This is a genomic window from Paenibacillus xinjiangensis, from assembly GCF_059686975.1.
This window is the reverse complement of sequence record NZ_JCAALS010000018.1, coordinates 1-57671: the sequence shown is the minus strand read 5'-3', so window position 1 is coordinate 57671 and position 57671 is coordinate 1. Positions and strand designations below refer to the sequence as shown.

The 57671-nt window shown below is 45.4% G+C and carries 47 protein-coding genes and 2 pseudogenes (1 of these 49 running past the window's edge); 9 read left to right on the top strand and 40 right to left on the bottom strand.

Annotated features, from left to right (window positions below; translation table 11 throughout):
• Nucleotides 1-643 carry the 5' portion of a stalk domain-containing protein gene (locus AC6ESP_RS18185; RefSeq protein ID WP_497098151.1) on the bottom strand. Its footprint begins 308 nt before the window's first position, so only the first 643 of its 951 coding nucleotides appear in the window; it begins with the start codon at nt 641-643; the stop codon falls past the left edge of the window.
• Nucleotides 644-745: 102 nt separating this feature from the next.
• On the opposite strand from AC6ESP_RS18185, the gene AC6ESP_RS18180 reads away from it, so the two are divergent.
• Nucleotides 746-1039 carry a hypothetical protein gene (locus tag AC6ESP_RS18180; RefSeq protein ID WP_497098150.1) on the top strand — a complete coding sequence of 98 codons (294 nt, stop codon included), beginning with the start codon at nt 746-748 and terminating at the stop codon, nt 1037-1039.
• On the opposite strand, the gene AC6ESP_RS18175 is transcribed toward AC6ESP_RS18180, so the two are convergent.
• The 20 genes from AC6ESP_RS18175 to AC6ESP_RS18080 all read right to left on the bottom strand — a co-directional run bounded on the left by AC6ESP_RS18175 (nt 1032) and on the right by AC6ESP_RS18080 (nt 22834).
• Nucleotides 1032-1934, bottom strand: a complete 903-nt coding sequence (locus AC6ESP_RS18175) for a hypothetical protein (protein ID WP_497098149.1) — start codon at nt 1932-1934, stop codon at nt 1032-1034. The two genes, AC6ESP_RS18180 and AC6ESP_RS18175, sit on opposite strands and share 8 nt — an antisense overlap.
• A gap of 184 nt (nt 1935-2118) precedes the next feature.
• Nucleotides 2119-3456 carry a UDP-glucose dehydrogenase family protein gene (locus AC6ESP_RS18170; RefSeq protein ID WP_497098148.1) on the bottom strand — a complete coding sequence of 446 codons (1338 nt, stop codon included), beginning with the start codon at nt 3454-3456 and terminating at the stop codon, nt 2119-2121.
• An 88-nt stretch (nt 3457-3544) separates the two neighbouring features.
• A complete protein-coding gene (locus AC6ESP_RS18165) occupies nt 3545-4099 on the bottom strand; it encodes an acyltransferase (RefSeq protein ID WP_497098147.1) in 555 nt (184 codons plus the stop codon).
• A gap of 50 nt (nt 4100-4149) precedes the next feature.
• Entirely contained in the window at nt 4150-4641 is a 492-nt protein-coding gene (gene pssE, locus AC6ESP_RS18160) for a PssE/Cps14G family polysaccharide biosynthesis glycosyltransferase (protein ID WP_497098146.1), read from the bottom strand.
• Nucleotides 4638-5117: a PssD/Cps14F family polysaccharide biosynthesis glycosyltransferase gene (gene pssD / locus AC6ESP_RS18155; protein WP_497098145.1), complete on the bottom strand. Its 480-nt coding sequence runs from the start codon at nt 5115-5117 to the stop codon at nt 4638-4640. Before pssD ends, pssE begins: the two co-directional genes overlap by 4 nt.
• Before the next feature lie 49 nt (nt 5118-5166).
• On the bottom strand, nt 5167-6228 hold the full coding sequence (locus tag AC6ESP_RS18150; protein ID WP_497098144.1) for a glycosyltransferase family 4 protein: 1062 nt from the start codon (nt 6226-6228) through the stop codon (nt 5167-5169).
• An 11-nt stretch (nt 6229-6239) separates the two neighbouring features.
• Entirely contained in the window at nt 6240-7604 is a 1365-nt protein-coding gene (locus AC6ESP_RS18145) for a hypothetical protein (RefSeq protein ID WP_497098143.1), read from the bottom strand.
• A 71-nt stretch (nt 7605-7675) separates the two neighbouring features.
• Nucleotides 7676-8794 (bottom strand): glycosyltransferase, encoded by a 1119-nt coding sequence (locus AC6ESP_RS18140; protein WP_497098142.1) that lies wholly within the window; start codon nt 8792-8794, stop codon nt 7676-7678.
• Between the two features lie 47 nt (nt 8795-8841).
• On the bottom strand, nt 8842-10128 hold the full coding sequence (locus AC6ESP_RS18135; RefSeq protein ID WP_497098141.1) for an oligosaccharide flippase family protein: 1287 nt from the start codon (nt 10126-10128) through the stop codon (nt 8842-8844).
• Between the two features lie 123 nt (nt 10129-10251).
• Nucleotides 10252-10902 (bottom strand): sugar transferase, encoded by a 651-nt coding sequence (locus AC6ESP_RS18130; protein WP_497098221.1) that lies wholly within the window; start codon nt 10900-10902, stop codon nt 10252-10254.
• Between the two features lie 53 nt (nt 10903-10955).
• The gene (galU, locus tag AC6ESP_RS18125) at nt 10956-11852 is read right to left on the bottom strand and encodes a UTP--glucose-1-phosphate uridylyltransferase GalU (protein WP_497098140.1); all 897 of its coding nucleotides are present in this window, start codon (nt 11850-11852) and stop codon (nt 10956-10958) included.
• Between the two features lie 267 nt (nt 11853-12119).
• On the bottom strand, nt 12120-12812 hold the full coding sequence (locus AC6ESP_RS18120) for a CpsD/CapB family tyrosine-protein kinase (RefSeq protein ID WP_497098139.1): 693 nt from the start codon (nt 12810-12812) through the stop codon (nt 12120-12122).
• Between the two features lie 3 nt (nt 12813-12815).
• Nucleotides 12816-13565: a YveK family protein gene (locus AC6ESP_RS18115; RefSeq protein ID WP_497098138.1), complete on the bottom strand. Its 750-nt coding sequence runs from the start codon at nt 13563-13565 to the stop codon at nt 12816-12818.
• Nucleotides 13566-13724: 159 nt separating this feature from the next.
• The gene (locus AC6ESP_RS18110) at nt 13725-15839 is read right to left on the bottom strand and encodes an S-layer homology domain-containing protein (RefSeq protein ID WP_497098137.1); all 2115 of its coding nucleotides are present in this window, start codon (nt 15837-15839) and stop codon (nt 13725-13727) included.
• Between the two features lie 804 nt (nt 15840-16643).
• On the bottom strand, nt 16644-17801 hold the full coding sequence (locus AC6ESP_RS18105; RefSeq protein ID WP_497098136.1) for a mannitol-1-phosphate 5-dehydrogenase: 1158 nt from the start codon (nt 17799-17801) through the stop codon (nt 16644-16646).
• 134 nt (nt 17802-17935) lie between these two features.
• Nucleotides 17936-18598, bottom strand: a complete 663-nt coding sequence (locus AC6ESP_RS18100) for an HAD family hydrolase (RefSeq protein WP_497098135.1) — start codon at nt 18596-18598, stop codon at nt 17936-17938.
• Nucleotides 18599-19062: 464 nt separating this feature from the next.
• A complete protein-coding gene (locus AC6ESP_RS18095; protein WP_497098134.1) occupies nt 19063-20133 on the bottom strand; it encodes an ABC transporter substrate-binding protein in 1071 nt (356 codons plus the stop codon).
• Nucleotides 20130-20936: an ABC transporter permease gene (locus AC6ESP_RS18090; RefSeq protein ID WP_497098133.1), complete on the bottom strand. Its 807-nt coding sequence runs from the start codon at nt 20934-20936 to the stop codon at nt 20130-20132. Before AC6ESP_RS18090 ends, AC6ESP_RS18095 begins: the two co-directional genes overlap by 4 nt.
• On the bottom strand, nt 20911-21738 hold the full coding sequence (locus AC6ESP_RS18085) for an ABC transporter permease (protein ID WP_497098132.1): 828 nt from the start codon (nt 21736-21738) through the stop codon (nt 20911-20913). The genes AC6ESP_RS18090 and AC6ESP_RS18085 overlap by 26 nt, the downstream gene beginning before the upstream one ends.
• A complete protein-coding gene (locus AC6ESP_RS18080) occupies nt 21728-22834 on the bottom strand; it encodes an ABC transporter ATP-binding protein (protein ID WP_497098131.1) in 1107 nt (368 codons plus the stop codon). Before AC6ESP_RS18080 ends, AC6ESP_RS18085 begins: the two co-directional genes overlap by 11 nt.
• Before the next feature lie 253 nt (nt 22835-23087).
• Between AC6ESP_RS18080 and ytxJ the strand changes: the two genes are divergently transcribed.
• Nucleotides 23088-23429, top strand: a complete 342-nt coding sequence (ytxJ, locus tag AC6ESP_RS18075) for a bacillithiol system redox-active protein YtxJ (RefSeq protein WP_497098130.1) — start codon at nt 23088-23090, stop codon at nt 23427-23429.
• Nucleotides 23430-23690: 261 nt separating this feature from the next.
• Here the strand turns inward: ytxJ and AC6ESP_RS18070 are convergent, their stop codons facing one another.
• The 7 genes from AC6ESP_RS18070 to AC6ESP_RS18040 form a co-directional block, all read right to left on the bottom strand.
• Nucleotides 23691-24770, bottom strand: coding sequence for a glycoside hydrolase family 53 protein (locus AC6ESP_RS18070; protein ID WP_497098129.1), 1080 nt, complete (start codon nt 24768-24770; stop codon nt 23691-23693).
• A gap of 58 nt (nt 24771-24828) precedes the next feature.
• A complete protein-coding gene (locus tag AC6ESP_RS18065) occupies nt 24829-29379 on the bottom strand; it encodes a glycosyl hydrolase 53 family protein (protein ID WP_497098128.1) in 4551 nt (1516 codons plus the stop codon).
• Between the two features lie 279 nt (nt 29380-29658).
• Nucleotides 29659-30537, bottom strand: a complete 879-nt coding sequence (locus AC6ESP_RS18060) for a carbohydrate ABC transporter permease (RefSeq protein WP_497098127.1) — start codon at nt 30535-30537, stop codon at nt 29659-29661.
• Between the two features lie 18 nt (nt 30538-30555).
• Nucleotides 30556-31449, bottom strand: coding sequence for an ABC transporter permease (locus AC6ESP_RS18055; protein ID WP_497098126.1), 894 nt, complete (start codon nt 31447-31449; stop codon nt 30556-30558).
• Between the two features lie 204 nt (nt 31450-31653).
• Nucleotides 31654-33342 carry a type 2 periplasmic-binding domain-containing protein gene (locus tag AC6ESP_RS18050; RefSeq protein ID WP_497098125.1) on the bottom strand — a complete coding sequence of 563 codons (1689 nt, stop codon included), beginning with the start codon at nt 33340-33342 and terminating at the stop codon, nt 31654-31656.
• 125 nt (nt 33343-33467) lie between these two features.
• Nucleotides 33468-35108, bottom strand: coding sequence for a response regulator transcription factor (locus AC6ESP_RS18045; protein ID WP_497098124.1), 1641 nt, complete (start codon nt 35106-35108; stop codon nt 33468-33470).
• Nucleotides 35105-36868 (bottom strand): sensor histidine kinase, encoded by a 1764-nt coding sequence (locus AC6ESP_RS18040; protein ID WP_497098123.1) that lies wholly within the window; start codon nt 36866-36868, stop codon nt 35105-35107. Before AC6ESP_RS18040 ends, AC6ESP_RS18045 begins: the two co-directional genes overlap by 4 nt.
• A 374-nt stretch (nt 36869-37242) precedes the next feature.
• Between AC6ESP_RS18040 and AC6ESP_RS18035 the strand changes: the two genes are divergently transcribed.
• From AC6ESP_RS18035 to AC6ESP_RS18025, 3 genes and pseudogenes are all read left to right on the top strand, one after another.
• Nucleotides 37243-38847 carry a sensor domain-containing diguanylate cyclase gene (locus tag AC6ESP_RS18035; RefSeq protein ID WP_497098122.1) on the top strand — a complete coding sequence of 535 codons (1605 nt, stop codon included), beginning with the start codon at nt 37243-37245 and terminating at the stop codon, nt 38845-38847.
• 297 nt (nt 38848-39144) lie between these two features.
• Nucleotides 39145-39372: pseudogene (locus AC6ESP_RS18030) on the top strand (YhgE/Pip domain-containing protein); the annotation flags it as partial.
• Nucleotides 39373-39510: 138 nt separating this feature from the next.
• Nucleotides 39511-40716, top strand: coding sequence for an MFS transporter (locus tag AC6ESP_RS18025; protein WP_497098121.1), 1206 nt, complete (start codon nt 39511-39513; stop codon nt 40714-40716).
• A gap of 80 nt (nt 40717-40796) precedes the next feature.
• On the opposite strand, the gene AC6ESP_RS18020 is transcribed toward AC6ESP_RS18025, so the two are convergent.
• Nucleotides 40797-41822, bottom strand: coding sequence for a cation diffusion facilitator family transporter (locus AC6ESP_RS18020; RefSeq protein ID WP_497098120.1), 1026 nt, complete (start codon nt 41820-41822; stop codon nt 40797-40799).
• Between the two features lie 212 nt (nt 41823-42034).
• Here AC6ESP_RS18020 and AC6ESP_RS18015 point away from each other — a divergent pair.
• Nucleotides 42035-42235, top strand: a pseudogene (locus AC6ESP_RS18015) (cupin domain-containing protein); the annotation flags it as partial.
• A gap of 133 nt (nt 42236-42368) precedes the next feature.
• Here AC6ESP_RS18015 and AC6ESP_RS18010 read toward each other — a convergent pair.
• From AC6ESP_RS18010 to AC6ESP_RS17995, 4 genes are all read right to left on the bottom strand, one after another.
• Entirely contained in the window at nt 42369-42503 is a 135-nt protein-coding gene (locus AC6ESP_RS18010) for a DUF4023 domain-containing protein (RefSeq protein WP_497098119.1), read from the bottom strand.
• A gap of 78 nt (nt 42504-42581) precedes the next feature.
• Entirely contained in the window at nt 42582-43496 is a 915-nt protein-coding gene (locus AC6ESP_RS18005) for a TIGR03943 family putative permease subunit (protein WP_497098118.1), read from the bottom strand.
• Nucleotides 43493-44362, bottom strand: coding sequence for a permease (locus AC6ESP_RS18000; protein ID WP_497098220.1), 870 nt, complete (start codon nt 44360-44362; stop codon nt 43493-43495). The genes AC6ESP_RS18005 and AC6ESP_RS18000 overlap by 4 nt, the downstream gene beginning before the upstream one ends.
• A gap of 236 nt (nt 44363-44598) precedes the next feature.
• Nucleotides 44599-45510, bottom strand: coding sequence for an NAD(P)/FAD-dependent oxidoreductase (locus tag AC6ESP_RS17995; protein WP_497098117.1), 912 nt, complete (start codon nt 45508-45510; stop codon nt 44599-44601).
• A 153-nt stretch (nt 45511-45663) separates the two neighbouring features.
• Between AC6ESP_RS17995 and AC6ESP_RS17990 the strand changes: the two genes are divergently transcribed.
• Nucleotides 45664-46146 carry an NUDIX hydrolase gene (locus AC6ESP_RS17990; RefSeq protein ID WP_497098116.1) on the top strand — a complete coding sequence of 161 codons (483 nt, stop codon included), beginning with the start codon at nt 45664-45666 and terminating at the stop codon, nt 46144-46146.
• Nucleotides 46147-46900: 754 nt separating this feature from the next.
• Here AC6ESP_RS17990 and AC6ESP_RS17985 read toward each other — a convergent pair.
• Nucleotides 46901-47551 (bottom strand): SGNH/GDSL hydrolase family protein, encoded by a 651-nt coding sequence (locus AC6ESP_RS17985; protein ID WP_497098115.1) that lies wholly within the window; start codon nt 47549-47551, stop codon nt 46901-46903.
• A gap of 40 nt (nt 47552-47591) precedes the next feature.
• Nucleotides 47592-49376, bottom strand: a complete 1785-nt coding sequence (locus AC6ESP_RS17980) for an ABC transporter ATP-binding protein (RefSeq protein WP_497098114.1) — start codon at nt 49374-49376, stop codon at nt 47592-47594.
• 179 nt (nt 49377-49555) lie between these two features.
• Between AC6ESP_RS17980 and AC6ESP_RS17975 the strand changes: the two genes are divergently transcribed.
• Nucleotides 49556-50476, top strand: coding sequence for a helix-turn-helix transcriptional regulator (locus tag AC6ESP_RS17975; protein WP_497098113.1), 921 nt, complete (start codon nt 49556-49558; stop codon nt 50474-50476).
• Between the two features lie 55 nt (nt 50477-50531).
• Here the strand turns inward: AC6ESP_RS17975 and AC6ESP_RS17970 are convergent, their stop codons facing one another.
• Nucleotides 50532-51077: an imm11 family protein gene (locus AC6ESP_RS17970; RefSeq protein ID WP_497098112.1), complete on the bottom strand. Its 546-nt coding sequence runs from the start codon at nt 51075-51077 to the stop codon at nt 50532-50534.
• 410 nt (nt 51078-51487) lie between these two features.
• Between AC6ESP_RS17970 and AC6ESP_RS17965 the strand changes: the two genes are divergently transcribed.
• Nucleotides 51488-52300: an alpha/beta fold hydrolase gene (locus tag AC6ESP_RS17965; protein WP_497098111.1), complete on the top strand. Its 813-nt coding sequence runs from the start codon at nt 51488-51490 to the stop codon at nt 52298-52300.
• A gap of 384 nt (nt 52301-52684) precedes the next feature.
• On the opposite strand, the gene AC6ESP_RS17960 is transcribed toward AC6ESP_RS17965, so the two are convergent.
• The 4 genes from AC6ESP_RS17960 to AC6ESP_RS17945 form a co-directional block, all read right to left on the bottom strand.
• Complete coding sequence (locus AC6ESP_RS17960) at nt 52685-53431, bottom strand: hypothetical protein (RefSeq protein ID WP_497098110.1); 747 nt, start codon at nt 53429-53431, stop codon at nt 52685-52687.
• 200 nt (nt 53432-53631) lie between these two features.
• Nucleotides 53632-54975, bottom strand: a complete 1344-nt coding sequence (gene tuaD, locus AC6ESP_RS17955; protein ID WP_497098109.1) for a UDP-glucose 6-dehydrogenase TuaD — start codon at nt 54973-54975, stop codon at nt 53632-53634.
• A gap of 1 nt (nt 54976) precedes the next feature.
• Nucleotides 54977-55879 (bottom strand): UTP--glucose-1-phosphate uridylyltransferase GalU, encoded by a 903-nt coding sequence (gene galU / locus AC6ESP_RS17950; protein WP_497098108.1) that lies wholly within the window; start codon nt 55877-55879, stop codon nt 54977-54979.
• Nucleotides 55866-57059, bottom strand: coding sequence for a DegT/DnrJ/EryC1/StrS family aminotransferase (locus AC6ESP_RS17945; protein WP_497098107.1), 1194 nt, complete (start codon nt 57057-57059; stop codon nt 55866-55868). The genes galU (AC6ESP_RS17950) and AC6ESP_RS17945 overlap by 14 nt, the downstream gene beginning before the upstream one ends.
• Nucleotides 57060-57671: the final 612 nt, after the last annotated feature.

The window sequence follows — 57671 nt, the reverse complement described above, 5'->3', positions numbered from 1 at the left end:
TTGGTTTCTCACCTTCAACAACGGTGCCTCCACCTACTTCTCCTCCGTCAACTTCTTCGCCGCTCCCAGCTTCTTCTTCACCAGCTTCTTGTTCAGCCTTATAAGCTGCGGATTCTGCTGTAATGCTGTTCGTCTTGCCATCCCATACAATTTCTGTACCTACTGCCTCAGCCATAAACCGAAGAGGAACATAGATAGAACCGTTGTACATATAAATCGATTGCCCTGCTGGCAGTGTCTTCGTTACACCATCGAACACAAGAGAAGCATCTACTGATTTAATTGTTATGCTCTTAGCTGCTTCGGGCTTAGTTGTACTAGCCGCAGCATTTTTCAAGAACTCGTACAGCGTTGCTTTTTCTTTATCTGTAGGTTCTGCTATAGTCACCTTTGATGTCTTCGAATCCCATTTCACCGATTTCTGCAGACCATACGATACGAAACGGATCGGAATATAAGTCCGATTCTGATACTCGAATGCATACTGTCCTTGTGGCAGCTGCAGCGTCTGTCCATCGAACTTCAAATTCACGACCTTCGTCGTAATCTTCACAGACGTCGTAGCTGCAGAGGCAGCAAGTGGCACCATTGCGCACAGAATAGCAATAAGCATGATCATGGTCGAGCGTCTTACGTTTGTCATCATCATTCTCCTCTAATTTATAAAATAAGTATTTAATAAAACAAGAAGTAGTGATACAATATGTATCACTACATTATAACAGCTTATTAAGGAGGATTCCAAATGATGCTGCAATTCCGAGCTTGGCTGTGGGTTAGTCATTGTATTCTCATAGCTATGTTAGCACCACTAGCCTTCCTGCTATTCGAATGGTTATGGCTCCGAGAAGCCACCCTATCCTTCATGGCAGGCGGAGGCTTGCTAATATATGGGGTGCTGCTTGTATCCATACATACCAGATTGCTTGTCCAATCCAAGCACCGCCCACTAGCGGCTGTACCCATCATGCTAGTGATAGATATCGTCTGTATTACTGCAGGACTCCTCGCATATGTCGCTTTTGTAGCAGCTACTTAATGGCATTAGCAATAGAAGTAATCGCGCTCGCTCTTACTTGTTTTTTAGATGCCTCATATTTCGAGCTCCAGTCCGGCTGTTGACTCGTTTGCAGTCCAGCATTCGTATAATCCGAATCGGCTTGGCTCATGATCGTCTCGAACTTCGTATCGCAGGTTGCTTCAGCTGCTACGACCTTGCTTAAGAACTTACTCTGCAAATCTGAAGCGGAGATATCATCATCAGCCTTCACTTCAGCTACTATGGTCTGCAGAATAGAATTGCTGTTGGCTTTGCAGATGCTGTAGAGAGACTCTAACTGACCCTCCACTTTCTGATCGATCTTGAGCTTCGCTTGCTTCTGCTCATCGTTCAATGCTGGTGCAGGGGTCGGAGAAGGGGTTTCCTTGCTCTCTCCTGTGTCCTCGTCAGCTGGGGTAGGTGTTGGAGATGCCGACTGATTGCTGCCGTTCTCCTGCATCTTCTTCCATTCCTCAGCATTCTTCTTGATCTTCTCTGGATCCGTCTCCCCGACGAACTCAATCGGGTAGTCTGGATTCAGTATGTTAAGAGCTTTACCGTACTTTGTTGTAATCTTCCGCAGCATTTCTATTTCTTGATCCGATAGCTTGGATAGGAGCAAATCACGAATTTTCTGTTTCTCTTCCGATGACAAATCATAGGTTGCATTGCCTTGAAGGTATGCGATCTGTTTGAGGCTGAGGCCGGAGTTCAGAAGTATAGCCGCTACATCAACAGCATCCTGGCTATTGATATCTTTGCCACCTACTAGTTCGCTTGCCTTCTCGACCGGCTTCTCAATGATTTTCGGAATTTCTACAGGCGTTTCCTGACCATTGGCACCTTCGCTACTCTCCGATGTATCATCGCTATGACGCAGAGCAATATCATCCATATTGATAGATTTCAAATAAAAATAGATGGTGCCTGCTAATGCTAGGGCAATAACAATAATAGAAACAACTATGCCTATGATCCATTTTTGCCAGCGCTTTAGTTTCGTTTTGGGTTTAGACCTAGATCCCAATTCCTCTTGTTGTCCCATTATTTCACCTACTGTCTGTTAGAATACTGAAATGTTAAAACGCTAATAGCGGTCCCTCTTCCTTAACACCATTATTCATCCTCGGACGACCAACAGAGTAATATAGAAATGGTGTATCCGCTAGTTCTTCCTCACGATAAATATTTCTGCCATCAATTAAATAGGGTGTCTTCAGCCATGACTGAATATCTGTCAGAGGAATTGCACGAAACTCCTGCCATTCTGTAAGCACACATAGTGCATCCGCATTATCAGCTGCTTCCTGTGCCATATCGCAATAGATAATCCCAGAACGGTTAAATACCTTTTGGAAATTTTCCGCTGCTATTGGATCATATGCCTTCACAATAGCTCCACGCTCAAGTAATACTTCAATAATCTCAATTGCAGGGGCATCTCTTACATCGTCTGTTTCTGGCTTAAATGCCAAGCCCCAAATGCCGATTGTCCGCCCTTCTAAGCTACCCATAATTTCTTCAAGCTTACGGATAACGTTATAGCGCTGATCACGATTAACCTCGACGACCGACTTCAGCAGTTTGAAGTCATAGTCCATCTGGCCTGCAATCTGAATAAGCGCCTGTGTATCCTTAGGAAAGCAAGAACCGCCGTAACCAATCCCTGCTTTTAGAAAAGCAGAGCCGATTCGGCGGTCCATTCCCATCCCTTTAGCTACTTCTTCAACATCAGCGCCAACCTTTTCACATATATTAGCGATTTCATTAATGAATGAGATTTTGGTAGCAAGAAACGCATTAGAGGCGTACTTGATCATCTCCGCGCTCCGTACATCCGTTATCGTAATATTATCTGTTAAAGGTTGATGAAGCTCGGTAAGCATCTCTGCTGCTTTATCGCTAGTTGTACCGATAATGATTCGATCGGGATTCATCGTATCTTTCACAGCCGTACCTTCACGCAAAAACTCTGGAACAGAAGCGAAGTCGAAATCATGGGACGCATATTTAGCCATAATAGCTGCTACTTTTTCATTTGTCCCCACCGGCACCGTACTCTTCGTTACTATTACTTTATACTGTCCAATAGCCTGTCCAATTTCTTGTGCTGCCTGTTCAATATATGCTAGGTTAGCCTGTCCATTGGGCAAAGATGGTGTACCGACTGCGATAATAACAATATCCGATGCGTGAACGGCTGCGGCCAAATCTGTTGTAAAGGTTAAACGCCCTCCAGTAGTATTGCTCGCGATTAATTCCTTAAGGCCTGGTTCGTGAATTGGAACTGATCCAGTATTTAATAATTCAATTTTCGATTTGACATTATCTACGCAGATGACTTCATTTCCAAGTTCCGAGAAACATACTCCTGAAACCAAGCCAACGTAGCCGGTACCAATAACTGTAATCTTCACTCTAATCCCTACTTTCTATTTTTATCTTAATAGTACTCATCACCTTACCTGTCGGATACTGAATTCTAATATGGGGTACTAAAATAAACTATTCAACAAATCCAATCCCATCTTTTAAACACACTATCATTTCATCTTTTCGGGATTTAGATATATTGTTTCTGATAGTCCAACTTGAATCAAAAACTGGCCTTGATTGCATTAAAACTTTATTTTTTTCCAAATACTGTTCAGTATGCATTATTATTTTTGCAGGGTTTCCAGCAACAACAGCATTATCAGGAATATCTTTCGTCACAACACTCCCCGCACCTACAATGACATTATTACCTATCTTTACATTAGGTAAGACAAGTGCTCCTGCACCAATAAATACGTTATTACCTATTTCCACTAAACCAATTTTAGTATAGTTTAAATCCAATTTTGTACTTGTATCATGGGCTAAAATATGAACTCTTGGTGCAAACGTAACATTATCTCCAATACTGATTAACCAACAGTGAGAGTAATCAATAATACAGTTTGATTGCCTTTGAAAATTTCTTCCTACCTTTAAACCCATCTTAATTAAAGCTTCAGTTGGTACTTCGCCTCTTAGCTTGAATTTAATAAATGATAGAACCCTTCCCTTAATACCCATAAATCCCCTCTACTCTCCCTTATAAATTTTCAAAGAAAGTTGAAAAAAACTTATTTTGCAAAATTCATTGTTATAAAATTATTGATTAGTTGTACTATTTTTTCGTTACCACTTTCAAACTTCTTCGGTTCAAATGAATCAATTTGTAGTAATGCCGATTCCAATTCTTTCACATCCTGCAAACCAAATATTAAGTTGCTTTTTGAAAAATGGTTAATTATCTCATTCTGATGATCATCAACGTGTTCATTATGCTGACTCAATCTAGGTACAGCTATTATCTTTTTCTTCCCCTTTTTCAGAGCACCTATAATTGTTCCAGTTCCACCGTGAGTTATTAATATATTACATAACTCTAATTGTTTATCAAAAGAACTAAAATCCAAAAACTTTTCACTTTGAAAATATTTTGGAACATAACTTGAATAACCAATCTGTGCAAAGACCTCTTCTGTGATTACTTTTTTTTCAATTAATGAATCTATCTCTTCTAATAATCTATTAAAAGAAAACTCTTGTGTACCTAAAGATACTAGTATCAATATATACTTCCTCCGTATACTGCTTTTGGATAAAATTCAAGCATTTTCTCCCATTGAACAATAAATAAATCTGAGAATCTATACAAGAATCTACCAGTCAATGTTGGGGAGTCGATTTTCGCAAAGCTTTCTATATAAATCAACTTTTTACCCATTAATTTCCCGACTACACAGAATGGAACTGTACTTAGTGCTCCTGTTGAAATAATAATATCTGGTTTCTCTTTTATTAGATAATAAGAAGACTTAACAAAATTAATAGCTAATAAAAAAGGGAAATTTATCATCTTTCGATTAATTAATCTTAGGAAATATATCTTCTTTTCCTTATCAACCAAGCCTCTGGTTAGGATACTATCTTCCGTAATAATGAAATAATCATAGTTTTTATATAATTTTTTTAACTGTTGAATTTGTGTTAAATGTCCACCCACTGAGGACACTAAGGCAACTTTTAAATTTCTTTTTTCAATCATATCCTCTTGCACACCTCTTCTCTAATGTTGTTAATTTCAAATGATCAAGTTAGGTTAGTAAATTTTGATAAATCTTTTGTAACTTTTCAACAACCCTATGAAGATCATGATGTAAGACCATCTCTTTACTTTGATTTCCAAAATCAATTCTTACGTTTGGCTCATTAACAAGCTTTTCAATAGAACTAGCCAATTGATGGATATCACCAGGAGCAATAATAAAGCCATTTCGATTGTCTACAACAATTTCAGGAATACCACCTACGTTGGTACTAATTATGGGTAACTTATATGCCATCGCCTCCAGAATAGATACAGGCAAGCCCTCTTGATAAGATGGAAGAACATAGATATCTGAGTTTACCAGAAACTTCATTTTCTGATCTCCATCTATCCAGCCATGAACAATGCATATTTGGTCTAATTCTTTTTCAACTATGTATTTCTTTAATATTTCTATCTCATTATTACCACATATATTCAAAGTAATATTTCCCTTTATCCCACTAGGTAAAATACTGATAGCATCAATTAAATCATATATACCTTTCCTCCTGCCTATTTCACCCATAAAGAGAAGTTCAATCTTACTATTAGCCTTCTTATTTCTTAAAGCAGTTATCTGCTGATATTCTGGAATTTTAATTGGATTGGGCAGAATCGAAATGTTAGAATTCTGGCAATATAATAATACAAGCCCTTTCATCTGATTCGATAACACAATAATCTCATCCACTTTATTTAATGTATTCTTAATTAGCCAGGCGTTAAATTTTTTCTTGTTGTGAAAATTTTCAAAAGATGATCCGTGAATATGGAAAACAACTTTCTTCCCAAAAAGTTTACTAATGAAAACATATATGGATTTCCTATAAAAACTTCCGTTTGCCGCTGAGTGAATATGAAATATTTGATAGAAATATAGAACTAAGCTAAACCTCATAATTGCAAATAGCGAATAAAAAATTCTGATTACCGCTGGAACGCTTGAGATATAAGAAGGATGTCTTGTTATATCTATTTTTGAAGATAACCCTTCTACTATAGAGTTTACTACCGAGGTAATTCCACCTTTAACGCGCTTAGAATTAGCTATTTGCATGACCTTCATTATTTAGCACCTCAAACTATTACAGTTTTATTTACATGCCCAATACTTTTTTTGTTATCGTGAATCTTCCACAAGATATATCCGTATGCCAGTAAAAAGAATAGAAAGTAATTAGCATTACTTTTCACCCCAAATGAGTTAAACCCAGATAGCGCCAAAATGAACACCGCAATATAATATTTATTTAAGGTTTTACGTAAAATCAAAACTAATAAGAAAATATACAGAATAATAAAATAACCAACATCGATAAATAAAATTATCCATGGATTCTCTAAAATGATTGGGTTACTGTCGCCACCATATATGACAACATTTTCAGTTCCTCCGCCTAGTCCCATCATATTTAGTCTAAATATATTATTCACAAAATAATCCAATAATATAAATCTAGCTTCAGTTGAACTAGATGCTTCATTAATTCGATTTATAAAAGTGTTACCAAGGGAAGTAGTGAAGGTAACAATAACAATAAAACCTATTATCGCTACCTTTATTACATTTTGTCTTACTTTAATCCAATTCCCTTTTAGACTATTGGTATCGTAAAGAATTATTAAAAATGCTAAGACAAACATACTTCTTGATCCCGTTAACAAGATATCAATTATAAATAAAAATAATAGAATATATTTTAATTTCAAATTATTAATTCTAAGCTGTACAAGTATCATAGAGAACAAAAAGTAGATTCCATTTAATAAGGGATGTCCAATAGTCGTTTTAATTCTGTATCCTTCACGAGAAGTAGCATCATACCAAGCAAGATTCTCACCTCTATAAATAGAGTCTAGAAAATTAGATTGCATGATATATTCTATAATTCCATAAATGCCAATAAGCACTGATGCTCCAATCATCATTACTATAGCTTTATTTATTTTTGAGATATTAAAACTTTTCTCGAAATAAAAAAATAAAAATAATGTGATTGGCCCCAAATAATTGTGTATAGCTAATGGAATTCCACTCGCACCTCTTAAATATACAGTCACACCAAAAAAAGAAACAAATACTATAATGGATAAAGCTACAATTTTGTCAAAATATACTTTTTTATTTAAAATATCTTCCCCCAATTTTAAAATAAACGCAACAAGCCATATAATAATTAATGGATGTAAATTCAACGGATTCAAACCATCTCCATCGTAAAAATCAAGCACAAAAAAATGACTCACTAACGAAAGAGATATAGTGAGAATAGGAACCATAAAAATAAAAACAATTTCTTTTCCAAAAACAGTAATGAATATATATAATACAAAACCCAATATAAAACATAAAATATATACGTAGAATTTAAATAAAAATGAAGCACCAATAAGACTTGAAAGGACTAATAATATTGTAAACAACCCAGGCGTTAATTTCATTTATTAACCAATACCCCCTTCTCAATTAAGTCCACTATAAGTTAGTCAATCACTTCTCTCTGTTCATATGTTCATTTAATAGTGCCTTTATACATTGAAGCATAATTCTTAACCATTACCTTAATATCAAACTTCTCAACAAATGTGGAGGCATTCTGTATTAAATAAGACTCTTTTGATTGATCTGTTACCAACTCGATTATTTTATCCGCCAAATCTACTGCATTCTCACGATCAAAGAGATATCCATTCTTACCGTGTTCAATTAATTCAGCAGGTCCATCAATATTAGATGAGATTACAGGAATTCCTGCAGCCATTGCTTCCAATATAACTAATCCCAATCCTTCAAATCTTGATGGTAAAATAAATATATCGAATTGTGGTAATAGCAAATGGATATCATCTCTGTTCCCAAGAAATCGAACTTCATTCTGCAGATTATATTGTTCAATCAACATCCTTAAGTAATTCACGGATTCTTTATCATAATCGTAAGTACCCCCAATAAAATCGCAGGATACATTTAATCCTCTATCTTTACAAAGTTTTATTGCGTGAATTAATATATCCTGTCCTTTTATTTTATGCGTGAGTCTTGCAACATTTATTATTTTGATTCTACTACCATTATTTTTTTTGTCTTTTTTACTAGATTTAAATTGGCTAATTTGAATTCCATTGTATATCCTCGTAGAATTATTAATTTTACGATCAATACAATCTTGAAGTACGGCATTAGATATGGCCACATTTTTATTAAAAATATGTCTATGCAAAAAAACATGTAATGAATTTATTTTTTTGATAACATTAGTGTCATGTATAGTAAAGACTAATCTAATGCGCATGTGAAATATTTTGCATAGAACAGCCCACAACTTGCTCCCATGATTATGTGAATGTATGATTTGAATTTTATGTCTTCTAATAATACTTAAAAGCAAAAACAAATATTTTGGATGTCTATGTGCAGGGGGTCTATTTAAAAAATAAACATTACATCCTACATCTAATAATTGTTCTCTCATTTCTTGACTTATTAAATCATTCATCACCACTACAGTAAATTCTAATTCCTTGGAGTTTGATGCTTCCCTGGTCATGTTAAGAAGAAGCTTTTCTGCACCACCTACTTGAAAAGAAGAAATTAAGTGCAGAACTCGAATAGCTTTATTACTAGATTCCACGTTTATATCCTCTCCAAATCCATTTGATAATGCAATTAAACTTACTCTTACTTTGAAAAAATGCCAACCTTCACTTTTAACAAACTCTTCTTATATTTTAGATACAATATGAATAATATAGAGCTATAAATAATTCTTGCTACCACAACACTTATAGCTGCCCATGCCATACCTAAATTAGGTACTGTGACATATATAAATATAGTTACTATTATTATTTGAATATATTTCCCTAGTGTTATAAACTTAACTTTGCCCATAGAATATGTAGCTTGCTCTATTGGTACCATAGCGAATGTAATGATGGCTTTAAGCAACATTATCTGTAGTAGTTCTTTTGCTGCTAAATATTTCCCTCCTAAAAATAATGGAACAATTAAATGAGCTAATGGCAGAAGACATAACATTGCAATAGCTATTATTATTGTTGGTTTCATAATTTTTTTTGTAAAACTTACAACCATGTGAGGTTTCAACTCAGACATCTTTGGTAACATTACTTTTGCAAACACAACCGGAATAAACGCAAAAATTGCTGATAGCTGATATGCCGCATTATAAATACCAATTTGTTCATAAGTTACCCAAAAAGAAATCATAAAGAAATCAATTCTATCCAATGCATTATTTGGAATCGACATCATAATCATCCATTTTTCATACTTTACAATTTCTTTTATTGTATTTTTGTCAAGCCTTATATATATATATTCTTTTATAAAACTATAATACCTAGCAGAAAAAAATAATGAATATACTACAGGCAAAAGGTACAACATAAATGCATATTTTAATAAAAGTAATTCATTCAATACTAAAATTATAATAATAGTAATTGATATAAAATATCTAGATACATTAATCCAGGCTCTACGTTTGAATTGCTGTATTGCTTGTAAATATGTATCGTTTACAAACAATAAAGATTCACCTAAAAACCCAATTATTAAATATGGAAGATAATTTATCATCTCACTTTTACCTAACCACACAAAAACCTCATCACCTAATAAAAGAAAAAATACAATAATTGAAGATATAATTATTAATTTTGCAAATAAATATAACCCAAAAATTGAATGTGTTTTGCTTTTATCCTTAGCAGAAAACCGAATCGCTGTATTTTCCATTCCAAAATCAAAAAATGCACTACAAAATGCTATGGCTACAAAAACAAAAGAATATTTTCCATAATCAGAAGGCCCTAGCGTTTTAGATAACAATATAATAATAAGAAAATTAAGCGCTTTTGTAATAATGTTTTCCGAAAAAACAATTGATAAATTTTTAAACAACTTACTATTCAATGCATTACTTAGATATAAATCTTTCATTAAAACGCCTTCATTCTTTACAAAAAGTGATATAAATTAAATAATAACTTGTAAATACTCTTATAGTCTGCGATTACTATCAGCTATCTCAGGGTGTATATTTATTTTGTTATGAAAATATACTTAATAAGCATCCTCAGATCCAACCAACACTCTAGCTGTCCTCATCAATATCTTCACATCAAACCAAATACTGCGCTTCTCTATATATTCCAGATCAAGCTCGACCATTTCCTTGAAGCCCACCTCGTTACGGCCGCTTACTTGCCATAAGCCGGTGCAGCCTGGGGTTACACGTAATCGTTGCTTGTCATATTTGCTGTATTCAGCCACTTCTCGGGGAAGGGGTGGACGTGGTCCCACTAGAGACATGTCTCCTCTAATTACATTCCATAGCTGTGGTAATTCATCGATGCTTGTCCGACGGATGAACTTGCCGATCCTAGTAATGCGTGGATCATCCTTGATCTTGAACATCGCTCCGCTAATCTCATTTTTGTGCAGCAGGCCCTTCAGCATATCCTCTGCATTCGGAATCATAGAACGGAATTTGAACATTTTGAACACTTTCTCATTCTTGCCGATTCTCGTCTGATAGAAAATAATTGGGGCTTTGGGGTCCTCTATCTTAATAAGGATAGCGACGATAAGCAGCAGAGGGGAGATAACAATCATCCCCAAGCCTGCTCCTACTATATCCATAGCTCGTTTAACAACGAGATAACCATACTTAGGACTTGTAGCTCGCAGCTTTCTAGTATTTGCTATTGGCATAGGAATTTCCGCTTCTCTTCTTATAGGCGATGGCGCCACTGTCAATCTCCTCCCTAGTGCTCGATTTTATTCACTAGCTCTCTATCGAGCAGCTGCTTCATAGCATCCAATAATGGAGCTCTTAAGGACTGATCACGCAATGCGAAATCCAACGTCGTCGTAATAAAACCAAGCTTCTCTCCAACATCAAAGCGTCTGCCTTCGAACTCATAAGCGTATACACCCTGAGATTCATTCAGCTTCTGAATGGCATCGGTCAGCTGGATTTCTCCACCCGCGCCTTTCTCTTGCTTCTGCAGATATTTGAATATAGCAGGTGTCAATATATAACGACCCATAATGGCCAGGTTCGAGGATGTCGTGCCAGGCAACGGTTTCTCGACAAATCGGTTGACAAGATGCAGCTGGTCATTCCCCTCGCACTCGCGAGGCTCAACAATACCGTAACGCTGGGTTTCCTCTTGCGGCACAGGCTTGACACCGATCACAGAACGACCCGTTATGTCGAATTGATCCATCAGTTGTCTGGTACATGGTACTTCAGCAGATACGATATCATCACCCAGCAACACAGCGAATGGCTCATCACCAATAAAGTTGCGAGCACACCACACCGCGTGACCGAGCCCTTTGGCTTCCTTTTGCCGGATAAAATGAATATCTACCTTCGATGATTTCTGCACCTCGTGCAGAAGCTCAAGCTTGCCCTTCTCGAGCAGATTATGCTCCAGCTCAAATGCATTATCGAAGTGATCCTCGATAGCACGTTTGCCTTTGCCCGTCACAATAATGATGTCTTCGATCCCTGAAGCAACCGCTTCTTCAACAATGTATTGAATAGTCGGCTTATCCACAATTGGAAGCATTTCCTTCGGCATTGCTTTTGTCGCAGGTAAGAACCGCGTGCCTAGACCTGCAGCAGGTATTATCGCTTTCTTAACTATTCCCATTCTTGTTCCCTCTCTTCGTACGTTCTATCTCTCTCTCTAATTGTTTCTTCTATGTTGTTATATAAATTTACGAGCTATATTTTCCTAGTGGAGAAAAACATAGCTCGTACATTTATATGAGTAAATAGAGGGCATTGAACCCCTCCTCACATCACACCCTTGGCAATCATGCCTAAGGTCCAACCAACCCACAGTGTGACCGAGTGCCTACGGTGATAAAGGTGCAGTAGGCATTACCTATTCAGAACTTTGTATGTGCATGACTAGCTACTTCGAGTCCGTCCCGTAATAGTAGTAATAAGCCTCTTCACTTGATTTGCGCTTAACATTATTCAGAACAACCCCTAATATTCGGGCATTTACGTTCTGCAAATTTTGAATAGCCTTCATAGCAATATCTCGTTTCACTCTGCCTTGATCCACAACAAGCACAACACCGTCACTCTTAGAAGCTGCGACCTGTGCATCGGTTACCGCAAGTAATGGAGGCGTATCGATTAGAACAATATCGTACATGGTACGAAGCTGATCCAGCGTAGCTGTCATCCGCTTGGATGCCATCATCTCTGCCGGGTTTGGCGGAATAGCTCCCGCTGTCATTACATCTAAATTAGGAATAGCTGTCATCTGAATGGATTCCTCTAGCGTACTCTGCTGAGACATTACAGATGAAAGACCATATTGATTGGAGATTTGAAAAGTTTTGTGTGCGGTTGGCTTCCTCATATCCGCATCAATCAGAAGCACTTTGCGATCTGCCTGACTATAAGTGACCGCTAAATTCGAAATGGTTGTTGACTTGCCCTCACCTGGACCCGCTGAAGTCACCATAATAACCTGCAGGGTTTCATCAATTGAGGCAAAATCAATATTTGTCCTTAAGGTTCGGTAAGTTTCTGAAATCGGTGACCTTGGATTCGCAATCGAAATAAGCCGACGTCTATTATCTGCTACCGACATTGCCTATCCACCTACCCTTTGCACGTTTTGTTTCCTGCCAGATTGAGAATTTTGTCCGCTCATTTCACTGATATCTGCTCTTGCTACCATCGCGAGCGTAGGCTGACCCAAATACTTCAGCACATCTGCTTCACTCTTAATCGTATCATCCAAATATTCGAGCAAGAATACTATAGCTACAGCAAGCATTAAGGATACAATGAAGCTAATGACGACATTCAGAGGTATATTCGGGGAGATTGGATCCATATCCTCATCAGGCAGCGCATCATTCAATATTGACACATTCTCTACGTTGAAAATATTAGGAATTTCTTGTTGGAATACAAGCGACACTGCATTAACGGTCTCAGCTGCCTGTTTGTAGGATTCGTCTTGAACAATTAACGTCATAACTTGCGTATTATTGACCGAGCTAACCTTAATCTTCTTAGCAAGCTCTTTTGTAGTTAGTCCTAGATTCGGGTATTGCTCTGACACTTTGGCAAGAATAGCGGGTGTCTTAATAATTTCCTTATATGTATCGATCATTTTGATATTGGAGTTAATTTCATTAATATCAAGCTGCTCCGCAGAGAATTGCGTACTCGTCCTATTCACAATTAGCTTGGTTGAAGCTTCATAGACAGGGTCCTTGAAAAACATGCTATAAACGCCCGTTAAAGCCGTGCATATTACGACAAACAATAGAATCAACGGAAGCCGCTTCCGAATGATTATAAAATATTCTCGTAAATCTAGTTCGCTAGACACTATTATCCTCCTTCTGTATACCCAGATGATAACTTTCATTATACTTCCTAAGACCTATCTAATGTAGACATAATCTACCAAAAACCTACAAATTGTTATAATATGCCCAAAAAAATCTTCCTCTCATCTGCATGAGAGGAAGACTTTCACACTAATGAACTATTTGCTGAAATTAATGGCGCGATATATGATTACTGCTGCTTCTGCACGAGTAGAGTTAGCATTCGGCGAGAACTTGCCGTTGTTACCAATTACGAGCTCTTCGCTTGCTGCGAATGCTACTCCAGCTTTCAACGAAGCGCTGATGGAGCTTGCATCTGTGAAGCCAGCTAATGCTGCATTCACATCAGCGACATCAGCAGCCCCTTGTGTTACTTTCAAAGCACGAGCAATCATTGTTGCCATCTCGGCACGTGTGATAGTTGCGTTCGGAACGAACGTCGTAGCTGAACGGCCGTTGATAATACCCAGCTCTGCTGCTGCAGCTACATAAGGCGCATGCCAATCAGTAGCTTGAACATCACTGAAGTTTTCTTTAGCCGAGTTGTTATCAATATCCAGTGTAAGCACTAGCATTTTCGCAAATTCTGCACGAGTTACTTTATCTTGCGGTGCGAATACACCGACAGACTTACCTTCAATAGCACCTTTTGCTGCAATGACCTCAATTTGACGTCCAGCCCAAGCTTGAACGGAAGTAATATCGCCGAACGTTACTTTGTTCTCGACAACTACATAAGAAGAGAACGAGCCACGTGGTTCAACGATTGTGTTGCCTGTAATGCGTCCGCCTTGGAATACCAGCTTGCCGTCAACAATTTTCGCTACGGACAGCAATTCTTTGTCCAGACCTTCTACATCACCAAGTGGAATGCTAACGATAACAGGCTTATCGAATGTCGTTACCGATTTGCCGCCGATTGTTAGATTGAAGTCGTATACAGCAGAACCCGCTTTGAGTCCGTTCGTAACAGCTTCACTTGCTGCGCTTGTCGCAACCTTGAAGTTGATCGCAGAGGAGAACTGACCGCCAACTGGCAAAGTCACTTGCAGACCATTAACCTTCAGGTTAATGCCGCTGAGGCCAGCTAGGATAGCCTGCTCAACCACAGCGTCTGACAATCCAATGGAAACTGCGCTCTGTGTAACTGTTCCCAGGTCAACGTTAAGCAATATATTCGGCAGTACCGCAGTTGGAGCAATTTCTTTCACTGCTTTAATCAAGGCACCAATACCTGCGATGTTCGAAAGCACTGTGCTACTATTGATATTTACTGTTGCTACGCCATTGATCACCGTAACATCTTTGGATGCATCAACAGATGACAGTTGAGCTACAAGAGCTTGTGCATCCAAAATAGCTTTTGCAATAATTGCAGGCTGCTGTTCAGCTGATGCAGCTGCTAGAGCTTTTTTGACGCTATCGATCAGGTTCGTTACACTTTCTGGAATAGTAATGGTCACCGGTACATCCACGCCTGGAACGGTCGTTCCTGGTGTTTCTGTATCTGTGTCATCAAGACTCAAGTAAGCGATATAAAGTGCACCAGCTGCGTTAATAACAACATCAGCATTTACTTTTGCTTGAAGATTGCTCACTACGGAAGAGATTTCAGCAGTCGTAATCCCGTAAGCCGCTAGAACAGCCTTGACACTATTAGCTGTATCCGGAACAGCATTAACAGCTTGCTTGATCAGATTCAATCTTGCTGCTGGATCGTTCAGGGTAGTAGTCAATTCTGAAAGAGACTTGCCATCTATAATACTGAGCAGCTCATCTTGGATACCGAATACATACGCTACGATCTCATCAATCGTAAGGCTCTCCAGATCAGCGCCTTCAGCCAGCTTCAGCAGCACTTCTGTATATTCCGCATTAGTACGGATAGCTTCAAGCTGTGACAGATTAACATCATAGGAAATTGTAGTTACTTCTTGGAACAAATCGAACAATACTGCTTTCTCGTCTGTCGACAATACCGTTAGGCTGTCTGCAATCGGGCTAACGATTGTTCTAATATCATCCTTGCTTAGTTTGGCGAATTCGTCGCGCAATGCTACGACTTCATCCCAGCCATTGGTGGCAACCAATGCGTTATACATTTTGTTAGCTTCTGTTACAACTGCACTGCTCGGGAATGCTGCTGCGTACGCTGTAGTGCTGACTCCTAGCTTTTCTGCCAAGCCTTTGTTGCTCAGCGGAATACCTGCGAATGCCGTCATTGCGACACTAGCTGCAATTGTTGTAACGACTAATTTTCTTCTTAATGTCACTTCAATTCACCTCTATAATTTTAATAGTCACCGGTTAAGTAACCAATGTCTTGTAACACCTAGTCCAGTTGTAACTCTTCTACTTTGATTAGCAAATTAAGGAAGTATGGTTTAAAAAAAATATGGTGTTTCCATCAGATTGAAGTGTCCGTTCTTCAAGGGACTAATGGCCAATATCGATGAATACTTAAGCCTATAACCGCTAATCGGCCCGAATCCATTGTTGGAAATAATAAGCTGAAAATGACCATATATCCTGCAAATTCTTCACAATCTGTCCTACTCTTTCTTCGAAGCTACTAAGTAATCCCTATGTATTTACTAGAAATTATTATAGCAGAATAGACCATTTGTATCAGCATTATTTATCCTTTTTCGACAGATTCGCCCTAAATATTTTCTATTGTATTATATTACTACATATTCCACCATAAAAATAGGTAATTTGTACCTTTATCGCTCAGACTGGGAAATCGTTTAACAACTTCCATCTGGATTGCACCGCACAGCGGCGCTATTCTAGTGGTAGTTCATTAGTTGCCGAAGGCTTTCTCTCCCATTTAAATTTCTACATAAAATGCAAATAATAGGTCAAATATAGGGTTATATTTACCCCCATACCAGGACCTTCTCTACTCTCACAAACAACCAAAATACTAGGTTATCTTCAATTAAAGCCGCTGCTAGAATAGCTCTATATTTCTATCCAAATTTGTATACAATCAACCTCCATATCACAGCTAACAGAACAAACCCCAATCCAACAGGACTGGGGTTCGTTCTAAAGTATAGTTTCATTTAGCCTTAAGCATATTTGTCTCTGAGCTCGCCATATCTGTCTACTATGCTCTGATGGATCGAATGCTTGTGAGGAATACCCATATAGCCGCTAATCACGTCATGTATGCCTGTCTTATGCAGGGCAGACTGCAGCTTGACTGCCTCTTGGTCCTTCTCATAGTCGAATAGCAGAGCGGCAGCTATAGTCGATATAAGATAACTCGTATCAAGCCCCATCTCATGAGCCTGTAAGGTGGGCCTTACCAGCCTATCGTTAAGCGAGAGCTTACGAAGAGGTGAGCGGCCTACTCGAACGACATTATCGCTCAGACGAGGATTGGTGAATCTGTTCATCATTTTATGAATGTACTTCTGGTGCTTCTTCTCATCCCAGTGATATTTGGCGGTCAGCACGCTTCCCGTCTCCTTCATCACCTGAGAGATTTCCTCCTTAAGCCGAGGATCCTTCATCACCTCTTGAATCGTATCGTATCCCTCGAGGTAACCATGATACGCTGCGGCTGCATGACCCGTGTTGACCGTGAACAGCTTACGTTCAATATAGGGCTTTAACGATTCCACATACTTCACGCCCTCAATTTCATTGAACCCATCAATCATCGCCGAACGATCCACAATCCATTCGAAATACGGCTCCACCATGACCTTAAGGGGATCTTCATGCTGCTGCAGAGGCACAATCCGATCAACGGCTGTATTGGGAAAAGCAATATAATAATCCGCCTTCTCATGCCATTCCGCAGGCAAATACTGATACACTCTCTCCTTCAAGTGCGTGCTCCCGCCGATGGCATTCTCACATGCGATCACATGCAGCGGACGATGCTTGCCCTGCCTCAATCGAAGCTCAATTCCTACCGCTATCGATTCCGCGATCTGCTTCAAGGAAGCCACTCCCACTGCTGTCGTGACCAGATCTGCCGCTGCCACCGCCGCCGCGACCGCAGCTCTATTGCACACGTTAATCGCTGACACATTGTCGACAACCTCAGTGTCCCTATTCTCATTAGCCAAGGTAACCGAGTACCGTTTTCTTTGCTGCAGCAGGGCCACCTGCTTCTCATTTCTCGCTACGAATGTGATCTCGTACCCTGCATTGGACAACATCAAACCGATGAATCCCCTGCCTATATTACCCGCTCCGAAATGCACTGCTTTCATAGACTAAACCCTCCTTCTCAAGCCATAAAGCCACTACTCAAATTATTTGAATATTCAGTCTTTATTGAATGCGAAGCAGCAGTCTCCTCATCAGAGACGCTGCCATGTGAGTGCTTCTCTCTATTGCCTGCAGATTACAGGCTGCCAACCAGCACTTTTTGGAAATCAATATGGGTTAGACATTCTGCCTGGTGATACTGATTCGGCTCATCAAAGGCTAGAAACTTCGTGATGGCATTGGGAACGACGATACAGTGCATGCCAGCTGCTGCGGCAGCGCGTGCTCCGTTCGGGGAATCTTCAATAGCAACAGCTTCGTCTGGCTGCACACCCAGACATTCAAGGGCTTGATTGTATAATTCGGGGTCGGGCTTCACGTTAGTGACATTATCGGAGGTACGGATACATTCGAAATAATCTCGTATGCCTAGCTGGCTCAAGTACTTCTCAACCCATTCCTTCGAAGAGCTGGAGGCAAGACCAATCTTGAGACCAGCGTCTTTGGCTAGCTTCAAGTAATCCAGAATACCAGGGCGGATCTGTTCTACATCCATCAAGGCTGAATGCTGGGCATGTACGGATTGCTTGAATAGCTGCTTATCAATAGGGAGCTTCAGCTCCGTCATTAAATACTCATAGGGGTTAAAGGTGTGCAGGCTGGTTCCAATACATTGGGAGTATAAATCAAGCGTTAGATCTACGCCATGTTCCTTATAAGCATCACGGAAAGCATTGTACCATGCTGTCTCCGTATCCAGAATCGTACCGTCAAAGTCAAATATAATCGCTTTAATCATCGAATCTCTCCTTCACAGGTTCATTTGTTAGGTCCAGCAGCGACTACTACCTTCTCACTCTCGATTAGGGCTCAGTACCCTCGTAGTCGAGCATAATAATGATGTTCATCCTTCCGCCTCCCTTTAGTGAATAGGTATAGGAGTTGTAGAAATGTGAGTTATCCTAACAAAACCGTAACATTTATTAAAAGTTGAAGTCAAGGGCGCTTACCTTCTTAACCCTGTTAATCAGGCATGTACGCTATGCACCATCCATCTGCGGAAGCCCTTGCCGTGACTGGCTTTATCCGAATATGATGCAGCTTTCGAAATTATCAGAAAATTTTTTTAGCCTATTTTTTTACAAGCGCTTACATCTAGTGGGACAATCCTCTCTCCTTCTAATTATTGACATAACCTCTGTCCGCTCAACCTAACACAAAGGAGCCGAACTAAAGGCTCGACTCCTTCCATGCTGGCAGTGCTTATTTCCTATGCATTTTGAATTCCAGGAACAGCTCATTATAATGGGACAGCATTCTTTTGCCTAGATTCTCATATACCTCAAGCTTGGACGTCAGCTCCTCATTCGGGTAAAAGCGCTCGTCCTCGGCAATCTCCTCTGGCAAGTATTCAAGAGCCTTCTCATTCGGTGTAGAATAGCCGACATATTCAGCATTCCTTGCCGCATGCTCCGGATCGAGCATAAAGTTGATGAACGTATGGGCACCTTCAATATTGCTGGCCGTCTTCGGAATGACCATATTGTCGAACCACAGATTCGAGCCCTCCTCCGGCACCACATAATCCAGCTTCTCGTTCTCGCTCATGATCTCGGACGCATCACCCGACCATACGAGACCGACCGCCGCCTCTTCATTAGCTATCAGCATCTTGATCTCGTCGCCGACGATCGCCTTCACATTAGGAGTAAGTGTACCAAGCTTAGCCTTCGCTGCTTGCAAATGCTCCTCGTCCGTATCATTCAGAGAGTAATGCAAGCTGTTCAGCCCCATACCGATTACTTCACGGGCGCCATCCAGCAGCAGAATCTGATTGCGGAGACTGTCATCCCATAGATCATTCCAGCTCTTGAACGTAAGATCAGTGAGCTCAGGATTGTACACAATGCCAACCGTACCCCAGAAATACGGGATCGAGTAGGCATTGCCTAGATCGAAGGACAGATCCATGAAGCTGGGATCGATATACTTCAGATTCGGCAGCTTAGAGTGATCGAGCGGCAGCAGCAGATCCTCTTCTTTCATTTTGCTAATCGCATATTCCGAAGGCACACTGACATCGAAGGTAGTGCCCCCTTGGGCAATCTTCGTCATCATCGCTTCATTGGAATCGAACGTCTGGTAGATGACCTTAATGCCGGTCTCCTCCTCAAATTCCTCCAGCAGCTCAGGGTCGATATAATCGCCCCAGTTATAGATCGTGAGCGTATTGCCGCTCGTATAGCCTTGGCTGGAATTGAGATACGCTGTTAGATACATTAACCCCAGCGATACGGCAATCACGACGACGAACATCCGGACTAACTGCTTCATCTGTGTCCCTCCGATCCTGCCGAAGGGCGGTTATTGCGTTGGTTAATAAAGTAATAACCGATAACAAGGACGATCGTGAATAGGAAGATCAGCGTCGACAACGCATTAATCGAGAGCGATACGCCTTGGCGAGCCCTTGAGTAAATTTCAACCGACAGCGTCGAGAAGCCATTGCCTGTTACGAAGAAGGTAACAGCAAAGTCATCGAGTGAATACGTAAGAGCCATGAAGAACCCTGCGAATATGCCCGGCTTGATAAAAGGCATAATGACCTTCGTCAGTACATTCCAGCTGCTCGCACCGAGGTCACGTGCCGCATCGATCAGCGTCGGACTCATCTCCTGCAGCTTAGGCAGCACCATAATGACTACAATCGGTACGCTGAAAGCGATATGCGACAGCAGCACCGAGGTAAACCCAAGCTTAATGCCGATAATGGTAAACAGGATTAAGAAGGAAGCACCGATAATGACATCCGGACTTACGATAAGCACATTATTGAGCGTCAGCAAGGTGCTCTTCGGGCGGTACTTCCGGATTTGATGAATAGCTAGTGCCCCTGCAATTCCAAGAATCGTCGAGATAGCAGAGGACAGCAGCGCGATTACGAACGTATTAAGCACAATAATAAGCAGTCTCGTATCCGCGAATACCTCCTGATACCACTCTAGTGTGAAGCTCTCGAAGTTCCGCATCGAGCCGCCGCTATTGAACGAATAAAAGATCAGATAGAGAATCGGCGCATACAAAATGGCGAACACAGCGATTAGATATAGATTAGACAGCTTTCCTGTTGCTCTCATTCTGCAGCCCTCTCTTCCTGCTGCCCGTCAACAGCATAATAATAGCCATCGCTATAATAAGGAACACCGCGATCGTCGCGCCCATACCCCAGTCTTGTGTCACTAGAAAATGCTGCTCGATAGCCGTTCCAAGCGTAATCACCCGGTTGCCGGCAATAAGCCGCGTAATCATGAAGAGTGACAAGGCTGGAATAAAGACCGCTTGGCAGCCAGACTTCACTCCGCTCAGGGTAAGCGGGAAGATAACCCTCCGGAACGTCGTCCAGGAGGAAGCTCCAAGATCCCGCGCCGCATACACGAGTGAAGGATTAAGCTCCTCCAGTGAGTTGAAGATCGGCAGGATCATGAACGGGATGAAGATATAGACTGATACGAAGATGAAGCTGAAGTCCGTGAACAATATTTGCTGGGTACCGATCCCCGTTAGCTCAAGGACACTATTCACGAAGCCGTACGTGCCGAATAAGCCGAGAAAAGCGTAAGCCTTGAGCAGCAGATTAATCCAGCTTGGAAGAATAATGAGCAAGAGCCAGAGCTGCTTGTGCTTCGTCTTCGTGAGCAGATACGCAGTCGGGTAAGCAACCAGCAGCGAGAATGCCGTTATGAGGAAGGCATACCAGAACGAGCTGAGCGTCATCTTCATATAGACCGGCGTGAAGAACTTGGCATAATTACCGAATGTGAACTGCCCTTCCACGTTGAAGAAAGAGTAATACACAATGAGAACAATAGGTGCAACGACGAACAGCGCGATCCACAGCAGATACGGGATGAGGTAATAATTCCGCGTACTAGTGTGCATCTTGAGCCTCGCTATACGCATCCAGACGTTTATCGAATTCCTCTTCAGTCTCACCAAGCCTCATGACATGAATAGCCTCTGGGTCAAAATACAAGCCAATTTGCTCGCCTACGTTCGCTTTTTTGGTCGAATGGACGAGCCACTCATTGCCCGACTCATCATAACAGGATATTTCATAATGCACGCCGCGGAACAGCTGGGAGTCTACTCGCACCTGAAGCTTCCCTTGCTGGGACGTTGTGATCTCCAGATCCTCCGGACGAATGACAATCTCAATAGGCTCATTCGGACTCAGCCCTTGGTCTACGCATTCAAAGATGCGTCCCGCGAATTCCACCTCGAAGTCGCGCTTCATCCGGCCTGACACGATGTTCGACTCACCGATAAAATCAGCCACAAAGCGGTTAATCGGCTCATCATAAATATCGTTAGGCGTGCCGCTCTGCACAATCTTGCCTTCACTCAGAACGAAGATTTCATCCGACATCGCAAGCGCCTCTTCCTGATCATGCGTGACGAAGATGAAGGTAATGCCCAGACGGCGCTGCAGCTCGCGCAGCTCGTACTGCATTTCAGTCCGAAGCTTCAGATCAAGTGCTGACAACGGCTCATCCAGCAAAATAATTTCCGGCTCATTCACAATCGCGCGGGCGATCGCAACACGCTGCCGCTGGCCTCCGGACATCTCTGTGATCTCTCTATTCTCGTATCCATCTAGGTTGACGAAGCGGAGTGCTTCCTTCACTTTGGCGGTAATGGCCGCAGCCTTCAGCTTTTTGATACGCAGCCCAAAGGCGATATTCTCGAATACGTTAAGATGCGGGAACAGCGCATAATCTTGAAAAACCGTGTTAACCTGGCGTTCATTTGCCGGCACACGGTTGATGACTTTACCATTGAAGTATATATTGCCCTTCGAGGGCTCTATGAAACCTGCGATCAATCTCAGCACGGTTGTTTTCCCGCAGCCCGAAGGACCTAGAAGCGTATAAAATTTGCCCCGCTCGATCTCGAAGCTGACATTCTTCAGAACGGTCGTCTCATGATCGAATTGCTTAGTAACCTGCTCGAATCGAATAATGGCATTATCCGTCATTTATTTGCACCCCTTCACACTTGGACATTATAAATATACCTAATCATTTCCTAATCCACACCCAATTACATCAGCATTTGATTATACCCTATGGGCATCGAACTGTAACACTATTTTCACAAAAAATATAATAATAACGGTCTGATGATGCCAAGCATGAATGCAGTCCATGCAGCAAGATGACTTTTATTGGCGTGAAGGATATAATCATTACAGAGTAACCATTACGTCTAAATGAAGAGGAGTGTTAACGATGGCACAATATCGCGAAATAGATTCTGTTGAAGATTGGAATACCGTTCTGGAGGGCTCAAGCGAGCGTCCGGTCGTTGTATTCAAGCACAGCACCACATGTCCTGTCAGCGCTAATGCTTTCAAAGAGTTCAATACCTATCTGGAAGGCAAACCGAATGAAGGGACAGACTATGTGCTTGTAAAAGTCATCGAGTCTCGCCCGGTTTCCAATCAGATTGCTGAAGATACAGCTGTTAAGCATGAATCTCCACAAATTATTCTGCTCGACAAGAAAGCTAAAGTATGGACAGCTTCCCACTGGTCGATCACAAATGCTCATATTACAGCTGTATTGGACTAGCTGTCTTCCAATTAAAGAGAGATCAAGAAGCCCCCACGGGCTGCTTGATCTCTCTTTTTTCTTCCCCCTATCTTGACGTTGGGCCAATGTTAAAAGGAACGAAGCAGACGAATGATTCTGAAGAAGCGCCAGCGTTCGCCTTTGTTTCCGGATGACAACCTTAGCCTCTATTGTTCTGGTCATCCGGAAACAACAGCGATCGCAAGAACATTCGTCTGCGCAGTGCCTTATTTAACAAAAGGGTTTTCCATTGTCATTGGACTACACGTCAAGAGACTTCAGCTTATTGCCTCCAAAATCAAACAGCGTCAGATTCGACCAATTATTCGCATGTCCGACTGACCACTGCTCTTTGGAAGGAATCCAGCCTGGCTCCCAGTAGTACAAGCCGACTCCGCGGCCATTCGGTGTCTGCTTAATCAAGCTTGTCAGATCAGAGAGGAACTTCGCCTGACCTTCCACTGTTGCTGGATAACCCTCATGAAGCTGTTCCTCAGAGGTAACGATGAACTCAATCGGATGCCCTTCGCTCGACAGCGTCCAGGGATACGCCGTTTCCACTACGATAATATCTTTGTCGTAACGCAGCGCTAGATCGTTCAAGTTGTCAGCCACCTGCTGGAGCGTTCCATGCCACCAGGGGTAATAGGATTGACCAATTACATCATATTGCACATCCAGCTGCTTGAACTTGTCGAGGAAATGCCGGCTCGATTCGTTATCCGCTCCGCGATCGATATGAATCATAATCTTCATGCCGCTATCAGCCCCTGCTGCCTCATGAGCCCCTTCAATACCCGCTTTCACCAGTGTGCTGAATTTATCCCACTGCTCATCGGTGTTGAACTCCCCATCGACCTTCCCTTCATCCCACAGCATGCCCGGCGTAATCTCATTGCCGATCTGCACCATATCCGGCAGTGTCCCTTGCTCCTTCAATACGAGCAGCGTCTCCCGCGTGAAGCTCTTGACCGCTTCTACAAGCTCAGGGAAGGCAAGTGTTGCCCATGCCTTCGGCTTCGTCTGCTTAGCAGGGTCAGCCCAGTAGTCGGAATAATGGAAGTCCAGCAGAAAATGCAGCCCCGCTGCCTTAATCCGCTTCGCCATCAGCTTCGTACGCTCTAGATTAACGTAGTTAACCTCCGGCTCATTCCACAGGCGCAGCCGAATCGAATTCACTCCGCTGCCTTTCATAATATCGATAATGTCTGTCTCTACGCCATTCTCGTAGAAAGCTCCGCCTTCTGATTCGATCTCATCTGTGAACGAGATGTCCATCCCTTTTATAAATGCAGTCATATGCTCGTATCCTCCGTTGTTGTTGCGTGTAGTAGACGGCAAGGCTGCACCTCCAGAAATGCTCCTGAAGATGCAGCCCCACCTTTAATGGCAGTAATGCTTATTGATATACAGCTTCCAATGTATTAGCGATAATAACCGCCGCTTGTGCTCTTGTTGCATTAGCTTTCGGTGCGAAGCTGCCGTTGCCCATGCCAGAGATGATACCCAGCTCCTTAATGGAGGCTACTGCATCCTTCGCATAATCAGCTATTGCAGCTTGATCTGCGAATGGAGTCCCGCTGCCTTGGGCACCGCCTAGCTGTCCAGCTGTCTCAAGTGCGCGATACAGCATAACCGCCATATCCTCACGTGAAATTTGCTCGTTAATGCCGAATGTACCGTTCGGCTTGCCTTGTACAATTCCGAGCTGCTCAGCAGCCGCTACAGACTCGTAATACCAAGCGCCTTCGAGCACATCGGTAAGCTTGCTTCCTGTGCTGTCGCCCTTCAGTCCAAGTGCCTGGACGAGCATGTGCACGAATTGCGCACGAGTTACTTGACCTGCCGGGGCAAAATGACCTTCTGAAACTCCCTGCACAATACCTTGGGCAGCAAGTCCTTCAATCGCTTCCTTCGCCCAAGGGAATGCTGCGATATCGTTGAACTTCACGCCAGCATAGACGGCTGCATAATGGCTGAAATGCTCCGCTGTGAACGTTACCGTTCCCGTCGCTTCATCATATACAGCACCATGTACCACTTGCGCTTCACCATTCTCGCTTAAGTAGTACACAACCACCTGATGCGGGTTCTGTCCAGCTTGCAGCGTGTAAGGTAGAGTTACCTTCACCTGTCCGCCTTCCCACGCCACTCGCTTACCGCCTAATGTCATCGTCAGATCGAATACAGGATTAGCTCCAACTACAGCTTGTGCTGCTTCACCCAGCTGAGCTGGCGACACCTGCTGTGCAGCGATCTCTAGAACAGCCGAGCTGCCAGCTTCCTTCGAAGTTAGAGCATCAACAGATACGCTGATCGTTACACCGCTAGACAATTCAACACGAATGGTCTCAATACCATTTGACTCTAGAGTGTTCAAGCTGCTTGCTGCGATATGAACCGCCGTCTGCGTTGTTCCAGCCGGCGCTTCCACTTGAATGACTACTTGCTTGTTCGTCGCATTAGCCGCAGCCTTGCTCATGCTGTCTGCCGTAATGCTCGCCGTTAATTTCCCATTGGCATCAGCTTTAAGGCCTTCTATCGTTACAATAGAGCCTGTTACCGTTTCTTTCGGCTGTTCTGTCTCAGCTGGCACTGAAGGTCCTGTTCCAGTTGACGACTGTTTAACAACAAGACTATAGGAAGCTGTGTAGCTGCCGTCAGCTGTTGTTGCCGTAATGACTGTGGAGCCTGCTCCTACGGCATTCACTGTTACCGTTGTTGTACCTGAAGCCGCATCATAGGTCGAACCTGTTACTGTAGCAACCGAAGGCTCAGCCGATACGAAGATGACCGTCTTATCGGATGCATTCTCTGGATTTACTGTTGCTGTTAGCTGCGTACTGTCGCCAGCCGTCAGCGTACCAGACGTCTGATCCAGAAGCACACCTTCTACATCTACCTTCTCTTCCAGAGCAGTAATTGCTTCTGTTAATGCCGTTATGGCAGCATCAAGCTGGCTCTGTACAACTTCAATCTCATTATTCAATGTGTTCGCTTCATTCAATCGCTGCTGAAGCACCTGCCAGCTTGGTGCGGTGTATTCATCAGCACTCAGCTCACTTGCCTCTGCAATAGCTGCCTGCAGAGCATCCTTATTAGCAGGAATCAAGCCAAGAGCTTGGAAATCAAGCATACCGACCCATTCTCCACCGCCTGTAATAGTTACCTTGATGTATCTGCCCATCGTTCCTTCAGGAAGGACATGACTAGGCGCTTCCGAGGTAATGACATCGTTCGTCGTGTCTACCGCCGTGGTGAAGCTCTCATTGTCATTCGATACTTCAATTCGGTATTTTATGCCACCTCCCCACAGCTTCATTACGATTTTCTTGAGCAGGGATGACTCTCCTAGATCGACCTGCCACCAGCTGCCAATCCCTTTATCCGTTCCCCATGAGGTATCTAGAGCGGCATCAATCGCTCCTCCTGGAGAGTTCGATTTGCCTCCGCCAGTACCGGCATTGCTTGAAGAGGTTACTGTCTTGCCTGTCGTCAGATCTGGCAATAGAACAAGCGCTGCTTGTGCAGCCTGCAGCTTCGCGAATGCTGCATCAACCTGAGCTTGATTCACAGCCTCATTCTTGACGATGCCCTGAGCCTCGGTCAGAGCGGCTGCCACTACATGCCAATCCGATTTCAAATATTCGGCTCCATCCAGCTTCAATACTTGTGTAATGAGTGCGATCAGCGGCTTCTTTTCTACATTAGACAAGCCGTTAATAGCATGAGCAAGTGCCTGTGCCGCTGCATTCACAGAAGTCTGTGTGGCTTTCTCATTGCTCTGAACAGCAATGGCTAGCTCCAGCGCTGCTGCTGCTTCACTCCAAGTATCTACTGTCCATTCCGATGGAACGAGCTGCTGAGCCTGGGCAATAAGGCCGTTCAGCGATGCTTTATCCGCCGGAATAACTTCTAACATATCTACAATAGCAGCTAGTGCTTCCTGCGCAGCATCCACTTCGGATTGCGTTACACCTGAAGCGCTGTATGCTTGATTGTGCACCGCCTGTGCAGCTTCAATTGCTGGCTCCAGCTTCGTCCAAGCCTCCGCATAGAAGTCTGCTTCCACTAGCGCCGAAGCATCTGCAATGGCCTTCGCCAGTCCTTGACGATCAGCAGGAGGATTCATCATCCCGTATTTGTAGACGTCCAAGGAATCAAGAGCGAAGCCCTCATAAGCATAACCACCGTTGGCAGGATACTCATCATAGTCGAACATGGCATGATTCTCCCATGCATCGCCTTCGGATGCGATCCAGCCTACATTAGCAGGAATCCATGCCGGCTCCCAATAGAAGAACCCTGCACCCTTGCTATCTTCAACTTGGGACAGCAAATCCATAATTTTCTGTATCGCGTCGTACTGTCCTTCGACTGTAGCAGGCCATGTTGCGCCTCCCACATTCAGCTTGCCAGGTGTATTGATAATATTCTCGTGAGCATCTCCATCCTTGTATGAGAAAGGATAAGAAGTCTCAGCGATTACAACGTCCTTGCCATAACGCTTAGCCATATCATCCATGTTGGCCTTAACCGCTTCTAACGTGCCATGCCAGAATGGATAGTAAGACAAGCCGATAATATCGTAGTCGACATCTTTATTGATTCCATCGAAGAAGCTGCGGAACACATCGTTCTTGCCGCCTTCAGCCAGATGGATCATAATTTCTACTTTGTCATTACCCTGTAATTCCCGTACTGCTGCAGCTCCGCTATTCAGCAAAGCAATTTGATCTGCGAATACCACCTTACCACCGTTACCTGTCAGCACACCGCTGTTGATCTCATTGCCGATCTGAACCATGTCAGGCATGGCGCCCGCTTGCTTCAGCTCTGAGATTACTTCATACGTATAGTTGTATACCGCTAGTTTGAGCTGATCGAACGTATAATTCGTCCATGCTGCTGGACGAACCTGCTGACCAGGGTGAGCCCAGTCATCCGAGTAATGGAAGTCGACGAGCAGCTGCAGTCCCTTCGCCTTCACTCGCTTAGCTAGACGGATAACATCTTCCTTATCGTTATAGCCATCTGTTTTCTGAGGATCGTTGAAGACACGAAGCCTTACGTAGTTCACGCCGCGATCCTTCAGAATATCGAGCAAATCCCGCTCTACGCCGTTGCTGTCATAATATTTGCCGCCATTGTCCTCAATGGCTGTCAGCGTCGAGATATCTACGCCTCTAATGAAGTCATCACGATAGCCGTCAACCTTCACTGATGCAGTAGGTTGAACGGATGCTCCCGCTACAGTCCCCTGTACGATGAAGCTTCCCTTGGATGCATATTGGCTTGCGTCAATCGCATCCCATACAACTGCTGCGCTTCCTTTACTTGCATCCTTGTAGGTTGCCGTTACTTCAGCAGGCAGCACCGGCGCTACTCCAGTCGAGGTTGCCACGGCTACCTCTGAGTAGCTAACGATGTCAGCAGGATCCTTACTAGCCTGCTCGCCCCATACCTGCAATTCTGAGATGGCAGGCCACCAGCCTGTTCCCGCATAATACGAGATATCAACTCGTATGTACCGGATTCCACTAGCTTCAAAGGCTAAGTTCTCCGATAGCATCTTCACGCTATTAGCCGAACGATCTGCAGCCGTCGTCCAGCTCGTTCCGTCAGCTGATATTTCCACCTTGTATCTCACTACTTCTTCATTACCCCAGTGCACTGTAGCTCCGGTTAAGTCAGAAGCTCCTCCAAGATCCACTTGAAGCCAGTGCGATGTCGTAATGGCACTTGCTGACGACCACTTCGTAGCGGTAGAGCCATCCACCGCATTCCCTTGCACATTCCCCCATTTGGAATCCTCTTCACTTGCGGTAACTGTCTTGCCTAAAGCCAAGTTCGTTGAAGCCGCTTTCACGTTCGGCAGCGGCCAAGCGAATTGCGTTAGCATAAGTACAGCTGCCAGCATAATGCTTATTCTAGCTTTCCAGCTTCTCATCTGTTCATGTCCCCCTTGATATGACTAATGAATGGCTATAACGCTATAATTGTAAGCGATTTAATGGAACAGCATATATATACCAAAAACAACATTCCTGCATTTTATGCAACCATTTTCCATCCCTTTATCCTCCCATACCACGACCATCTACTTGAAAAAGGAAAATATGCGAAAAGACAGGAGATAGCGGTTACATAGCCTCCGTGGTCGCACTCTACACAAACAAAAAAAGCGATCCGCACACCATGATGGCGGATCGCTCTCTCTTCGCTCGTGCTACTCTTTCACAGAGCCGACAACGAGACCTTTTACGAAGAACTTTTGCAAGAACGGATACAGAATGAGGACCGGCAGCGCGCCGATGAAGATTTGCGCTGCATTGACCGTTTTCTGCGAGATTAATGCCATCGACACCGGATCAAGGCTCATCGAGCTCATGTCCCGTTGAATGATGACCGTCTGCAGGAACGTAGCCAGCGGATATTGATCCGCTCCATTCGTGTACAGCAAGCCGTCGAACCAAGAGTTCCAGTGGAACACGATGCTGAACAATCCGAGTGTCGCCATCGCTGGCTTGGATACAGGCAGGAAGATCGTGAACAGCGTCCGGAAATGACCTGCTCCATCAATCATGGCTGCCTCTTCCAGCTCCTTCGGAATACCACGGAAGAAGTTCATCATCAGAATCGTCAAGTAGATATTAACAGCACCAGGCAGGACGAGCGCCCAGAACGAGCCCATCAAGCCGATTTTTTGGATAACGATATAGAATGGAACTAATCCCCCATTGAACACCATTGCGAAGATGAAGATCCAGGAATAGATCGTTCTGCCCTTGAACTGCGTGTTCTCTTTGGCTAGCGGGTAAGCCGCCATAAAAGCGAGGAATAGCGTCAATGCCGTTCCGATTACTGTACGCTTAATGGACACCCATAGGGAGTGCAGAAACACGGGATTGTCGATCGTCTTCTTATAAGCTTCGAGTGTGAAGTCGATTGGCCATAAAGTGACAAGGTTGGCATCCGCCGCTGACTTCGCACTGAACGAGATCGCCAGTACGTGAATCAGCGGGATGATGCATAGCAATGAGATACCGAGCAGACCGGCGTGATTGAAGATGGAAAAAATACGGTACGACAGTGTTTTATGATACATTCTATGCTCTCTCCCTTATTAGAATATTCTGTAGTTCGCCCATTTGTAAGCCATGCGATAAGAGAGGAATATCAATATCATACTGATAACGGATTTGAACAGTCCGATTGCCGTCCCGAAGCCCATCTCTCCGCTCAATATAGCCGTGCGGTACACGAACGTATCAATGATGTCCCCTTTGTCATAGACAAGCGGATTATACAAGTTGAAGATCTGGTCGAAGCCTGCATTCAGGATGTTGCCCAGTGCAAGTGTTCCAACTACGATAGCCATTGGTACGAGCGATGGCATCGTAATGTAAATCGTCTGCTTCCAGCGGCTAGCACCGTCGACTTCAGCAGCTTCATACAGTGCAGGGTTAATGTTAGCGAGTGCAGCTAGGAAGACGATTGTGCCGTAGCCGAACTCTTTCCAGATGTCAGATACGATTACCGTTACTCGGAACCAATCCCCGTCACCAAGGAAGAATATTGGTTCAATGCCAACCGAGCCCAAGATGCGGTTCACGAACCCGCCGTCCGTCGACAGGATGTCAACGAGGATACCGCCGAGAATAACCCAAGACAAGAAGTGAGGCAAATACACGAGCGTCTGAACGCTGCGTTTGAAGAACTCCTTGCGAATCTCATTCAAGAAAATAGCAAAGGTGAATGGTGCTACCAAGTTGAATATAATTTTAAGAACGGCGATAATCAGCGTATTCCAGATGACTTGAACGCTGTCCTCCCGTTCGAACAAATAGCGGAAATTGTCCAGGCCGATCCATTCCGATCCTGTGAAGCCAAGCGCCGGTTTGAAGTCTTGAAACGCCATCACAATACCTGCCATAGGCAAATAGCTGAACACGATCAAAAAGATGAGCGATGGCAAAATCATCACATGAAAGGGCCAGTTGCGCTTTAGCTGACTCATAGTAATACTCCTCCTCAAACATTAACCAAATTAAGAACATCCTCATTATAGCAACGGTTTGCGCCCTTCCGACACATGAGAAACGCAACATAGATGGCACAATTGCAACCTCTTTTTTATCGCCTACCAAACAACTGGATCTCCATGCTTATTGCAAACCAAAAAAGCAGCCTGCCCTAAGGGCAGACTGCTTTCTCGTCATCATTATTTAACGCTTGCGTACCACTCGTTCACTTCTTTAGTCATTTGCTCGCCACCGGATTTGTTCCAGTTCGTAACGAATGTGTCGAATGCATCAAGCGGCTTTTGGCCGTAGATGATTTCGTTGAACGTTTGCAGCTCGATTTTTTTCAGGTAGTCCATTTTGGATTTCATAGTAGGCGTAGTAGGGCCTGTGAACATATTCATGTACCCAGCATCCGGCTGAGACATCAATACTTTTGCTGCAGCAGGTGTTTCTACACCAAAGTTGTTTTTCAGATCCTTCTCCATACGTGTTTCTGGCGTTTTGCCATCCGCAAGTCCAAGCAATGCCGACATTTGAGCATCTGGAATACGAGCACCGTCACGTACGAGGAAGTATCGAACAACGTTCACTTCGCCGCCTGGCACGTCAGTCAGGTAGAGCGGATTGCCATTAGCATCAAGGTCATAGTCATAGCCTTGGAAAATACCTACTTCATACTTGCTGCCCTTCTCAGGGTTAGCAATGTTGTCATACATCCAGTTCTGGTATGTGAACAGAGCTTCTGGATTTTTCATATCTTTGTTGATCAGAACAACTGCACTTGAGAATGATGTACCGTGACGGCCAGCTTTGCCATCTGGACCTGTAGGCAATGCGATTGGTTTCCATACAGCGCCTTCAACGTTCTTCGCTGTATCAACAAGCGGCCATCCGCTCATCCAGTAAGGACCAGGAATAATACCCGCTGTACCTGCAATAGCAGGTTCCGACGTTTTGTTCTCATCCCATAGAGCTGCTTCTTTCGGGATCAGACCTTTTTGATGCCATTCTGTCAGCTTAGCAAGACCGTCTTTCATGCCTGCACTAACAGAGCCGTACTCCAGATTGCCGTCCGCGCCAACATTCCACTGCTGCGGCATCGCGCCGTAAGCGCCGAAGATCCAAGAAGGATCGCCCATCCAAGTGTTCATGGATGTCTTGAAGCCAATGCTCAGTGGAACGACTTTATCAGGCGCAAGTCCGTCTGGATTGTTGTTCTTGAACGCTTCCATAACGGTCTCAAGCTCTTCCATCGTTGTAGGAGCTTTCAGGTTCAGCTTATCAAGCCAGTCTTGGCGAATCCAGAGGACATAGTCATTGTTGTAAGCATAGTCGAGAACCGGGATACCGAATTTCTCACCATCACGAATGTATGGGTTCCATACGCCTGGATCAAGCTCCATCGCTTTTTTCCATTTTTCATTCGCATATTTGTCGAACAGGCTTCCTACTTCTTGGAAGTTGCCTGAGTCAACCAGGTCTGCAAGCAATTGTGGATCATTGTTGCCGACTACTAGCACGTCAGGCATTTTTTGACCGGAAGACATAGCCAGACGAAGCTTCGTCGCATAGGCATTGTTCGTATCCGTTACAGACCACACAGATTCGATATTAATACCGAGCTCTTCCAGAGCCCATTTGGTTGCTACGTTTTTCTCGATCGTCTCACCGTTCTTGAATTTAACCGCAGGGTCAACGCCCCATGCTGTTGTGATCGTTACCGGTGGATCGTATTTCTCTTGGTAGGCATTCTCTCCGGATGCTGCTCCGCTCTCTTTGTTTGCATTATCAGCCTTCTCGTTGTTGCTGCCACAAGCAGCCAATATTGAGAATACCATAATCATACTAATGACAAGCATCAACTGCTTTTTGTAAGCGCTAATCATTTCTGTGTTCCCCCTCCATCAACCTAATTAAAGTGTACGTTTTCATTATAGGTCTGATGGCGGATAAGGCCTATGACAATAAGCGAACATTTCTGCACCTTTCGCAACCTGTTCATACGCTTTCATTATTGATCCCGAAATTCCTGAGGAGTCATTCCATAATATTTCTTGAATATTTTGCTGAAATACTGTGGATTCTGATAACCAAGCTCCGAAGTAATCTCATAAATCTTCTTGTTGCTCTGCTTAAGCAAATAATGAGCCTGCTCCATTCGCATTCTTGTAATATAGTCGCCAAGGCTCTCGCCGGTCTCCAGCTTGTACACCTTGGATAAGTACACGGGATGCAGGAATACCTTATCGGCAATCGTCTTCACTGAGGTCTCCTGACCAAGGTTGCCCGCGATCAGCTCCTGCACCTGCTTCACGAGATTGCTCTTCGCGTATTGCTCTGTACTGGACAGCTCTGTCCGCAGCCTCTCCAGAATACCGATCGACCAAGCTCTCAGCTTATCCAGTGATTGAATAACCGTGCGATCCAGCAGCATATCGAATGCGGAATGGTCGATTTCATAAATAAATTGCCCCTGTTTATGAGCCGTATACATATAGGCATTGGTGATATAGAGGAATACCTCATACAGATGCTCTCTAGAGAACCTTGCGCTCCCCAAGCTATCGAACACTTCATTGATCTTAACCGTAGCTGCATCCCACTGCTTCGATTCCAGCAGGTGAATGAGCGTCGGCGGCTTATAGAGCGACTCCATGAGGTTAACCCGCGTCTCCGGCTCAGTCTGCTTGTCCTCCAGATAGACGACCGTGCCAGACTGCTGGCTTCCGCTTGATAAATACACGCTCATTCCCGCACGGTAGGCGGATGAGATATCATTCGGGAAGTTGAACCATTTGGATACGATCAAGGAAATATCAGATCTCAAATATTTGCTCACCTGCTCGCGGAACACATCTAACGATTTCTCCAGCAGCAGGCGGCGCTGCCCTGCAAAGTCAGGAGCACGCTCCAGCTTTCTCCGCTCCTCTTCCTTCAGCTCAGCGATGAGCAGCAGACAATCATGCGGCGCCTTCCCATGCCACACAAGCATATGATCAGCGAATACTTCCTCCGCAATGTTGCCCACGGCGTATTCCATCAGCTCCATACTGCTTCGATCCGTCTCATCATAAGGATTGCCGTATTGCACGAGAATAACGACGGCTGGCGTTTCGAGCCGCAGCGGTATTTCGTATTGCGCGAGCTTATCCCCTATCGTCACATGAGACAGCTGTCTGCCTAAGAGCAGATCATGCAGGAAGTTGCCCCGGAGCACACCATACTCTGACTTCATGTTATAGAGCAGCTGATGATATTGATCGGCCTGCTCCCATTCGACCTTAAGCGCCTCAATGGTATTGATCAGGCTGCGCACGAACTCCTCATCATCCACCGGCTTCAGTATGTAATCTGTGGCATGAAGCTGTATCGCCTTCCGTGCATATTCGAAGTCGGAATAGCCTGTCAAGAGCAGGCATCTCAATTCCGGCCATTGCTCTCTGGCCTCCTCAATCAGCTGCAGCCCGTCCATTCCAGGCATCCGTATATCGGTAACCATAATATCGATATCATTAGCTTCGAGTATCGTAAGCGCCTCCACCGCTGAAGCAGCACGGTATACGGTTCTTATCCCAATCTCCGCCCACGGAATAGTCGCCTCCAAGCTCTCTGTTACATAGGCTTCATCATCCACAAGAAGTATATCAATCATGATGTCATCTCTCCCTCTAGTTTGTCGTCCTGCGGTACGTTCCAACGAATCTGAATCTTCACGCCTCCAAGCGGAGAATCCGTGACCGATATGCCGGAGTTCTCTCCGAAGCGGAGCAGCAGCCGCTGATGAACATTCCACAGACCGCAGCCCATCTCTTCCTCTAGCAGCAGCTTGGTCAGCTTCTGTTCCAGCACGAACATCTGCTCGGCATCCATGCCTACACCATCATCCTCTACCGTGATGGAGGCCAAGCTTCCATTATAACCTCCAGTTATGCGAATAAGTCCTGCTGAAGAAGAAGGCTCGATGCCGTGAATAACAGCATTCTCGACAAGCGGCTGCACCGAGAGCGGCGGAATCTGCAGGCGATACATCGGCTCGGGCAGCTCTACCGTATATTGCAGGCGGCTCATCCGCATTTGCTGAATATCGAGATAGTTGCGAACGAATTGCAGCTCTTCCTTAAGCTCTACCAAATCTCTCTCCTGCCTCGTTGTATAGCGGTAATAGCTCGATAAGTTCTGACTCATTGCAACGACAGATTGATAATTTTTGAGCTTCGCCATGCTGGAGATGAACGAGAAGCAGTTGTAGAAGAAATGCGGATTAATCTGGGATTGAAGCTGCTTAAGCTTGGCCTCCCGCACGACCATTTTCTCCAGATACACCTTCTCGAACAGCTCTTGAATTTGTTCCACCATCAAGTTAAACCGCGTGAATACGAATTTGAACTCATTATCACCTCTGCCTCTAGGCTCCAAGCGCACCGAATAATCGCCATTCTTCAGCTTCTGGAAGCTGACAACCAGCTGCTTCATCGGCACTTGAACCTGAGCATACAGCATATAAGCAACTAGACAGCTCATGAGCAGCAGCAGCCCAATCGAAACATAGAACATCCGATTCGACTGATAGATCGGCTTCAGAATTTCTGTCACCGGCATATAGTCGACCATGAACCATCCCGTTGTCTGCGACAGCACTACGTTAACCAGATACTCGCTGTCATTCAGCTCCAGCCTATAACTTCCATCTCCCTCGAACATTCCGTACGTCTTCATATAATCGATCAGCTTGGCGCCAAGCTCTTTGTCAGAGCTGCTGTTGTAGATAGGGCCCATTTCCTTACTGTAATAGAACGGATCCCTCCTGCCATCACGCTTGAATTGATCCAGCATCGATCGAATATTGCCACTATGGAAGCTGACCTCAATCATTAAGCCGGCTTCCGTTACTTGGGAATAGAGATTGTAAGGCAGCGCCGTAATTAACGAGAATCGGAAGTTCCCCTCCTCTCCCGTGCGCCTTACTTGCCAGCCTGGACGCAGTCTGCCCTCGAGGCTCGAGTCTTTATAAGTCTTAGCATCATTGACGGTAATGACCCGCTGGAGGCTGGGGGAATAGATCGCAAGCTCGCTCGTCCAATCCGAAGAGCTCTCCTGAATGCTCAGCTTGGTCTGAATGCGCTTGATGAGATTAATCGTCTCCAGATCAAGCTCGTCCATGGCTGTGAAATAATTCTTGAGCGTAGAAATATCGGGGTCCTGAATGAGCAGATTAGGCCATAATCCGAGCGAGTTAATCGATGAATCTACCTGATTATGAAAAAAAATCAGCTGATTCGTATTCGAACGGTTCAGCTCGGAGTCCAGCACGTCGGTACTGATCTGGTTCGAGTAGATGTACAGCCCGATAATAGGCAGCAGCATAATGACGATTAAACCAATAATTTTGGAAAATAGATTCACTCTTGGCATAGATGGGCCCCTTGCTCCTTATTCTTAAGAAATATTGCATTCAGTATATTGTTCTTCGGCCCATACGGCAATGTTAAACATGTAGGGATGAATAACAATAGAGTGCTTACCATGTCAGAACCGAGCCACAGCAGATGCAGGACTCAGCGCCGCCATCCTGCCTCTTTCCACCAGTAATGTTGCACTTTTGTCAGTATTTCAGCGCCAACCTACCTCTCCGCACCAGTAATGTTGCACTTTTGTCAGCATTTTAGCTCCATATGTCATAACCAGGTCTTATTGCCCTCCCTACGCCGTAATTAGGGATTTCCAATGCACGTTTCGACAAATAGTGATACACTGTAATTTAGAAAAATATTGAAGAGGAGTATAGAATGATCACCTCATTTCGACCTCGTAAAGGCTTCAAGCTATCTACTATCATATCTTTCGTCGTCGCCGCTTCCGTTCTATTTGCCATTATTATAAATGCTACCGTCAGCTATCGCGCAGAGAAGAGATCTCTGTTCAACAATACATTAGAACTCAATCGAATTGCTGCGGGCGACCTGAGCAAGACGGTTGATTCATTAATTATTTCCATGCAGAAAAGCTTGAAAGTAACCGCTGAATATTTCGCTGATACCGATCTGACAGATGAGCAGCTGGCATCCCAGCTGGATTTCTTCATGGGAACTAATCACTATTTCAACTCTATAGCCATAATCAATACAACAGGCGTAGTAGTCTCTACCTCCCCGAACACATTAGGTCTTATCGGGGAAAAGCTGACTACCGAGGGGGCTGAAATGTCATTAAAGCTAAAAGCTCCATTCATATCCCAGCCCTACATCGCTACGACCAAACGAATGATCGTACTGATTAGCCATCCCATATTCAGCTCTACAGGCGAGTATAAAGGCTTCGTGGCTGGCTCTATCTACCTGCAGCAGCCTAACATCCTGCAAGATATTCTCGGGAAGCAAGCCTCCAACAAAAGCGGCTCTTATTACTATGTCGTCGATGCTTCAGGCAAATTAATCTATCATCCCGATACGAACCGAATTTCGGAGAATGTGAGTATAAACCCAGTTGTGCAGAGCGTAATCGATGGACTAGCTGGTGAACAGCGCGTTATCAATTCCAAGGACACAAGCTACTTGGCCGGTTATTCGCCGGTTCCCACTGCTGGCTGGGGAATCATAACTCAGACTCCTGAGAATTATGTTGCCGCAACCTCCATCGAATTATTGAAGCAAATGATGAAGGTCTCAGCCCCATTCCTGCTCTTGCTGTTCCTATTTACGTTCTGGCTGTCCCGCAAGCTCGCTGAGCCGCTTAATCGACTAGCGAACTACGCCTCGCTTCTAACACGGAATGACGAGAAGCTGCTCCCGCTCCCCCCGAAGATCTACTGGAATTATGAGGCGAATCAGCTTAATAATACGGTAGTCGTAGCTTTCAATAAGCTGAGGGAGAAGACAGCCGTGCTGTCGCAGGAAGCGCAGACCGATTCCTTAACCGGACTAACCAATCGCCGAACCTTGGATGCTATTACCGCACTCTGGCATGAGCAGAGTATTCCATTCTCGGTGGTATTGCTCGACCTTGATCATTTCAAATGCGTGAATGACCGTTTCGGACACCAAATGGGTGACGGCGTACTTCAGATGCTGGCTGGGATCATGCTGCGCATGAAACGGGATGGCGATTATTGCTGCCGATATGGAGGCGAGGAGTTCACGCTTCTGCTTCCTTTCACAACGGAGCTTGAAGCCTTCAAGCTGGCGGAGCAAGTCCGAATCGCGATGGCGGCCTCTACTCTGTCAATCAATGAGCAGGTAACGTTATCTGCCGGCGTAGCCGCGTATGATGCTCACGAAGATGTAAGCACATTGTTCAAATCCGCAGATGAAGCTCTGTATAGAGCCAAGCACGAAGGGCGCAATCGTACGGTCATGTTCAGTGAGATGAAGAATAAAGTTAAGCAGCAAGCATGATCCAAGTTAAACAGGCAGCAGAGCAGACAAATATTTTTAGGATCGCTACCGATTCTTCAGAATCATTCGTCTGCTCTGTTGCCTTTTATATAACACCCCGCACTCAATCCGAAGTCTCCTCTCCATCCTCCTATTTATTCATCCCCAGTATGTAACTTTCATAGATCAGCAATACTAACGGAAATGACTACCCGGGAGGACTCGATGAAAGCTATTATTCACCTCTATACTCATGATATGAAAGGCATTACCCGCAACTGGGCAGCGCTTATTACGATACTTGGACTCGTCTGCCTCCCATCCCTCTTCCAAGCCATTCATCCATTCCTGCCCTTCACTTATGCGATCAGCCTCATGCGCGAGGCCGTCGGCGGTATCCTATGGGATATCGTCTGGTCAGATCTTCTTGTACTGGTGGTCTTCACTGGAGCAGCACTGCTAGTCGGGCTTGCTCTCAAAAAAACAATTAACCGCGCTTCCTCCAAATTCGTCAATAAAGCAAAAGAGAGCGAGCTTATTCACTAGCTGCTTGTAGATGTTCTGACTGTGTCCTTCTGTTCCGAGAAATAGGAAGGACTGATCATTTTCCCCGAAACCATGGAGATTCGGTTGAAATAGGTTTACAATAGGGACAACTACGTTAGCTATAGGATGTGACAGCACATGAATTTTTCTTGGAAACGCAATTTATTCGTCTTGTGGGTAGGCGTCTTTTTTTGCAGCACGGCATTCACTACTTCCATTCCGTTTATCCCACTATTCTTGAAAAATGATCTTGGCGTCCATGAACATCTTGAGCTATGGTCCGGCATTTCATTCGGCATCACCTTTCTCGCCGGCGCTTTGATTGCTCCTTATTGGGGATCTCTATCCGACAAATATGGGCGCAAGCCTATGCTCATCCGATCTGGCTTCAGCTTGGCAGCGCTCTACTTCCTCACCTATTTCATTCATGATCCTTATCTATTCATAATTCTGCGTATTTTTCAGGGATTGTTAGCCGGCTATGTTCCCGCAGCAATCGCTCTCGTTGCAACGAACACACCGGAGGAGAAATCTGGTTATGCGCTTGGCATTATGGCTACTGCGAGCGCGACAGGCGGCATTATAGGTCCCGTAATTGGAGGCGTCGTGAGCCACTATATGGGCAATCGGGAATCGTTCATATTCTCAGGCTTCATCGTACTGGTGTCTGCGCTCATCGCAACCTTTTTTGCTCATGAGAAGAAATTCAACCGTTCTGCACCCCGCTCCTCGATTAAGGAGGACCTGAAGCAAGCGTTATCCAACCGGACCTTCGCTACGCTGCTGGTCATTGTTGGTGTCACGGCGTTCTCGGTCATGCTGCTTGAGCCTCTGCTCACCGTCTACATGCTGCAGCTGGGTGTGAGCGAAGGTGAGGCTTCGTTGAAATCTGGCTTCGTATTCTCGGCGGTAGGAATCGCTACGCTTATCGCAGCACCGCAATGGGGCAAAATCGGCTCGCGTATCGGCTTCTCCAACGTGCTGTTCATCGGTCTGATCGGCGGCGGTATCGGCAACTGCCTGCAATTCTTCGTCAATCACTATGCGCAATTCGGCATATTGCGGTTCGTCTATGGTCTGTTCTTCGCCGGCGTCTATCCCGCCATTAATGCCATGATCGTCAAGGTGACCGACACCAGCTTCCGAGGACGTGCATTCAGCTTGAACCAATCCTCCACTCAGCTGGCAACGATGCTTGGCCCAGTGATCGGGGGAGTAATCGGCGGCATAATCCCGATTAGGTGGATATTCATCCTGAATGGGGTCATGCTCATTACGGCAGCTATTCTTATCCGCAGACAGCATATGGAGGAGAAGCTGGTGAAGCCTTCGACTTTGCATTAGCATGCAGTACAAAAAGGAACCTGCTATCCCTATGAGGGAAAGCAGGTTCCTTCGTTACGCTGTCAGCGCGTTTTCTATCGCTATACCTTAAGCTCCATATGACGAATATGAGAGCTCTCCACTTGGATCGTCGTATGCTGAATGTTGAAGCGTTCTTCGATCTTGCGGATGGCTGCCTGCAGCACCTGCTGGCAATCCTGACCGTCCACTACCTGCACATGGCAGCTTAAGGAATCCAGTCCCGACGTGATCGTCCAGATATGAAGATCATGCACGTCAGCAACGCCATCGATCTCCATCAATGCTTCCTTCACTTCATTCTGATTAATTCTGGAGGGTGTACCCTCCATCAGAATATGGACGGTATGCTTGATAACACTCCATGCGCTCTTCAGAATGAGAAGTGATACAACTACGGATATAATTGGATCAGCAATCGCCCAATCGAACAGATAGATCAGGAGCCCCGCTAATACAGCACCCACGGAGCCGAGCGCATCACCAAGAATATGAAGATAGGCGCTCCGCACGTTCAGATTGTTATGCACATCTCCTTTGCGCATCAGAGCCCATGCACTCGCCAGATTGGCGAGAAGGCCAACTGCCGCAATCAGCATCATCGAGCCGCTTGCTACAGCTGGAGGATCGAAGAAACGTCCGTATGCCTCGAATATAATAAAGCCAGCTATGACGAACAAGGTAACGCCATTGAATAGTGCAGCTAATATCTCGAACCGATAGAAGCCGTATGTTTTACTTGGCGAGGCTGGTCGAGCTGCGAACCCTACCGCCACTAGGCTCAATATGAGCGCACTGACATCACTGAGCATATGACCGGAATCCGACAGCAAGGCCAGACTATTCGTAATCAATCCCCCGAAAAATTCAAGCAGCATAATCGCTGCCGTAATAATGACCGCTATGATTAACCCCGTCTTGTTGCCTTCCATATCATAATGATGATGATGTCCGTGACCGTGGCTGTGATCATGACCATGTGAGTTCGAATGCGAATGCCCGCCACAAGAAGCATGGTCGTGCTCTTCTTGTTTCTCTCCAGAGTGGTTATGTGCCTGCTTGTGATCATGAGAATGCTGATTGCTCATCGCGAATGCCCTCCTGCCTTCCGTACGTTACTATCAACCATAATTATTTATATTCTTACATATGAGCATGTGTTCATATATATTATCGTGCAGGATGGTTGTTTTGTCAATCTATGGTTTTTTCAAAAAAATTAACCCTTCGACTGGACTGAACGGGCAGGGTATGTAGTGAATGTATGTTATATTAGCTTCTACTCAAGCATTATCACCAGCATTCTCGTCAATTCTTCTTCGTGTTATCTGGTACAGCAACCATGGAGATAGACAGTAAAGAGATTGTCCTAAGTGCACAAGAAGGTGTAGAGGTGGCGCCTTATGTCCCTCATCAAATGTTCAACAAGTCTAATGCTGAGGCCCAATTTCTTGTCATTTCTCAGCCAATAAGTAAGGGCGACAGGGTCTTAGTCGATTAATCCTACAAGTCAGCGCCAGAACGGGACAGTCATTCACTCATTGAAGCGGCAGACCAGAATGATTAACCATTCTTGGTCTGCCGCTTTGTACTTACTCCGTTCATCAGGCTGATAGCGAACGTGCATCTGCAGCTTACGGATTGTTCGTATGCTGCTTATTGACTAGCTTCTCCGAAGGCTTTCCTTTTCCATAGTGCTCCTTGTTCTTCTGTTGCTTCGCCTGCGTCTCATGTACCTTCGATACGAATTCATTCGTGGATTCTGTCACTGGATTCCCTCCTTTGCCTTTAGTAGGGTATCCGCCGCTTGTAAGCCTTATTCTTGCTTCATGAATAGTGAAGGAAATCTATAGCCGATATACATAAGGATCTTTGGGAGCCAAAATGCTCTTCCATGACGTGACTTGCAGCACGGGAATCGTCTGCTTGAATGGCTGGTAGAACTCCCAAGATATCGTTCCTGACACATTGACCCAGTCATTGTCTTGGAGATTCGTACCCTTGGGGAAATCAACAAGCATCCCGAATACACCGGAATCGGCTACGCAATGGATGAAACCAAACCGAAACACGAAGTAATGATCACCATCCACCTGCTCCCCCTTATAGGCAAAGCCGTCGAAGCTGATGGTCTTGCCTCCCATGAATTCACCAGGATTATTGTATAATGCCTCCATGCCTTTCAAATAGTTCTCATCCGTCAGGTTGATTTGCCGCACACCGAGGAACTCGGACAACTCCTTGCTCTTCACCTTCTCATAGCCTTCCTTGCCATAGAACACACTAGTGTCCGGCTTCAGGAATTGGTGCTCGCCTGGATTGTTCTGAGCGTCCTCGAATGTGGGAAAAGAGAATCCCTTCGCCTTGACGAAGCTTGAGTCCAGCGTCTGCACGGGTAGGAAGATTCCAGTTACAATCGGGACAAATAGGATACAATAGCCCACAGCCCGCTTCCACTTCGAAGTCGGCTCGTGGGAATGACCATGATGGCTGTGTTCATGTTCATGATCATGGTCACTCCCATGCTCGTGCTGCTCACCACACCCACTCTGGTCCTTTCCTTCTTGCAGCAATAGACGCTCCTGCTCAGCCTCTTTGCGATAGATTCGCAGAAATTCTACGACACCTAAGACCGACAGCAGCACAACCGCACTAATCGATAGATAAGCATATTTCATGTTGATGTACTTATTCAGATCGCCGCTCCGATGCATCAGAATAAACATCAAGGTAAATCCCATTAAGATATACAGCCTGATCATGCGCCGAACAACCTCCCTACAATTAAAGAACCCAGCAAAGTGAATACCGTAACCACAGCAATAAGCACAGCTACGAATTTCCCCCGGAATGTGCCTAACAGCATTAAAGTGTTTTTGATATCGATCATCGGTCCGAACACAAGGAACGCAGATAGCGCACCTATAGAGAACGTACTTCGGAACGATGACGCGATGAAAGCATCCGCCTCGGAGCATAATGACATCGTGAAAGCCAATACCATCATGACGAGCGAAGAAGTGACCGGATTGCTGCCCAGATGCAATAATGTCGAAGTAGGAATGAACGTCTGCATGGATGCAGCAATGAACGCACCGAGCACTAGATATTTGCCGACCGAGAAAAATTCTTCAACCGCATGATGAAGCACATCCATGATTTGTTTCTTAAGTGGCCGTCGTACTGGAGCAAGAGCACTCATCTCCGAAGCAGCAGCCACCTGCTCATCCACTCCACGTAGTGGCAAGACTGGGAATAGAAACGCAACAATTAACGAAACAACAAGTGCAACCGCAACCGCCATGCCTGCTCGGATGCCGACCATTCTCCAGTCATTACCGAATGCAATATAGGTTGACATAAGGACTATGGGATTAATAATGGGTCCAGTCAGCATGAACCCTATGCCGGCATTCAGAGGGACCCCTTTTTTCAACAGCCTCTTCGTAATAGGGACAATTCCGCATTCACATGCGGGGAACAACACCCCTATGCTGCAGCCGAACAAAGAGGCGAGGAAGCGATTTTTGGGCATGATGCGTGCTATCCATTTCTCCGTTAGGAACATTTGAATAAAGCCGGATATGAGCACTCCTAACAAAACGAACGGAATAGCCTCCATAATCATACTCAGAAAAATCGTGTTCAATTGCAAGAAAGTTTTCACCGTTTCTCAGTCATCTCCGTATCCAATTAAGAAATCTATCATTCTCACAACCACCCATTTTATTATGCAATAAATGGATGCTGGATGATAGATACGGATTACCTGCCGTAGTCCCTTTTCACATAAAACCTGCCCACTGCTGCTAATTTTCCCTTAATAAGTAGTGAACCCTTAATAAGAATCACAAAATGTTACTATTACATCTTATAGAAGTCCGCATTCGTAAGCGCTGAATTCACTCCTATAGCCGCACGGCAGCCCTCTGCAGCAGCAACAATGAGCTGCGCTGGCATGATAACCGAGCCATCTCCAGCCGCATATATACCCTCTACATTCGTTCTGCCGAAGTCATCTGCCGCAATTCCTCCGAATTCATTCTGCTCACAACCCAGCTCCTTAATGAAGCTAATCGGATGGCTCCACTCCGTTGTGAGGAATCCGCCAGAGCACTCCAGCACTGTACCATCCTCCAGAATAACGCCGTTCAGCCTCCCTTCCCTGCCAGAGAGAGCGGCTATTGGCTGCGTATGGACAGCAATATTCCATCGCTTGAGCTGCTCCGAATGCTCCTCCGTCAGCGTGTCGGTATGACCATTCGTGCAGACGACGATATCTCGCGACCACTGGAATACCGTTTTGGCCATCGAATAGACGCTGTCTGTCTCCGATAGAATGACGAGCGGCTGGTCCCGCAGCTCCCATCCGTCGCAATAGGGACAGCTGAATATCGATTGGCCATAATACTCCTGAATGGCTGGTATCGCTGGAAGCTGCTCTTGAAGACCTGCCGCGAGAATAACCGTGCGAGCACGAACGACCCCTGCTTTACTCGTAATCTCGAACGAAATGCCTTCACCTGGGACAACAGACGTTACCGTAGCCGTTCGAATCTCTACGGTAGGGTATCGGCGAATGTCATCATGGGCTATACGCCTGAACTCTTCAGGCTTAACGCCATCTCTCGTAAGGAAACCGTGTGTCTCCTTCGTGACCGCATTTCTAGGATGATGACTATCGAATAGGATGACGCTGCGCCTAGCTCTACCTAGTACGAGAGCAGCATTCAGTCCCGCCGGACCTCCTCCGACAATGACACAATCAAGCAGCATGATTATTGCTCCTTCCTATATACAAGCAGACCTTCTCTTAGCTTAAACCTTATAGAACGTCGGTATTCGAGCCGTCCAAGCAAGGATTTGAAGTACCTAATATGGAATTATTACCCTTAATAACGAATTCTAATAAGCTAGGAGGTCATGAGCGTGACAATGCCAACCCATATAGTCGCAGTAGGCGGTATTGTGAAGATTGAAGCAGAACAGGTGCTATTGGTCAAAACGCAGCATGGCGGCTGGGTGTTTCCAGGTGGGCAAGTGGAGATGGGGGAGAATTTGATGGACGCCCTTGTACGGGAAATAAAAGAAGAGAGCGGGATCGATATCATGGTCCTGCAGCTCGTTGGCGTCTATTCCAATACAGGCACTCACAAATGGCATGATGGTGTAACGGATATTCCCACCAAAGTCATCTTCGACTTCACCTGCAAGCCAGTAGGCGGGCAATTAGCTACCTCCGAGGAAACATCAGACAGCCGCTGGGTAGAGCAACATCAAGCGCTCGATATGATCACAGCTCCAGCCATACGCACTCGTTATGAGGCCTATCTGAATTGGAACGGAGCCGTCTCCTACATGGAGTATGTAACGAAGCCGAAATTCGAGCTCAAGCTGAATCGGACGCTGTAAGTAGATAGAGCGAAGAAGCTGACCTCTCATGGCCAGGTCCAGACTGTAGAGAAATCCCCTGTTAAAATGTAGCTCTCAGATCGTTTTAGATTGATTTTTCTTCCACGACACGAGAACCATCAAATAAAAAAGTGCCGAAAAGCCCCTTGGACTTTCTCGGCACTCTGAAGTTGCCTTACACATAAAAGTAAATTTCAGCTAACTGAATTGTAGTGAGTACAGTGTACAGCAAGCTATTGTTGATATATCGCCATAAGGTTGTATGAAATACAGTCTGCATAACGCCAGATAGATAATTAATTGTGTGCGCTGGAGCTACATTGTATTTCGTGCAATCTAATCAGTGGAAACGGCACTAGAAGTCCGCTAAGGTTGCATTACATACAACCAAATCTGTTGTTTTGGCGAATAAAAGTAAAGTCCAGGAAACTGGGTTGTAGTGAGTACAGTGTACAGCAAGCTATTGTTGATATATCGCCATAAGGTTGTATGAAATACAGTCTGCATAACGCCAGATAGATTATTGATTCTGCGCGCTGGAGCTACATTGTATTTAGTGCAATCTAATCAGCGGGGCCTTGTTTTATGAGGGCTTAAATTCCCCGAATTTTTTCGTTAAAATGTTGCTCTCAGATCGTTTTATGTCGATTTTTTCTTCGACGACACAAGAACCACCAAATAAAAAAGTGCCGAAAAGTCCCTTGGACTTTCTCGACACTGTGAAGCTGGCCTATCTGGGCCAGCTTTCACCATATTAACGAATAGCTAATCGGCTATTCTGCACGACGGACAGCCACTCCCTCGCGATCAACTCGTGCCCCGCCGCTGTTGGATGAACGCCATCCCATATCCAGTAGGCTGCATCAGCCTGCTTACACGCAGCATCGAACGCATCCTGTAGAGGAACGAATACGGCATCGAATTCAGATGCGAGCCTAGTCACGATCGCTTGATAGGAATGAATTAACGTTTGCCATTCCTCCCAGCGCTCTGCAGTAGCCCCTGTATTCAAGACAAAGGGCTCACACAGCACAAGCTCTGTACTTGGTAGCACTTCTCTAGTCTCCTCCAGAAGATGACGATATGCTCTCTCGAAACGGTCTGTGACACCGCTTGGTTCACCGGACATGGTGCGCCATGCATCATTCACGCCGATCAGTATGCTGATCAAATCAGGCTTTAAGCTAATCGCATCTTCGTTCCAGCGAGCGTACAGATCAGATACACGATTCCCGCTTATCCCCCGATTGATGAAGTGCGGCTTACGCTCCGCCAGCTCATACCCCAGCTTGCCTGCAATGATATACGGATAGCCGTGGCCGAGAATATGATTCAGGTCATCGTTGCGTGCCCTTGCGCCGTCTGTAATGGAATCGCCTTGGAATAAAATTGTTTGCCCAGCCATCTCTCATCATCCCATCTGAGTATATTTTTTCGCACGCTATCTACATGTTTTTCAGCTTATAAAATTCCCCACGCTTCTCCAGCAGCTCATCATACGAGCCAATCTCAACAATGCGCCCCTTCTTCATCACAACGATGCGGTCGACATTGCGTATCGTAGACAGCCGATGGGCAACGATGAACGTAGTCCGCCCTTCCATGAGCTGCTCCATTGCCTGCTGCACATGCTTCTCGCTAATGTTGTCCAGCGCTGATGTCGCTTCATCCAGTATAATAACTCGCGGGTCGCGCACCATTGCCCGTGCGATAGCGATACGCTGGCGCTGTCCGCCAGACAGCCTGCCCCCATGCTCGCCGACCAAAGTGTCCAGCCCCTCTGGAAGATTATCGATTACATCCTGCAGATTCGCCATCCATACCGCTTGCTGAAGCCTCTCCTCCGAAATATTCGGAAGGCCATACGTAATATTCTCACGAATCGATCCGGAGAAGAGAATATTGTTCTGAAGGACGATAGCCAGCGACTGCCTATAGCGTTTCATTCGAAGCTCATCCATTGGAAGCCCATCGAGCCATACCTGACCCTTCTGCGGCCGATAGAAACCAATGATCAGATTCAGAATCGTTGACTTGCCAGAGCCTGACTCCCCGACGAAGGCGATCTTCTCACCTGCCTTGACGTGCAGCGTCAGATCCTCCAGCACATGGCGATCCGCATTCTTATAACGGAAGCCTACCCCTTCGAACTTGAATTCGCCGCGGATCGTCTCCGGCTTCACCCGTCCCTTGTACTCCTCTGTATCTGGGGACATCAGCACTTCCGATACCGAATACAGAGATTCGAAGCCTTTCACCAGATTAGGGAACACATTCAGAATAGCATTGACCGATCCGACCATCATAGCGAAAAAGCCCTGATACATGACGATATCGCCGATCTCCATATAACCAAGATGCGCCAAGTAGCCGGTGAAGAACAAGCAGCCTACTTGGAACAGCTGGAAGCTAACCCAGCTCGTGGAGCCGAAATAAGCCTCCAATACGTCAAGCTTATGCCCTCGCTGCCGGATATCCTCCAGCGCTCCATCTACCTTGCGTATTTCTACATCCTCAAGGCCGTGAGCCCGCGTAACGGGAATCATCTCTACTGTCTCTGATACTTTGCCGGACATTTCCTCAATATTGCGTCTCACATCACGGTTGCGCTGTGACATGCGCGATTGGAAGAAACGGACAAGCGTGATTGCGGTAGGTCCCATTAGAATGAAGAACAGCGCAACGACCCAGCTGTGGTACAGTGTAATGCCCACGACGATAATGAGGCTTAAAAAAGCCGGAATAATCGTCATTAACATTTGACGCGAGAGGAAGTCGATTGCCTCTACGTCACGCAGCACCTTGGCCTGCAGCTTGCCGCCGCTTAAGTCGCCATGGTAGCTCAGCGACAGCTGCTGCAGCTTGCGTACGAGCGTGCTTCTAAGCCCGGCCTCCACATGGCGGACAGCCTTGCTGATATAGCTGATATGCAGCGTATGCGTCGGGATATTTTGCGCAATGACGGCTACGATAACGATCAGATTAACCCAGAATTCGTGCATCGCATGCTTCTCGGGATAACTAATGATATTAATGATGTTCGCGGTCACAATCGGCAGGACGAACACAGGCGCCGATTTCAACAAATAATAAAAAGCCGATAATGCCACTTTCCCCCAATGATCATGGAACAGGCGTGCAAGAAGCCGCAGCGGTTTTTGCTTCCGTCCCGGCTCAGCCTCGAACCACTTGGAGTAGTCCAGCGAAAGCTCTGTTGTTGGTTTTGCCATCTTCTCTCCACCTACTTTTAGCCTTATGATAGAGCTATCTCCGAATTGCCTTGACGCTAATCAGTATAAGGCGGAGGCATCAGAACATCCATCACATATTCGGTCTAACGAGGTATAATCATTTAACATAATGGGACATTTCAGATTCGCATCCTACAGTCAGGACGGTGATTCTTCATATGACTTTCAACAAAATCGGACTAACGACCGTTCATCATAACCCCTATATACGCTCGGAGGCTTACCTCTACAGCTCCCATATGGGCATCGCCCAGAAAGGATGGTCATGCGGCAAGCATGTCCATCATATGATGTTCGAGATGAACCTCGTGCTGAGCGGCACTCAGACAGCGATTATCGGGTCGCAGGAGTATGAGCAGCATACGGGCGATCTGCTTATTATTTCACCGATGCAGATGCATGACTTTCGTGTGGAGCAGGGGGAGGAGATGCGTTACTTCTGCATGCATGTGCAGCTGGAGGACCCTTTTTTCATTGAGCTGCTGGAGAGAGAAAATAAAGGGCTGTATCGAGCTGATCACCCTATTAATAAAGCACTCACCCCCATCATTCACGAAATGATCCTTTTATTGTCGGCTGAGCTGCACTCGCGTATCGCCTTGTTCGCCAAGCTGTACTCAATCGCCCATAAGCTGGAGCAGATGCTAGGCCAAGAGCCGCGAAGCTCAGAGCAGCCATGGAAGCCGTCGCTCCCCAATCAGATTGCGAAGGAAATTAACAAGCTGGTCGTTACAAGCAGCGACGTAGCAACGGGAGCACTAGCCATAGAAGAAGCAGACAACAACTGGCTGGAAGCCATCTCGCAGAAGCTTTCTATTAGCAGAAGGCATGGCTATCGGGTGTTCAAGCTCGCCTACGGCATGTCACCACGTGAATATTTAATGGTATTAAAGCGCCAAGAAGCGATGCAGATGCTCGCAGCCAGCAACGATACGATAGAGCGAATCGCTCATCGAATCGGCTACGAGAACGTGCAGAGCTTCAGCCGTCAGTTCGTGGAATGGACCGGCAGGACGCCGGGCGAGTTCCGCAAGCTCGAACGGGATACGGTGCAGCATTTGACGCCTTTGGAGCTGTAGAAGAAATGATTGACTGGACGCCCCTTCGCGTACGTCCAGTCAATCTCCTATATGATCAAATAATAGAGTTTTCAACTTCATGCCACATCAAATTGAACAGTACTGGCGGTAAAAACATAGGATCCATCCAATCATAGGTTAATTCTTCTGTAAGCTCACCTAACAGCAAACTACCAGCTTTATTGTTTTGTATTTTCCATTTGCCACTCGCTGCTGACTTTCCGACATTCACCAGATTCACAGCCTCTGCCCAGCTCATCTCTATCCCCTTTTTCTGTTCTATTTCGGCAAGCTTTCTCTCATATCTTTCTTGTCTTTGCTGCTCCATATCTTCTGACACCTCGGAATCCCATACTTCTATAAAGTCATAACCCTTTAATTTAGAAGCCAACACAATGTCTCTGAAAAGATCGGTAACATAAACTGTATTTCTTGCACGCCCTTTAATTTTGAATAAAAATTGATTTTCCACTTTTTCTTTAATAAATTTCACTTCTTTGAAACCCGCAAACTTTCCTAAACGGTTTTTATAAGTTGTAGAACGCTCATAGTCAACGCATTCAATCAGATTAATGACATTTGCTAGAACATATTCATCCATGCCATCAATAGTTAAATACTGAACGCAATTTTTGATAAAGCTATTCAATAATTGAATAGATTTTTGAGAAAAAACAAGTACTCCAGGATAGAAGTGAGGTAGATCACTTTTTATTCACTTTCTAGATATTTCCATTTTTAACGGTTTCCAATCCGAGAGATAAATGCCTTGTTATGTACTATACAATTGATTCTGATCTTCATCAAAATTGACTAAATTAAGTGAAAAACTTTTCTCGTGTGATTTCAATTTCCATACTTTCATAAGGTACACTTCCTTTTTTCTAGTTTTCAAGTTTGTCCAATATAACGTTATATTTAATAGTTTTAATTATTATACAAAAATAACCATTTCTATAGTGAGTTTTTGTATAATAATTAAGTAAGGTCTAGCTCCCGGGAGGTCGCGTTATGGATTTGAATTATAAGGAGTACGGTCCATCTGACGGTCCATTAATGCTTTTCTTACACGGTGGAGGGGTAGCCGGTTGGATGTGGGATAAGCAGGTCCAGTTTTTCACTCACTATCATTGCATCGTTCCAGATTTGCCTGAACAGGGAGAGCGGCAAGAGCCCGTCGTGCACAGCATATTCTCTATCAACCTTAGCGCACAACAGCTCATTGAATTAATAGAGTATAAAGGGCAAGGCAAGCAAGTTATCGTGATCGGCTTCTCATTAGGGGCTCAGATCCTTATTCAGATGCTAAGCATGCGACCTGATTTAATTGACTATGCGATCATCAACAGCGCCTCGGTACAGCCAATTCGATTCATCGAACGATGGATCAAGCCTTCCGTAACGCTGACATTCCCTCTTATTAAGAATCGTTGGTTCTCCAAAATGCAGGCTAAAGCCCTGTACATCAGTGAGGAGGATTTTGAGACTTATTATGCGTATAGCCAGACGATCATGGCAGACAGCTTAGTCCGCATATTGAAGGAAAGCATGACCTACCAGCTCCCAAGCAACTTTGCGAAAGCTAATAGTAGAATATTAGTGACTGTCGGTGAAAAAGAGCGCGGACCAATGCGGAAGTCCATGCACGACATTGTACACGCGAATCCGAATTGCACGGGAATCATTATCCCAAAGGTCGGACATGGAATCTCACTGGCTGAGCCTGAATGGTTTAATCAGTTAGTGGAAAACTGGCTGCAGAGCGGTGAAGTTCCGCCAGAATTAAAGGTTGTGAAGTGTGTCCAGCATCCGAATGAAGCTTAAATGATCCTAAAATAGAGGTTAAAGCCCTGCGAAGGCTTATTAGGAGGATGCAAGCTAGGTTTACTATGGAAATCGTGCAGGTTGATGGAGGTTAAGACCCTGCGAGGGCCTTAAGTCGATAGAATTACTGCGTTAGGTACGAAATAAGGCCCTGCGAAGGTCTTATTAGGTGGATGCAAGCTAGGTTTACTATGGAAATCGCGCAGGTTGATGGAGGTTAAGACCCTGCGAGGGCCTTAAGTCGATAGAATTACTGCGTTAGGTACGAAATAAGGCCCTACGAAGGTCTTATTAGGTGGATGCAAGCTGTCCTAGTGAACAACGCAAAGAAGCGCCGGTTCGGAACCGGCGCCGCTCTTGCAGCATTAGCTGCCTAAGTATAGTTTATTTACCGACGATAGCGTTAAGCTGTTGACGGCCTGCTACGATTTCTTGCTCATAGCGTGTTTGCATGGGCTCTAGGATGGCAGGGTTTGCACCGATTTCCACCAGCTCTTGACCTGCATCGGACATGACTTGACTGTATTGCGCTGTGCACGAGTTGAAGGCAGACGTACCGACTTTGTACAGCTCAGTTTTTTCATGTGTTGATGTAAGAGTTGTGAACTCAACTGCAATGTTAGTCAGACCAACTTGGCAGCTGTTACGAAGCTGGAAGAGTTCCGCAGAGGTTGCATTATAAATCTGCTGCGTTTTCTTTTCCAACTGCTGCTCTTTATCCTTATCTGGCTTCCCATTACCATTTCCATTGTTGCCGTTGTTGCCGCTGTTGCCATTGTTACCGTTGTTGTCATTGTTGCCGTTGTTGCCGTTGTTGCCGTTGTTGCCGTTGTTGCCGTTGTTGCCGTTGTTGCCGTTGTTGCCGTTGTTGCCGTTGTTGCCGCTGTTGCCGCTGTTGCCGTTGTTCTTCTCAGCGTTTTGCTTCAGTGACTGCACCATTTTCTCCACGAACGTGTTCTCAAAAGGCTTAAACGATGAGCCTTGCGAGGAGCTATTCGAGTTCGAAGATTGTGCATACGAGTTGCCGAAGCTGAACGAAATGTTCGAGGCCGCTGATGCGCTAGTCGCAAGAATCGGCAGCAGCAAGGCTGTGATTGCAGCGATTGCCAATCCTTTAAATGAATTTCTCATTCTGTGTTCTCCTCCTTCAAGTGTACCTGCATGATTACGCAGCTAAGCAGCTATCGACCTAGGATTTGGCAAGCATAGCGATACGTAGAGATATTTGCATATTCGCCGCATTCAGCCACTGCTTCCTGCTCAAACCTCACCATTCACCCCCTTTCTCTCCCAAGCCGAGCCACTGCTGCCTCATTGCTAGTCCAGAACTTCTACAGGTTCACCGATTTACGCTCAGCCTCCGGCCGATTAACCGGACGTCTGCCGATCGAATAATACATGAAGCCGCCGCGCTCCATCTCCTCAGGCTGGAAGCAATTACGGCCATCAATGATAACTGGCTGCTTCATCTGCTCTCTCACCTTCCCAAGATCCATAGAGACGATATCGCCCCACTCGGTCAGAATCACACAAGCATCACTGCCCGCCGCGGCTTGTTCTGCCGACTTCACATAATGAACCTCTGTCGGAAGCAGCTTGCGTGCTGCCTCCTCTGCAATCGGATCATATGCTCGAACGGTCGCCCCGAGCTTCAGCAGCTCAGGTACGATAGATAATGAAGGAGCCTCCCGCATATCATCCGTATTCGGTTTAAAAGCAAGCCCCAGCACCGCAATCTGCTTGCCCGCTAATCCACCGAGCGCTTCGCGCAGCTTGTCCATAATGACGAAGCGCTGCCGCTGATTCGTTCGAATAACAGATTTCAGCAGATCGAACTCATAGCCTGCCTTATCCGAAATATGCGCGAGCGCATACGTATCCTTCGGGAAGCAAGAGCCGCCGTAGCCAATACCCGCCTGCAGGAATTTTCCGCCGATACGGCTGTCCATTCCCATGCCTTCCGCTACGTCCTCGACGTCGGCGCCGACTTTTTCGCAAATGTTGGCGATCGCATTAATGAACGAGATTTTGGTCGCGAGGAAGGTGTTCGCCGCATATTTGATCATCTCCGCGCTCTCCAGATCCGTCTTGAATATACGCGTCTTAAAAGGAGCATGCAGCTGAGCGATCTCCTCTGCCGCCTCCTCATTATTAGAGCCGATAATCGCTCTATCCATGTTCATGCAGTCTGACAGTGCCGAGCCCTCACGCAAGAACTCTGGATTGGATACGACCTCGAAGCTGATCCATGGATATTTCTTGTTCGCCTGCACCACTTCGCGCACGAGCTCGCCTGTACCGACTGGCACCGTGCTTTTATTCACGATGATTTTGTTGCTGTTCAGATGCTCACCGATTTTTTTGGCCGCTTGCATCACGTAACGCATATCCGCTTCGCCTGTCTCTGACATCGGCGTACCTACCGCAATGTAGACGATATCTGAAGCTTCGATCGCTTCGCCAACCTCTGTCGTGAACAATAGTCTTCCTTGCTCCTTGTTCCTTGCTACCATTTCTTGCAGCCCTGGCTCATAGATCGGAATTTCATTGCGGTTCAGCTTATCAATTTTCCCTTGATCAACGTCACAGCAGATGACCCGGTTACCGATTTCTGCAAAACATGCCCCAGATACTAAACCGACGTAGCCTGTACCGATTACTGTTATTTTGCGCATATTACTTCGCCACCTTATTTAGAATCGGGAAATGCTTCTCATACACCGACTGCACGTAGTTAAGAACATCATTCTGCAGATCTTCGCGCTGAAGAGCGAAGTCGAGTGTCGCCTTAATGAAGCCGAATTTATCACCAACATCATATCGAACGCCTTCGAAGTTATAAGCGAGTACGTTGCGTTGATCGTTAAGCTTCTTAATCGCATCCGTCAGCTGGATTTCGTCACCAGCCCCGGGAGCTTGATTTTCCAAAATATCAAAAATCTCCGGAGTTAGAATATACCGGCCCATAATCGCGTAGTTCGAAGGGGCTGCCTTACGGGAAGGCTTCTCCACCAGTCCGTCCAGGAAAAAGACAGAAGGCTCAATCGATGATCCACGCGGCGCGATAATCCCGTATTTGGACACATCATCATCACTTACACGCTGCACCCCAACAACGGAAGAGGAGTAACGGTTATAGACACGAATCAGCTGACTGAGGCAGGGTTCTTCGGACTGCACGATATCATCGCCGAGGAGCACCGCGAACGGCTCATCACCGACGAAGCTTCGAGCACACCAGATCGCATGACCAAGGCCTCTTGGTTCTTTTTGACGAATATAGTGAATGTTGGCCATGTCCGAAATATGACGGATCTGCTCAAGCTCCTTTATTTTTCCTTTTTTGGCCAGCATGTCCTCAAGCTCGAACGTTTTGTCAAAATGATCCTCGATCGCTCGTTTGCCACGGCCGCTTACGATGAGAATATCCTCGATGCCTGATGCGATCGCTTCTTCGATAATGTATTGAATGGTCGGCTTATCGACAATTGGCAGCATTTCCTTCGGTTGGGCTTTGGTCGCTGGCAGGAACCTTGTACCGAGCCCGGCTGCCGGAATAATCGCTTTACGCACTTTCATGAGAAATCCCCCTAGAGTTGATTTGGATAAAGCTCAAGACGCTATCAATAACCTGATCCTGCTCCGATGTCGTGAGACTCGATCCAGATGGCAGGCAGATCCCTTTTTCGAAAAGCTCATTAGACACGCTTCGGCTTGGCTCATGCGGGTAATAATCATAACCCTGTAGCATCGGCTGCAGATGCATCGGCTTCCAGACTGGCCTCGCTTCAATGTTCGCCGCCGCCAGATGGTTAATCAGCTCAGCAGGTATCGTACCTGTAGCAGCCGGATCGAGTGTCATGACCGTGAGCCAGCGATTCGCCATGCCATAATCAGCTTCCGGCATCATTGTCACGCCTTCAACGCCAGCGAATGCTTCCGCATATCGCTCATATACAGCGCGGCGGGCAGCGACACGATCGCTTAACACTTGCAGCTGACCACGGCCAATACCTGCCAGCACATTGCTCATCCGGTAGTTGAAGCCAAGCTCGGCATGCTCATAATGCAGCGCTGCTTCTCTCGCCTGCGTCGCATAGAACCGAGCTTTGTCCAGTGCTTCCAGATCATCAGATACGAGCATTCCTCCGCCCGAGGTTGTAATAATTTTGTTGCCATTGAACGAGTAAATCCCGAATTTGCTGAGCGTTCCGCTTGCCTTCCCTTTATAAGTGGCGCCGAGTGATTCAGCCGCATCCTCAATGACTGGCACATCATAGTGCTCACATAGACGGTTAATCGCGTCCATATCGGCGCTTTGACCATATAGGTTCACGACGATAACCGCCTTAGGCAGCTTGCCTTCACGCGAAGCTTCCTCGAACGCTCGCTGCAGCGCCTTCGCCGACATGTTCCAAGTGGCGTCATCGCAATCGATAAGTACAGGCTCCCCGCCTTCGTACAGAATCGGATTCACGCTTGCTACGAACGTAAGCGATGATACGAAGACGCGGTCACCTCTTCCGACTCCAAGCAGCCGAAGCGCCATATGAATGGCCGCTGTTCCAGAGGATAAGGCTACCGCTCCCTTCACTCCAACACGCTCCGCCAGCTCGATCTCGAACTGATCGACGTTATGCCCAAGCGGTGCAATCCAGTTCGTTCGGAATGCCTCCTCTACGTATTCACGCTCTTGCGTCCCCAAATGTGGAGGGGATAAAAAGATTCGTTTGCTCACCGTCGACGCCAGCTCCTTCATTTATGGATAGCTGATGGTCTCATCAGCATTATGATGTTGTTGTTTGCTCCGCGGGCGGCTATCTCCCGCGCTGTTGCATAGACTAGCTCGGTTCGACCGATCTAAGGTCGGCTTTGAGCTTATTGCGGCGGTTCACGCTGGCTTGTGCGCATCTAAGGTCGTTTTCGAGCTTAAGCCAACCTTTTACCTCATAGACTAGCTAGTTTCGACCCATCTAAGGTCGGTTTTGAGCTTATTAAGGCGGTTTACGCTGGCGTGCGCGCATCTAAGGTCGATTTCGAGCTTAATCCAACCTTTCACCTCATAGACTAGCTAGTTTCGACCCATCTAAGGTCGCTTTTGAGCTTATTGAGGCGGTTCACGCTGGCGTGGGCGCATCTAAGGTCGTTTTCGAGCTTAATCCGACCTTTTACCTCATAGACTAGCTAGTTTCGACCCATCTAAGGTCGGTTTTGAGCTTATTGAGGCGGTTTACGCTGGCGTGCGCGCATCTAAGGTCGATTTCGAGCTTAATCCGACCTTTTACCTCATAGACTAGCTAGTTTCGACCCATCTAAGGTCGGTTTTGAGCTTATTGAGGCGGTTTACGCTGGCGTGCGCGCATCTAAGGTC

Excerpts from the sequence above, each read along its gene's own strand:
- AC6ESP_RS18180 (WP_497098150.1), top strand. The coding sequence starts at position 746 with ATGATGCTGCAATTCCGAGCTTGGCTGTGGGTTAGTCATTGTATTCTC.
- AC6ESP_RS18175 (WP_497098149.1), bottom strand. The coding sequence starts at position 1,934 with ATGGATGATATTGCTCTGCGTCATAGCGATGATACATCGGAGAGTAGC.
- AC6ESP_RS18165 (WP_497098147.1), bottom strand. The coding sequence starts at position 4,099 with ATGGGTATTAAGGGAAGGGTTCTATCATTTATTAAATTCAAGCTAAGA.
- pssD (WP_497098145.1), bottom strand. The coding sequence starts at position 5,117 with ATGATTGAAAAAAGAAATTTAAAAGTTGCCTTAGTGTCCTCAGTGGGT.
- AC6ESP_RS18150 (WP_497098144.1), bottom strand. The coding sequence starts at position 6,228 with ATGAAGGTCATGCAAATAGCTAATTCTAAGCGCGTTAAAGGTGGAATT.
- AC6ESP_RS18145 (WP_497098143.1), bottom strand. The coding sequence starts at position 7,604 with ATGAAATTAACGCCTGGGTTGTTTACAATATTATTAGTCCTTTCAAGT.
- AC6ESP_RS18135 (WP_497098141.1), bottom strand. The coding sequence starts at position 10,128 with ATGAAAGATTTATATCTAAGTAATGCATTGAATAGTAAGTTGTTTAAA.
- AC6ESP_RS18130 (WP_497098221.1), bottom strand. The coding sequence starts at position 10,902 with ATGCCAATAGCAAATACTAGAAAGCTGCGAGCTACAAGTCCTAAGTAT.
- galU (WP_497098140.1), bottom strand. The coding sequence starts at position 11,852 with ATGGGAATAGTTAAGAAAGCGATAATACCTGCTGCAGGTCTAGGCACG.
- AC6ESP_RS18120 (WP_497098139.1), bottom strand. The coding sequence starts at position 12,812 with ATGTCGGTAGCAGATAATAGACGTCGGCTTATTTCGATTGCGAATCCA.
- AC6ESP_RS18105 (WP_497098136.1), bottom strand. The coding sequence starts at position 17,801 with ATGAAAGCAGTGCATTTCGGAGCGGGTAATATAGGCAGGGGATTCATC.
- AC6ESP_RS18100 (WP_497098135.1), bottom strand. The coding sequence starts at position 18,598 with ATGATTAAAGCGATTATATTTGACTTTGACGGTACGATTCTGGATACG.
- AC6ESP_RS18095 (WP_497098134.1), bottom strand. The coding sequence starts at position 20,133 with ATGAAGCAGTTAGTCCGGATGTTCGTCGTCGTGATTGCCGTATCGCTG.
- AC6ESP_RS18090 (WP_497098133.1), bottom strand. The coding sequence starts at position 20,936 with ATGAGAGCAACAGGAAAGCTGTCTAATCTATATCTAATCGCTGTGTTC.
- AC6ESP_RS18085 (WP_497098132.1), bottom strand. The coding sequence starts at position 21,738 with ATGCACACTAGTACGCGGAATTATTACCTCATCCCGTATCTGCTGTGG.
- AC6ESP_RS18080 (WP_497098131.1), bottom strand. The coding sequence starts at position 22,834 with ATGACGGATAATGCCATTATTCGATTCGAGCAGGTTACTAAGCAATTC.
- ytxJ (WP_497098130.1), top strand. The coding sequence starts at position 23,088 with ATGGCACAATATCGCGAAATAGATTCTGTTGAAGATTGGAATACCGTT.
- AC6ESP_RS18065 (WP_497098128.1), bottom strand. The coding sequence starts at position 29,379 with ATGAGAAGCTGGAAAGCTAGAATAAGCATTATGCTGGCAGCTGTACTT.
- AC6ESP_RS18060 (WP_497098127.1), bottom strand. The coding sequence starts at position 30,537 with ATGTATCATAAAACACTGTCGTACCGTATTTTTTCCATCTTCAATCAC.
- AC6ESP_RS18055 (WP_497098126.1), bottom strand. The coding sequence starts at position 31,449 with ATGAGTCAGCTAAAGCGCAACTGGCCCTTTCATGTGATGATTTTGCCA.
- AC6ESP_RS18050 (WP_497098125.1), bottom strand. The coding sequence starts at position 33,342 with ATGATTAGCGCTTACAAAAAGCAGTTGATGCTTGTCATTAGTATGATT.
- AC6ESP_RS18045 (WP_497098124.1), bottom strand. The coding sequence starts at position 35,108 with ATGATTGATATACTTCTTGTGGATGATGAAGCCTATGTAACAGAGAGC.
- AC6ESP_RS18040 (WP_497098123.1), bottom strand. The coding sequence starts at position 36,868 with ATGCCAAGAGTGAATCTATTTTCCAAAATTATTGGTTTAATCGTCATT.
- AC6ESP_RS18035 (WP_497098122.1), top strand. The coding sequence starts at position 37,243 with ATGATCACCTCATTTCGACCTCGTAAAGGCTTCAAGCTATCTACTATC.
- AC6ESP_RS18025 (WP_497098121.1), top strand. The coding sequence starts at position 39,511 with ATGAATTTTTCTTGGAAACGCAATTTATTCGTCTTGTGGGTAGGCGTC.
- AC6ESP_RS18020 (WP_497098120.1), bottom strand. The coding sequence starts at position 41,822 with ATGAGCAATCAGCATTCTCATGATCACAAGCAGGCACATAACCACTCT.
- AC6ESP_RS18005 (WP_497098118.1), bottom strand. The coding sequence starts at position 43,496 with ATGATCAGGCTGTATATCTTAATGGGATTTACCTTGATGTTTATTCTG.
- AC6ESP_RS18000 (WP_497098220.1), bottom strand. The coding sequence starts at position 44,362 with ATGATTATGGAGGCTATTCCGTTCGTTTTGTTAGGAGTGCTCATATCC.
- AC6ESP_RS17995 (WP_497098117.1), bottom strand. The coding sequence starts at position 45,510 with ATGCTGCTTGATTGTGTCATTGTCGGAGGAGGTCCGGCGGGACTGAAT.
- AC6ESP_RS17985 (WP_497098115.1), bottom strand. The coding sequence starts at position 47,551 with ATGGCTGGGCAAACAATTTTATTCCAAGGCGATTCCATTACAGACGGC.
- AC6ESP_RS17980 (WP_497098114.1), bottom strand. The coding sequence starts at position 49,376 with ATGGCAAAACCAACAACAGAGCTTTCGCTGGACTACTCCAAGTGGTTC.
- AC6ESP_RS17975 (WP_497098113.1), top strand. The coding sequence starts at position 49,556 with ATGACTTTCAACAAAATCGGACTAACGACCGTTCATCATAACCCCTAT.
- AC6ESP_RS17970 (WP_497098112.1), bottom strand. The coding sequence starts at position 51,077 with ATGGATGAATATGTTCTAGCAAATGTCATTAATCTGATTGAATGCGTT.
- AC6ESP_RS17965 (WP_497098111.1), top strand. The coding sequence starts at position 51,488 with ATGGATTTGAATTATAAGGAGTACGGTCCATCTGACGGTCCATTAATG.
- AC6ESP_RS17960 (WP_497098110.1), bottom strand. The coding sequence starts at position 53,431 with ATGAGAAATTCATTTAAAGGATTGGCAATCGCTGCAATCACAGCCTTG.
- tuaD (WP_497098109.1), bottom strand. The coding sequence starts at position 54,975 with ATGCGCAAAATAACAGTAATCGGTACAGGCTACGTCGGTTTAGTATCT.
- galU (WP_497098108.1), bottom strand. The coding sequence starts at position 55,879 with ATGAAAGTGCGTAAAGCGATTATTCCGGCAGCCGGGCTCGGTACAAGG.
- AC6ESP_RS17945 (WP_497098107.1), bottom strand. The coding sequence starts at position 57,059 with ATGAAGGAGCTGGCGTCGACGGTGAGCAAACGAATCTTTTTATCCCCT.